The organism is Methylocystis echinoides (genome assembly GCF_040687965.1).
Classification (GTDB): Bacteria; Pseudomonadota; Alphaproteobacteria; order Rhizobiales; family Beijerinckiaceae; genus Methylocystis; species Methylocystis echinoides_A.
The window spans coordinates 226,380-284,050 of sequence record NZ_CP156085.1 but is presented as its reverse complement, the minus strand read 5'-3'; the positions used below and the strand labels follow the sequence as shown (position 1 = coordinate 284,050).

Below are 57,671 nucleotides of genomic sequence, written 5' to 3'. Positions count from 1 at the left end.
GATCAAGACATCGGCTGATCGCCAACGCCCGCCAGCCTGGGGAATTTTACTTCGGCGCTTCTGGGGAATTTAAAGTCGGCATTTACACTTGCGTCAACGCCGAGCGCCGCCACGAGGGTCATGTCCTCGACCATGCGCACCCCGTCGATCTGGATCACCAACAAATCCAGGGCGGAGAGGTCCCGCGCCATCCATTCCCGCAGCCGCGCCGCCGACAGCGCCACGAAGCGCCGCGACGCCGCCGATTTCGACAGGCCGGACCCGTTACGCGCCGGAACGTCGCCCTCAGGCAGCCGGACCGAACGCTTGAACCGTTAGCGATGTCCTGACCTCACCTTTAAAATGGGATCAGCTGCGAGTCTAATCCTCTGCAGGAGGTAAGGCTTGTGTCCAGACTTGATGATGTGGACGGCCTCGCTCCAACGGCATCAAACTGTCGAAGCATCGTTGAACAGGGCGTAACCAGGGAAACCGCCATGCAAAAATTTGCAAGAATTGGCGTCGATCTAGCCAAAAACTATTTTCAAGTGCACGCCTTATCGGCAGAAGGCGAACCCGCCGTCAAGCGCAAACTGACGCGGTCAAAAATGCGCGAGTTCTTTGCAAACACTGATCCGTCTCAAATCGGCATGGAGGCCTGCGGCTCAGCGCATTACTGGGCACGTGAACTCGCGGCGATGGGCCATAAGGTGGTGTTGATCGCGCCGTCGTACACCAAGCCATACGTCAAGCGGGGCAAGAATGACGCAGTTGACGCGGAAGCAATCTGCGAGGCGATGTCGCGCCCCGATATGCGCTTCGTGCCCATCAAGAGCGCCGAGCAGCAGGCTGCTTTGGCGCTGCACAAGGCCCGGGAGCTACTGGTGAAACAGCAAACGATGAGCGTCAACGCCCTTCGTGGCCATCTCGCGGAGTTCGGCGTCGTCGTCGCCAAAGGCGTCGGACGCGTAGAGGAGTTGCTCGCCGAGGCTGAAGACACGTCGCTTCCTGCCGCGCTCAAGGCAACGGTAAAGGTTCTGGCGCAGACGCTTGATGGTATCGAAAAGGCAATCAACGCGTTGGATAAGGAAATCGCTGGACTCCATTCGCAAAGCGAAACAAGTCGCTTGCTCGACGGCGTGCCGGGCATCGGCAAACTCATTGCTTCAATGATCACGGCCTCTGTGCCCGATCCGGGGGCGTTCAAATCGGCACGTGACTTCGCCGCCTGGCTTGGCCTCACGCCGCGACAGAACTCAAGCGGCGGGAAACAGACGCTTGGGGGTATAACCAAACAAGGCAACCGCCATATGAGAAAGCTGCTGGTTTTGTCGGCAACATCGTTGTTGCGTCGAGCTGGCCAACACAAGGGCGGGCTTGCCGAATGGATCGTGGCGCTGCGATTGAAGAAACCTGCGCGACTTGTCACCGTAGCGCTGGCGAACAAGCTTGCACGAACGATTTGGGCAATTATGAAGACCGGCGAATGTTTCCGAACAGAACTTTACACGAGATGCTGAGCAAAGCAGAAAAGCATACCTCTGCTAAGCTCGAGTTTGGCAAGCGCACTGAGGCGTGATGAGCGACACGGTCGTGACCGAAAACCAAGAACAACCCGCGGGATGACAGGAGCACAAAGCTCGAAGACTTGAAAGGGATCTTGGTTGTCGGACCTCATCAGGGCCAGCGGGGATAAGTCCCGCATTAACAGGCCGGACATATGACCGCAGCCGACCAAATCGTTCAAAGCGAAAAGAGTGCTTGTCAGGGGGCCGTCCACATATGATCATCCGCTTGACCCGAAGGGCGAGACTGTCCAGCGCATTGAGGTGATCACGGGCGGTGGGGAACGCCGGCGCCGATAGTCGGATGACGAGAAGGCGGAGGCAGTAGAGGAATCGCTGCAGCCCGGCATGGTTGTCTCGCAGGTTGCGCGGCGGCGGGGGCTGACCCCGCAGCAATTGTTCACCTGGCGGCGCGAAGCACGCGAAAAGGCGGCGGCTTCCGATGGAGTTCCCTTCGCGCCGGTCGTTGTTGAACCGCGAGGGACGGCGCCGGCGGCGCTGCCGCCGGAGAGCAAGACGGTTACCGTCCGGCCGCATGTGATCGAACTCGACGTCGATGGCGCGAGCGTCTGGATCTGGCGCGACGCAGATCTCGGCATGGTCACGGCCATTATCGACGCGTTGAAGTCCCGGTCATGATCGGCCCGACTGGCGCCGTCCGAGTCATGGTGGCGACGAAGCCCGTGGATTTTCGCAAGGGCGCCGAAGGCCTCGCCGCCCTGGTGCGCGAAACGATGAAAGCGGACCCCTTCGACGGGGCGATCTATGTTTTCCGCGCCAAGCGCGCGGATCGGATCAAGTTGGTCTACTGGGACGGCACAGGCGTCTGTCTCTTCGCCAAGCGGCTCGAGGATGGCGAGTTTCGCTGGCCGAAGATCGAAGACGGAACGATGCGGCTTTCCGCGACGCAATTTTCGGCGCTGCTCGAGGGGCTCGATTGGCGGCGCGTCCAATGCGCGAAAGAGACGCCGGCGCCGGCATTGTCGGGATGAGCCGCGACACAGTGAATCAGGGCGACTAAGATCGTCGAAAGCCGGCGTGAAATATGGTCTTCTGCCCACATGGCGCAGGCGATCGAGAAACTTCCCGACGACCCCAACGAGCTGAAGGCGATGCTTCTCGCCGAGCGGGCGCGCAACGAGCGCCTCGTTCAAATCATCAAGGAGATGCAGCGCCATCGATTTGGGCGTCGCGCCGAGACGCTCCCCGAAGACCAGATGCTGCTCGCGCTCGAAGAGGTCGAGCAGACGGAAGCCGTCGCGGCCGCGGAAGTAGAAGCCAGCTCTGCCCCTGAGCGTGAGAAGGCGGCCAGAAAGCGCCGCACGAACCGGGGCGCATTGCCCGGACATCTCCCGCGCGTCGAGAGCGTCGTCGATATCGAGGACAAGGCCTGCCCCTGCTGCAAGGGCCTGCTGCACTAGATCGGCGAAGATGTTTCCGAGCGGCTCGATGTCGTTCCGGCGCAGTTCCGGGTGCTCGTGACGCGCCGACCCAAATACGCCTGCCGGGCCTGCGAGGGCGCGGTGGTGCAGGCGCCTGCTCCGGCGCGGCTGATCGAAGGCGGCCTGCCGACCGAGGCGACGGTCGCCCATGTGCTCGTTTCCAAATATGCCGACCACCTTCCGCTCTATCGCGAGGCCCAGATCTACGCCCGGCAGGGGATCGCGCTCGACCGTTCGACGCTCGCCGACTGGGTCGGACGCGCCGCTTGGCATTTGCGGCCCGTACACGAGCGCCTCCTGGAACACATCAGGTCTTCCACGAAAATCTTCGCCGACGAGACGGGGGCGCCGGTGCTCGACCCCGGACGGGGGCGCAACAAGACCGGCCAACTCTGGGCTTACGCAAGAGACGATCGGCCCTGGGGCGGCGCCGATCCGCCCCTCGCCGTCTATGTCTATGCGCAAAACCGCAAATCCGAGCAGCCGCTCGCCCATCTCGCCGGCTTCGCGGGCGTCGTCCAAGTTGATGGCTACGCCGGCTATCGGGCGCTGGCGCAGAAGAACAGCGTGTCGCTCGCCTTCTGCTGGTCGCATGTCCGCCGGCGCTTTTACGAACTGGCCGCAGCGGGGCCCGCGCCGATCGCCAGCGAGGCGCTCGAGCGCATCGGCGCGCTCAACGCCGTCGAGAGCGACATCAGAGGTCAGAACCCGGATGACCGGCGCGCGGCGCGGCAAGAAAAATCCCGCCCCATCCTCGACGTCCTCGAGCCATGGCTGCGTGAAAAGCTCGCGCTCATCAGCCAAAAGACGAAACTTGCCGAAGCGATCCGCTACGCCCTGTCGCGCTGGGACGGTTTGACGCGCTTCCTCGATGACGGGCGCATCGAGATCGACTCCAATATCGTCGAGCGTGCGATCCGCCCCATCGCGCTCAATCGTAAGAATGCGCTCTTCGCCGGCTCGGATGGCGGGGCCGAGAATTGGGCCGTCGTCGCCTCGCTCATCGAAACGTGCAAGCTCAATGGCGTCGATCCGCTGGCCTACATGACCGACGTGCTCACCAAGATCGTCGAGGGCCATCTCGCGAGCAAGCTCGACGAACTCATGCCGTGGGCCTACGCGCCGCCCGTCGGAATCAAAGACGTGGCCTGAGAACAGCGGTTACGCTCAACATCATCGTCGGTGATTTGCTCACTGCCCGAATGAACGGCTTCGACTGCGAGTTCATTCAGCATGCTAAAAACCTTCGCGGTGATCCCATCCGTGGCGCGAGCAAGAGTACGCAAGCTCTGAGCCGAGAGGGCGGATGGTCGACGGAGCGGCAGGCTTCGAAGGATGCCAACCACCAACCCCTGAAACTCTTCATCAGCCTTCCACCGTGGCAGAGCGATTTGATCAAGCCGTCGCGCAAGCTGTGTGTCGCCGGCAATCGCTTCACGAGCGTCGGAAGGAATGCCAGCGACGGGCCAAGGATAATCGATATTGCGCTCTTGTAGCCATAAGGTTTTGTCATAGACTGCGTGAAGAAGACACAGTCCAACGGAGACACTGCTTGGAGGATCCAGCGATAGATAGAAGCCTGCGACCATTCGCGTGCAAAGGTCGATGGCTATCGTCAGAACTGGACGTCCTATGGGCAATCGAGTCTCTTCGTCGACAACGATCATATCGACGATTGTGTGGTCGATTTGCCAAATCTCGTTCGGTTTGTCCGCGCGGTAATTGCCGGCGCTCGGAGTTGCGGCGGCTTCCAAGGCAGCTTCTCCTCGCTTGCGGGCGGAGCGGAGCACGTTGAGTTCGTCAACGCGGCGTTGGATGGTGCTGCGATGGGGCAGGCGGAGTCCGTCGATGCGGCAAGCTTCATGCACGCGCTCGATCAAAGCACGCATATTCGGCTTTTCCTTCTTCAGCCAAACGCGATTGATCTGTTCAGCAATGACGCGCTCGACCCTGCTATCAACGCGCTTGGCTCCTCGCGGAGTTCCGCGATCGGCAGGCACCAGGCTTGAGGCCCTTCGCGTCGCAAGAAATCGACCGATTATTCTATATACCGTCGAGCGGCTGACACCAAAGGTCATCCGCGCGGCATCGACGACGTTGCGCGTTGCATTCCATCCAGTTGCCTTCAACAGTTCGCGCAGAAATTGGTCTCGGCGTTCGGCCTCCTGCCAACGCGGATCATTTGGATCGTCGACCAGACAAGTTATGTCGTTATAGTACGGTCGATCGACCGGTCGATCAATCTCAATTAACCGAAAATTTGCCCATATAGTCTCAGTTGAAACCGAAATCGGACTGAGACTGAGGTTTTATAAGCTGCTGTTTTTAAATGGATCGTGAGTCGCATCTTGAAACCGAAATCGACAACTGCTGCTTCGACGGGGGCGCGAGCATGACCTCAATTTACGAGCCGCGTTCCTTCATATGGCCGCAGATGCGGCAGTGTCCCTCGGCGTCGTAGTTGCGGCCCTTCTCATTGGCGCTACTGGCTGGTCGTGGCTCGATCCGGCGGCGAGTATCATAATCGCTTGCGTCATCTTATGGAGCGGCTGGAGCCTTATGCGCGACGCTCTCAACCTCGCGCTTGATGCCGTTCCCGCAGGGGTAGACCGCTCCGCCGTGGAGGCTTATATCGCGGGCTTAACTGGCGTCACGGTGGTGCATGACCTTCATATTTGGGGTATGAGCACCACTGAAACCGCGCTGACGGCGCATTTGGTTCGACCCTATTTCCATATGGATGATATCTTTCTATCGAATATAGCTCACGCTGGAGCGAAGATTTGGCATCCAGCACGCCACCATTCAAGTTGAAAGCGGAGAAAGCGGCTGCCCCCTCCGCGAAGCTCCCATTTGACGCATGGCTCAGGCATTCTCGGCCGCCCGATGTTCCCCGCCAGCGCTCTCACTGTCCTTCTTGTCCTCGAGCAGAAGCGCGATCCACCGAACGCTCGGAAAGTGGTTGCAAAGAACAACCGCCGCTGATGTTAGCGGTACGGCGATCAGCGCCCCCGCCACGCCCCATATCCAGCTCCAAACCGAAAGCGCCAATATCACTGCCATGGGTGTGAGGGAGAGGCTCTTTCCCTGAAGAGTTGGCGCAACGAAATTGCTGATAGCGACCTGGACTATCGAAAACCCAGCGAACACAGTAGCCGGCATGACCCAGCCGCCGAACTGGATCACGGCGTACAGGGTAGGTGGAACAATTCCGACCACGTTTCCGACAATCGGTATGTAATTGAGAAGAAAGTTAAGCAGAGCCCATACGAGAGCAAGGTCCAGTCCGACGACGAGGGACAGGACAAGAGTCGCGACGCCCGTGATGGCGCTTGTGATCGTCGTCACCCAGAGATATTGGCGCACCTTCACGGCAATCAGGTCCGTGGCGTCGACAAGTTCGCGAGTCTGTCTTCCGTCGATCTCTCGATTGATTTTTTGTCGCAGCGATCCAACCTCGGGGAGGCCGAACACCACAAGTATCGCTATTATGCCTATGTAAACCAGTATGTTGTAAGCGCTGCCGAGCGCTTGTTCGCCCATGCTGACGATCCGGCTGAAGCCCCCAACGCTGCCGATCGAACCGCCCCAGCTCCGGACCCAATCCGACATGCTCTGATAAAGCTGTTGTAACTTATCCGAGTTATCCGTGAACGCCTGTGCGACTCGAGTCACCGAAAAAGAGATGGCGCCCGCAAAGGCGGCAAGGATAGCGAAAAGGACTAAAACGGTTCCGATATTGCTGAGCGTAGCGGAAAAAAACCTCTCCAGCCATGGCTTGACCGGCCAGATTGCCGCAATCACGACAGCTGCCGCGGCGAGCGGCATCGTGACAGCATAAGTCTGACGGAGCGCGAAGCCAATCAGCAGGAAGGTAATGATGGCCAGCAACCGAGTCTGTGCGGCCTGGTGCGAGTCAACCATAATTTCTCCTCCGGCCCTCGTCTTTTTGGGGGCGTGAAATGGGCATGGCCTGTCAGGCCTGTGACCCGCTATTGGAGCGGGTCGCGTTAGACTGCCCTGGCCGAGAGGGTGAATGGTTCTTGGTGGACGGCGGCCAACCTTCGCGTTGCAGTGTCCGGTTACCGTCCGCCGTCTCTGTCTGATTATGGAACAGAACCTGGTAGGTCGGAAACGGCATGTCGATGCCAGCAGCTGTCAGCGCGGGGGTAATTGCACGATAAACCTCGTCCGTGGACTCAACGACTTCTCGCATGACTGTCGGCTTGATCCAGTACCGAACTTCCAGATTTAAGCTGAAATCGCCGAGGCTCTGGAGTAGGACGACAGGCTTGGGATACTGCAAGACCCTTTCGATTTTCGCGATCTCGTCAAGGATGGTTGCACCGGCCTTGCCAATATCGTCGCTTTCGCCGATCGGAACCATGAGATGAATCCGACGCACCTCAAAGGCGGTATTGACTACCACGCGGTTTGTATAGAGCTCACTATTCGGAATGACGACGCGCCGGTTGTCGTAAGTTCGTAAGAGGGTAGCGCGAATCTGGATGTCTTCGACAGTTCCTTCATGTGGTCCGCTTACGATTTGATCACCGACGTGAAACGGCCGCGTCACCAGGAGAAGGATCCCGGCGAGCAGATTCTGGAAGATGTCCTTGGCTGCGAATCCCACAGCGACGCTGCCGATGCCGAGGGCCCCAAAAACCGATGCCGCGTCCACGGAAGGGAGAACCACCGAAAGCGCGATCATTGCGCCAAAGAGGTTGACAACACCGCGGCCAAGCCGGCTAAAAATCTTAGCGATATGGGGGGGCTGGCCGGAGCGTGCGGCAAGACGAGCGATTCCCCGCCCGGCGCCAAGCGAAAACAAGTATAGCACCAGAAAGACTATAAGCCCGATGGCGAGGTTCGGTAGGAACACAACCATTCCTTCCGAAATGTTAGCGAGTCGCTCCCAGCCCGTACGCGTTTGGCCATCCATTCGCTTACCTCACTCTGCGATAGATTTTTGTAACACGCATCGGTGGTGGATTGTTCTGCTACCGGCGAGCAGGTTTTCGGGCATGAAGCTTGGGTCGAACGTATGCTGGACCTCGCCAAACCCGAGCAGGGGTTTTTGCAAGTTCGCAGGCGTCCTCCGGCCGGATCTGCGTTCAGGTTCCGTCTCTACTCACTATCCCCTCGGGCTTGCGCTCGTCTCATTTGCGGTCGCTTGGCTGCCGCTTTTGCCCACGCTGGACATCCATTTCCTGGCCTTTGGTCGCCTGTGCATCGGCTTTTATCTCTTCTATCTTCTCGAGCCCGACGTCAGAAATTTCGAGTTCGAGAAGGCTGCTGAGACGTCGCTTGAGATCGCGCTGGTTGTCGCAACCGATCCCAGTTCTTGCATCTGACGTAGGACTCGGTCCCCCCGTGGAGTGGCGAGGAGGGCGAGGGCGGCCTGACGCGAACTTCTGGGCGCGGACGCAGCAAGGGTCGCAATGTCAAGGCCTCCCCGAGGACGCTGCTTTACAGTATCTCCTGACCCAATCTCACGCAGCCCGTATGCGCGCACCAGCGGCTCCTTCCCCTTGACGCCGAGCGCCGTGGTCAGGACGGCCCAAGCCAATGCTGAACCAACCGAGGGCGCGAGCCAACCGATCGGCCCTGTCGGCGACCCCGGCCCGGAGCTTTTCAATACTTTCGGATCGCTCTCAGAGCGCGCGATGCTCCACAGAGTTGCAAGATACGTCATAACCGCCTCCGGCTCAGGGCATCAGAACAACCTTGACACAGCGGCCCTCTTTGTCTTTCAGACGTTTGTACAGGCTCCGCCCGTCTCCGAGCGCCGCTTGATGGGTGATGACGAAAGAGGGATCGATCTGACTCCGCAAAAGACCATCTGTCGAAGCTCGGACTCATCAGGACTGGGCCCATAGGGGTGAACAAACCGGACGGATGCGGCAGCGCATGGAAGCCAAAAGCCCTAGCTTAGATCAGATAGATCAGCGCGAGCGTAAAAATACCGAACTCGACGTCCGCGTCGACGGCAGGTGGGGCCCAAATACTCGCCAGGCATTCTCCCTTCGGGTTCAAAGCCGTTCCTTTCCCGTTTGAAGAAGCGCCACCCGACGGCATGGCATAAGCGGGTAGAACGCGGGAGCAACCATTTCCTCCGACCATTAAGCGATCCATGTGATCTGAACACCTGTCGACCCAATTGCATTGAGCGCGCGATTGAACCGCTTCTAAATCCTTCCACACCTTGCCACTCTCGGCCTAGCCTATGCTCTCGCGCTACCGATCGCCTGGGACCGTGAAAGGCAAGGGCGTAGCGCCGGATTGCGAACCGCCTCCTGCGGTTTCATTCAAGGCGCAGAGGCGCTTCTTGCGAATTCGCCGGACGGCCTTGCGCGTATCGTTGAGGGCGTGATCACGGGGATCGGTTTCATCGGCGGCGGCGCCATCGTCAAGACTGGCGTTTCCGTTCACGGCACCGCAACAGCCGCAAGTCTTTGGGCGACCGGTGCGGTCGGCGCTGCCGTCGCGCTCTCGGCGTTTGATGTCGCAGTTGTCATTGCCGCGATGACGTTCTCTAACGCTGAAGGTTATCACGCCTCTGGAAACGAGAGAGGAGTCGCCGCAGAGCAACGACAGTAATCACGCCTAACCTTCTCTTATTTGCCGATCTGGGTGGAACGCTAGGCGCTACTGGTTTTATCAATCCGAGTGCCTTGCGAGCGTCGAGACCGACCGCGCGTCTACTAGAAAAGTCCACAAAAAGGCCGCCCAGTCGCTGAGTACGGTTTTTTGCGCTTCGTGTCTCTTCGGAACAGCGACATCTCTGCTTGCGTTCGCCATTCTGTGAGGTCTTATGGCTTTCCACTGCCCCCAAAGGAGGATCGCGTGAGAGAAACTCTCCTTGCCTTTTGGGAAAGGCTGCGGGCGAATTTTTGGTTTGTGCCGTCGCTGATGGCCCTTGCTACGGCCGGTTTCTCATATGGCGTTACCCGAATCGACGCAAATCGGCCCGTCCATGATCTCATGGGTTGGCTTTGGTCAGGCGGAGCAGATGGGGCACGCTCCCTCCTCTCGACAATTGCGAGCTCAATGATCACGGTTGCTGGAACAGTTTTTTCGATCACTATCGCAGCCTTGACCCTCGCGGGCTCCCAATTTGGATGGCGTTTATTACGCAATTTCACGAGAGATCTCGGGAACCAGATTGTTCTCGGGACCTTCGTGTCGACCTTCCTCTATTGTCTCCTCATACTCAGAACAGTCAGAAGCGAAGACGAGGGCGGATTCGTGCCTCATGTCTCCGTTACGTGCGCCGTCGTCTTCGCTGTCGCAAGCGTTGGGGTGCTGATCTATTTCATTGACCACATGGCCCGTTCAATCCAGGCGGAAAGCCTGATCGCAGCGATCGGCGCGGATTTGAGGGAAACGATTAGAGCGCTGCGAAATTCGTCAGACGAAGAGGTTCTCGTAGGTCCGCCTGCGGTAGACGGGCCGATGGATTCAGTCCTGGCGGAAGAAAGCGGGTATCTAGAGCATCTAAACCACGACCGGCTGGTCGAATTTGCAGAGAGAAAGTCACTGCTGATTGAGAGTTGCCTGGGTCCGGGCGACTTTGTCATGCGCGGAAGCGAACTCTTCAAAGTCCACGGGGCGGTGTCTCTAAACAGGCATGAGCAGAAGGAGCTTCGGGAGGCAACCAAGCTAGATTGCCGACGAACGCCAACGCAGGATCTGCGCTTCGGCGTCCGCCAACTAACGGAGATCGCCGTCCGCGCCCTATCCCCAGGCATTAATGACCCTTATACGGCGATGACATGCGCCGATTGGCTTGCGGATTGCCTCGGAGAACTTGGATGCAAACAAAATGTCCTCCTATGCCGGTTCGGGCCGAGCGGAGAGCCGCGTCTGCTTGAGCGGACGGTGAGCTTTGAGGAGGTTACAAACTTGAGTTTCGACTCCTTCAGGATTTACGGGGCCGAAAGCCTGATCGTCATGATCCACTTATTAAACTTATTGACAAGGCTCGGCCTTCACGTGCAGGAAGAATATTGCCGCGCCGTACTGCGCCAGCACTCCAAAGCAGCCGCCGAAGTGGCGCTGGCGGCCTGTAGAGGGCAATGGGATCGGGAAAGGTTGGAAGCAGCGGCAACTCGCGCGCGATCTGTCCTGGCGGAGTAGCCGTGGAGTCCAAGACAGAGCTAGGCTCTCGATTTCGGGAGAACGCTTATCGATCCGTCCGTCTCAAGGATAACCGCCGCCGCATCTTCGATTTCTGCGACCTTATGCGCGCGTAGCGCAGCAAGTATTTCCTCTTGCGTGATGCGTTGTGTCCGCATTGCCTCCTTGAGGAAAATTCCGTCATGAGCCAAAAGGGTTGGCTCACTTTTGACCAAACGGCTGAACATCCGAGACCTCACTGAAGCCGCAGCGATGAGATACTGCAGGGCGACTAGGAGTGTCACAGCCAGGACGCCTTCGGCGAGGACGATTTCCTTGCTAACTATCAGCGTCGCCAACGTGGATCCGAGCGCGATGGTGACGACAAAGTCAAATGCATTGAGTTTAGTGAGAGTTCGCTTGCCGGAAACTCGCAGTATCATGATGATGCACGCATAACCGATAATGCAATTAACCAGGACTCGGGCGAGGCCCGCCCAAGATTCAAAAAAAGTCAAAACCACGTCTTTCCCTCCTAACCTACCCGCGCGACTGTCGTAGCTTTTCCACCTTCAACTCCGAGAGCCAGCTCCGTAGGGGAGCAGTCACTCCCCTACGGAGAAAGGACGCGTTAAGTGCGCGCCTTGGGATATGCTCCTCGGCTTCAGCGCCTGATTTCAGAGTCCCGCGGGTGCGTGTCGCGTCTGTCGTAATTGTCCCAGTCACGGCCCCGCCCGGGCCGGTCGTAATCTCCGCTGCGCTTGTGTCCGCTGCCATAGTACTCGCCACGATCGCGGGGGCGGAGCGCGGCCTTGAACTCTTTTCCAGTCAGCCGAAAGTTCTTATCGAAGGTCAAGTCATATCTGCCGTTGCGGCAAATGGCGTCATCGACCTCGTATTTGCCGTGGTCAAACTCCATTTTGTCGCCGCGGCAACCCATGTCATTGAGCGCGGAGCGCAGGCTGATTTTTCCGAGTTCGTCAGCTTCCGGTCCGCCAAAGCTGGCGCCGTGAGAAACCCTGAGACGCTCAGCAGAGCGATACATGGAACGTAAAGGCGACGTATGAGGCGCTCCTTTCTGCTTGCGGATGGATCGGACGGCCGAAGTCGTGCAGCCGATTGGGGTAGCCTGGCCCTGAACCCATATTAGGCGTTGCAAGCAAACGAAAAGGTGCAAAATCGATATTGCTGGCGTAAAACGCGCTTCAACGCCGCGGGCATCGGACGTCGTGTGGATTTAAAGGGGGCGCATTTCGGGAAGCGAATGCGTCGCTGACGCAGACCGCCACGTCACTGCCCACTCTCAGTTTGACCTCGGTGCTGATCCGTAACAATTCGCCTCTGCGCGCTTGCCAAAGCCCCCTACATCGCATCGCCTGCAGATAAACGCGTAGGGCGTGAGAGTGACTGTCGCTACCGCTCTCGAGGAACAAAACGCTATCTCCTCAGTTGGCGGGTAAGCTCCTTCGAGCAGGCTTGAAAAGCAAACCGAACCGATGACCTCCGAACAAGGTTGACCGCTATGAAGCAGCAAATTACCGCTGGGTTTGCCATCCTCATCGCGGCACTTCTCTCAGCTGACAACGCATTGGCCAAAAGCGCCGCTCGTAAAGTGAACAGCAGGAGTTCATCCGTCGTGACCACGGCAGACGCGGGAAATGACGCGACAAAGCCGGGGGAGATCGACTGGATAAGGGTTCTGCCAGCCGAGCGCCTGGTCAATCAGGACGTTGTCAGCAGCGACCGCCGGTTTTTGGGGCAGATTGACTCCATCATGCTCGACGTCGCGACCGGCGATGTCGTCTACGTCATCGTCTCGTCGGAGAATGACTACTTAGCAATTCCGTTCCGTGCGTTGGCACTCCGCGGGTGGCAAGACGGTCGGTCGATCAGAGTCGACGAGACCTATCAAAGGGTCCTACGAAACAGCCCCCATACAGGGGGGACCCGAATGAGTGAGGATCTTGGGGACCCCAAGGATATCGCGCGGACAAACCGGGCATTTGGCGTCCCAACACCTTACGGCTACGTGGTGCCGCCGAATCCCGATCGGGACATACTCCCCAACCGCTATCTACTCGTTCGTCCGAGAAATATCGGGGCGCTCCAAATGGAGCGGGACGCAAAGAACAAGGATGCCTCGCCAGCCCGAGAGATTCGTGGCCGCCAGGTGGCGCGCGCCGATGGCCAACCCATCGGGGAGGTGGAGTATATTATGCTGGACCTTGAAGCCGGGCGCATCGCCTATCTGCTCTTGTCCTCAGGCAGCTTCCTTGGTCTCGGCGGAGAATGGATACCGGTTCCGCCGGAGGCGGTCGAGTGGTCCCCAGAGAAGGAAACGGCCATTTTGAAAAAGGGCGTGAAGCGAACCGCCCTTGCGCCGCTTCAAAGAAGCGAACCGCCAGGCTTCATCCGGCGATCTCAACTGGAGGCGCTCTACCAACGCTTCGATGTGACGCCTTATCAACAGCAGAGTCGGCTGGACTAAGTGTGATGCGGCCCCACGCATAGTGACACACGCAGCTCGTCGAGCACGCCAAATTGAGGTGGCGGATCGAGCGCGATTATCAGGAACTAAATCAAGAACTCGAGCTGGATCATTACGAGGGACGAGGGTGGCGCGGCTTTGACCACCACATAACGCTCTGCGTTGCAGCCCACGGATTCCTTGTCTCCGAGCGGAGTTTGGTTCCCCCCTGAGGCGCCAAAACCACAATCCTCAAAGCGCCTCGCTTACCCGAGGGTTATCAACCCCGAGGATCCGCCGATCAGACCCGAACGCCACGTCGCGTCGCATCCCCATTAGGTTGGCGCGCGCCTTGGCGAGGCGATTGCTTTGATGCCCTTGTTGCCAACGAAGCCTTCGTCGGATGACTTTATCACACAGTAAAATTAGCGATTTAGCTCGTGAAAGAGAACAACTGGAACCCACCCCCACAAGCCGCATCGCTGCGACACGAGCGCGCGTGAGGCCGCCTTCATCGAGGATGGCTCGCCGTGACCCTATAGGGGCTTCTCTGGCCGTGGAGCGAGCGGGCCCGGAGGCAACGAGGGCTTGAGTTCGGGAGGCGCCGAAGGCGGCGGCGGGATGAGTTCGGGCGGCGTCGTCAGCTGATTTTGGCCGCCTCCCGGTAGCACTGTCGGCGCTATGCTGGGAGGCGTGGGGGCTGGCGGCGCAGGAGGCGTTGGAGGAACTGCAACGGGCGATGGAGTCCGCTGTTTCTTGCCGTTCCGTCCTATCCGTTTCGTCCTCCACTCAACGTCCCGGAATCCAGGGACGGCCGCGATGCGGGCCTTAAAACGCGCACGACGGAGAATTGTTCCTTCGCGCGTCTTTCATCAGGTGAAGGGCGATTGTTCTGGCCAATGAGCCACTGCATCGTCATTGCGGTGGGGGAAGTATCGTTCTATCTGCACTTCAATAGCAACCGCGGCAGCATCTTCGCAAGCCCACGTCGGTTTTCCGCATCTTGCGGTTTTGCCTGTCGCCGGGCCTCGTGGAAATGCGTCACCGCCCGTAGAGGTATGTGACGTAAGACCCCAGGAAATAGACCGCCGCCAGCGCAAGGCTCGCCCAACTGAATGCTCCGAAGAACCGCCTCCCGGGCCGGTGGAGAAGGGCGACAATCACGATGCCTGACATGATCATTGCCATAAATGCTGTGGTCGCATGCGCCTTCGAGGCTACCTCCAGCAACGATCCATGTACGTAGGCGATATCGTCGATCGCGAGCACAAGCATGTTGAAGAGATTGCTGCCGAGCAAATTTGCGATCGCCATGTCGAGTGCGCCAATCCGCAGCGCAGACGCTGAAACGACCACCTCCGGAACCGAGGTCGCGAAGGCGATCATAAGAGTGCCGACGAAGGTTTGTCCCAAACCCGTAGCATTTGCAAGGTCCTGACCGATGAAAGGGAGCCAGGCGCCAGCGCCGACCACGAACGCCGCAGCAGTCGTGTAACCGGCGATTGCCTTACCAAGGCTTGGGCCGGTCTTGCGCCCTTCGGCTTTGGGTCGTCCCGCCTCAAAATAGAAGATTGCCCGGAGAGCCAAGAGATATAGCAGGATAAGCAGCGGGCTAAACACGCTGACTTGGAGGAAGCTTGGCGCCAAGGACGCTGGGGCGAGCAGCAGCCCGGCGCCCCCGAAACCGATCAGAATGATTCCGAACGCCGCCATGAGAAGGTGGCTTTCGTCCATCTTGTCAAAAACCGAATGGCCACGATGCAACGCGTCGAGGACGACGATGACGGCGAGATTGAAAATGCAGCTTCCGAAGACGTCGCCGACGGCGATATCGGGTGCGTTGGCGAGTCTGACCGCGCTGACTCCGGTGAAGAGTTCAGGTAGTGACGTTGCTGTTGCGAGGAGCAAGAGGCCGATCCAACTGCCCGAGAGACCAGTGCGTTGGGCGATTGCGTCGCCGTTGCGCGACAGGGCCGACCCGGCGACCGCGATCACGGCGACGGCGAGAGAAAACTTTCCCCAGATCAGGGCCCAATCCGGCATAACCGTCTCCCTAATCCACCACAAGCCGGAGCACCGTCTTCTTGGCAAGCCCTTAGGCAGGGTCCGGGAATCTAATACTTAGAGCATGGTCGGTGCGCATGTCAGGCGTCATCGGCCCACCCTCTGCTCCATGACCTTGAATGTCGCGGAGCGCACGGCGATGTTCATCTCAGGAATTGCGATTACAAATATGAAGTCGCGCTGTTGGTCGGCCCAGGGTGGTAGCTGGATTGTCGCCTGCAAGGTTCCTTCCTCGCTGGTCCGAGCAGTCTCGATGATCTGATAGTCGCTCGCAGGCGCGCCGCCGGCAATCTCGACGCGCTGATTTGAAGGTAGACCAATCGCCGACAATGTCACTGGCGCGCCTGGAGCTCCCTTCCTCACCGACAGAGAGACCTGCGCTTCTACCTTTTCCATGCCCGGAATATCAGAGTCTGGCCCAGTCTGAGAATGCGTTGATGCAGGTCCGGATTCTTTTGAACAAATTCCTCAATCGATTGTCTGGCCGTCTCGGCCGCTCGGCCGATTGTTCGCTCGGTCTCCTTGGCGTACGACCTCAAACGGGAGAGGAATGAGTCCTTAGCTTGGCGGGCCCTGGCGGCGGCGTCCTCTCCCGACGGCGCCTCCAGGCTCAGGGTCATTCCAGCGAGTAGGTCTTTCGTTCCTTCGATATTCGCGTTGAGGTCAAGAATTCTGGCTTCTGCGACGCCGCAACGTTTGGCGAGATCGCTCAAGGTCTCTCCTTGCCTGACCTCAACTTGGTCCCGTCGCTGGAGTGGTTGGAATTGGGTTGGCGTAGTCTCCGGGTTGCTGAACCCAAATGATTCCAGCGTTGGAGCGCTGGACTGGAGACCACGCCATGACGCAGGATACCACGAAGGCGACGGCTATCGCCGCCGACATTATGCTTTTCGACAACTGGTTTGATCCGATTGAGGACGGCGTTCGCGCACGCGTGCGCGGTTTCATCGAGACGATGCTGGAAGAAGAGCTGGACGTCGCCCTGTCGCGCCCGCGTTACGGGCGGCGGAAAGCGCCTGCGGACGGGAACGCTGCGGCTCCGCTCGTCGGCTGCCGACATGGCCATCGCAAACGCGCGCTGACGGGCACGTTCGGCAAGACCGAGATCGCGGGCGCGCGTCATGGGTGATGATGGCAAAACGCGCGAATGGAAAAGCCAATCCTTGCCGGCCTACCAGCGCCGCACCAAGGCCGCCGACGCCTTGATCGCTGGCGCTTATCTTGCCGGAACCAATACGCGCCGCGTGCGCCGTGCCCTCAGGGCGGTTTTCGCTGGGGAAGTCGGCAAGGATGTGGTCAGCCGGACCTGGCGGAAGGTGAAAGGCGACTGGGACGCGTGGAACGCTCGCTCGCTAACGGAGGAACCAATCATTCGGCTCATTCTCGACGGCACGATCGTGCGGGTCTGGCTCGACAAGAAGGCCACGTCAATTTCCCTCCTTGTCGCGTTGGGCGTGCGGGCGGACGGTCAAAAAGTTCTGCTGGCGATCAAGAACATGGGCGGCGAGAGCGAGGCTGCCTGGCGAGCGTTGCTCGACGATCTCGTCAAACGCGGGTTGAAGACGCCGGAACTCGTCATCGTCGATGGCGCGCCCGGCCTGGAGAAGGCGCTCGCGGCCTTGTGGTCCGATGTCCCGATCCAGCGTTGCACCGTGCACAAGCACCGCAATCTTCTCGCCCATGCGCCAGAACGGCTGCACGAAGAAATATCCAACGACTACAAAGACATGATTTATGCCGCGTCGAAACAGGAGGTCGAAGCGAAACGAAAGGCGTTCGTCCGCAAATGGCGCCTCAAATGCCGCGCCGTCGCCGACAGCTTGGAGGAGGCTGGCGACAAGCTGTTCACCTTCACGCGCTTTCCGCCAAGCCAATGGAAATCCATCCGCACCTCGAATGCAATCGAACGCCTGCATGAAGAGTTCAAACGCAGGATCAAGACGCAAACTGTGCTGCCCTGCGCCGAAACCGCCGCGATGTTGTTCTGGGCGCTGATGGCGTCCGGCCAGATCACCATGCGAAAAGTCGACGGCTGGCAAAGCCTCGCCGAAAAGCCCGCCGATCAAATCATTGACCTCGCCGCATGATCCGATAGCATCATGCAGCTCGGAGACGCGTCAGAATCTCAACACGCTCCGCGACCCGACCGCCCCTCGTCGCCCGGGCCAGAAGCGTCGATTGGAGAACCCATGATCGAAGTTTTCAGGCTTCTGAAAAGAGTCGTCCTCGCCATTGGAGTCATCTTGGCGAGCGGGGGTTACGGGGGTGGATCTGCCCCGGCGGCCGTTCCGGCCGGCCGGGGTGGTCAACCATGAATTTGCGCCTGGATTGAGGCGCGTGGTTGCAGACGAGCTCGTGTCACGGCACGCGACAAAGACGCCGCCGCACCTTGGAACGACTGGAAAAGACGCCCGCCGTACGAGCGCGCCTCCTCGTCTTGGAACCACGGGGCGCAAGCATGAATCGGGTCTTGATTGGGGCGTGGGTAGCGGAGCAGGCAGTACCGGACAACGCGGTCCCACGCGACGGTAGGGCTCATGTGATCGACGACGTCATCGAGGCGCTCGCCTTAAGGGGCTCTTTTTTTTCACCGAAGCAATCGGTCCCTAGGCGACACAAAGGCTGAGAGGATGGATGTTCCATATTGTAGGCCATGGGCTCTGGAGCGTGGCTGCAATTTTCTTAGTGGCGGCCGTGGTCATCGCTTTTGCAGGGACAAAGCTCGCGCGAATTGCTGACGCGCTCGCCGATCGAACAGGTATGGGTGAAATTATCGCTGGTGCGCTCTTTGTTGGCGCCAGCACCTCGCTGCCGGGCGAAATGACCTCGATAACGACAGCGGCGCAGGGGGCGCCAAGCATTGCAATCGGCAATGCGCTCGGCGGGCTCACAGTGCAGACCATGTTTCTCGCCGTCGCTGATCTGGCGTACCGCCGGGCAAACCTCGAGCACGCCGCCGCAAGCGTTACCGGTCTTGCCCAGGGCGTCCTCCTCGTGACGATGCTGACCATTCCGTTGATCGCATCGGTTTATCCGGCAGTGACCGTGTGGGGTGTACATCCCGCCTCGCTGCTCATCGTACTGAGCTACGGCTTCGGCCTGCGGCTGCTAAGCCGGATTCAGCGTCAGCCGATGTGGCATCCGGTCAAGACCGAGGAGACGCGCCCCTCGTTATCGAAGGACGAGCGAGGCCCGGGTTCGATCTCTACTCAGTCGCTTTGGGTGCGATTTGCTGCTTACGCCCTTGTGACGGCAGCATGCGGCTATGCGATTGGGGAAGCGGCCATATGGATTGTCGCCAACACTGGTTTCTCCGAATCCATAGTCGGAACCGTGTTAGCGGCCGTCGCCAATTCACTGCCTGAACTGGTCACTGCTATCGCGGCCGTGCGGATCGGCGCGGTCAATCTCGCTGTTGGAGACGTTATCGGCGGAAACGCTTTCGAGGTGTTGTTTCTCAGTGCAGCTGATCTGTTCCAGAGCGGGTCGATCTACCACTTCTTTACGCCGAGCGACCAAGCCACCGCTCTGATTGCGATTCTGATGACGGGCGTCCTGCTGCTCGGCATGTTGCGCCGGGAGAAAGCCGGAATTGCCCGGATTGGATTCGAGAGTGCCCTCGTGCTCTTGCTTTACGTGTGTTCGGTTGGCCTCGTCTTTCTCGCGCCTTAATGGTTCGGCGCCCTCGTGCAATGCGGGCATCCCAATTTGAATAACAGAGGAAACGGACGCTGGCGTGCGAGCGCCCCGCGGCGGAGATTGACGGGCGGCGCTCCTAGGAATGAAAGCAGCGAGCTGCGTAACGCGGGTACGCCGATAGCGGCCTTTAGGGTTGGTCCTTTCTCACGACGGGAACGCCATAGCGCTCGAGCAGCGCCCGAATGTCAGCGCTTCTGCGGAAGATGATGTCGTCGAGGCGGCGCTTCAGCGCGTCGTCGCCTTTGCGCACACCCATCGAGATGTCGAAGGCGAATTGCAGAGGCGCAAACGCGTGCGTTCCGTCTATGAACTCAATACGAAGCGGCACCGACGCGCGTTTGGCGACATAGCCGGCGAGGGGTCCCCAAACGGCGGCGATGTCGATTTCTCCCTTTTCGACGGCTTCGACCAGGCGGAGCGCAGGAGAGGCTTGCGCGTAATCGCCGTAGATCGTGTAGCCGATGACATTCGAGACGAGGCCGCGAGCGCTGAGCGCATGGGCGGGCGGCGTATTCATGCCGTCGTCGCCGACAAGGTGGACGCCGATCTTGAGCGTATCGAGTCGGACGTCCGAGAGCGACGATATGTCGAGCCCACGATCGACCCGCGAGACGAAGACGTAGGCGGAACGGTAATAGGGCGCGGTCGTCGCTACTGGATCGTAATCGGTCGGAACGCCCATCACCACGTCGCAAAGGCCCGCTTTCAGCGTGTTGCGAATGAAGCCGCGACGCTGCGCCCACCATGTATAGTGGAGGTCCTTGCCGAGTTCGCCTGCGACAAGTTCCGCAAGCGCGTTCTCGAAGCCTTCGCGCCTGTCGTTCGAGAAAGGCAGATTGTTCGGGTCGCCGCAGACCTTCAACTCGTCGGCGCGCAGCGGCCGACAAGCGAAGCGATGGCGACCAGGACGAAGACGCGGCTGAAAGAGCTTAGCATGGGGCCTCCTGTCGGCCGGCGGGCGTGTTTCGTGTTCGCATGGCCGCAGCTCATCGAAGTAGATCGCAGCGCGTGATGAAGACCGCCGCCGCGCCGGTCCAGACGACAGCGACCGCGGAAAGGAGAATGAGCGAGCAGGCCGCGCGGCTTTCAAAGCGGCGCTCGTCCTGCGCCCGGCCCGGGGCGATGGCGATCGCCATGGCGGCCAGCACGGCAAGCGAAACTCCCGCGCCGATGAGAAGCAGCCAGGTCATCATCCGGCCGGGATCGCCCGGCAGGGCGCACAGCAACGAATGGGCGCCATAGGCGAAGGCAAAATACAGCATGAACACGAGCGGGCCCGAGACAAACGCGGCGAGCGCGCGTGAAATGCGCCGGCGCCCGTCCTCCCGTTGCGCGGGGTGAGACATGTTTTCCTACTCCAGCAAGCGTGGAAAGCCGTGTAGCAGGAGGAGGCCGGCGAGACCCTGTGCGGCGGCGTACCAAGCCATGAGCGCCGTGCTCTCGAAAGTGACGCGGCGCACGTCGTCGAGCTTGCCCGACGCATGACGCGCGAAGACGAAGCAGGCCATGACGAGAACGACGAGCGCGAGCTGTCCCGTCAGAAGTCCCCCCATATAGACGAGCGCGGCATAGGATGTTTCCGCAGGACGAAGCCCCGCCTGCCAGTGACCGTAAAGTTCGGTCGCGACGGCGGCGAGGAGAAGCGCTGCGCCGGCGAGAATGAAGAGGGGCGCGGCGCTTTTGCGCCCGGGCGGCGGCAGCAGACGGTCCGCGACGTAAAAGGCGAGGGCGGCGAGAATGAAAAGCGCCGCCGACGCCGTCGGCCAGTCCAGCGCCGGCAGCGACGGCGAGCCCGGCACGGGCCAGACTGCGGGGCTGACCGTCCAGACGTAGAGATAGGAAAAGATGTAGGTGAGATAGAGCGAGCCGGCGACGCAAAGCAGCACGATCATCGCCCACCATGAATGCGAGGACGGCCCCGACATATAGGTCGGCAGTGTCACGCCGCCGCCGATGTCGGCCTCGCGCTCGCGCGGCGGCGGGTCGAGTTGCCAGCACCACACGAGCGTCGCGATGATGGCGAGAACGCCGCATATAACGGCGAGCGCCACCGCTTTCACCGTGAGCAGTAGAAAGAAGGCGGCGGTGAAGATCGCCGAAAAGACATGCGCCCATCCCGGGCCGGGCATCTCGAGCAGATATTGCGGCGCGCCGTCGAGGGCCGCGCTGACGATGGTCTCGCGCCGCCCCGTCGCCGTTCCCGGCAGATACCACGCGCCCGCCTCGATCTCCTCTGCGAGTTTGGGCGCGTCCCAGAGCGGATAGCGGCTCGTCACCACCGGGATGGAGCGTATGGAATAAAGGTCGCTCGGTGCCCATTCGAGCGTGCCGGCGTTCCAGGGATTGGCGCGGTGCTGGCGAATCGCATGCTCGCTTCTGAATTCGACGAGAAGATCGACGAGGAAGACGAACACGCCCGCCGCGAGGATGAAGGCGCCGACGGTCGACAGCGTGTTGAGCAGGTCCCAGCCGCGTTCGGCGGAATAGGTCCAGACGCGGCGCGGCATGCCCATCAGCCCGGTAATGTGCATCGGGAAGAAGGCGAGGTTGAAGCCGACGAACATGAGCCAGAACACGATGCGTCCGAGGCGCTCCGACAGGCGGCCGCGTCCGAACAGCGGCTCATAGTAGTAGAAGGCGGCAAAGAGCGGAAACACCATGCCGCCGACGAGCACGTAATGAAAATGCGCGACGACGAAATAAGTGTCGTGCGCCTGGAAATCGAATGGGACGACCGCGACCATGACTCCGGTAAGTCCGCCGATGGTGAAGATGAAGAGCAGGCCAAGGATGAAGAGCGAGGGAGTCGAGGCGACGAAGCGGCGGTTTCCGGAGGCAAGCGTGCCGATCCAGGAAAAGACCTGAATCCCCGACGGAACGGCGACCGCCATGCTGGCGGCGGAGAAGAAGCCGAGGCTCAGGCTCGGTATGCCCGTCGCGAACATGTGATGCACCCAGAGGCCGAAGCTGAAGAACCCCGTGGCGATGAGCGCGACGACGATGAGCCTGTAGGCGAGAAGCGGCCGCTGCGCCATGGTCGGGGCGATCATGGAAACGAGCCCCGCCGCCGGCAGGAAGATGATGTAGACCTCCGGATGACCGAAAAACCAGAAGAGGTGTTGCCACAGCAGCGGATCGCCGCCGCGCGCGGCGGTAAAGAAGGGCCAGCCGAAAGCGCGTTCGATTTCGAGCAGCAGCGTCGCGAGAATGACGGCCGGAAAGGCGAAGACAATCATGCCCGCGAAGACGAGCATGGACCAGGCGAAGATCGGCAATTTACCCAGCGTCATTCCGGGCGGGCGCGTGCGCAGCACGCCGACGATAATCTCGATCGCGCCCGCAATCGCCGAAATCTCGATGAAGCCGATGCCGAGCAGCCAGAAGTCGGCGTTGTCGCCCGGTGAAAATTCCCGCAGCGTCAGCGGCGGATACATGAACCATCCGCCAGCGGGCGCGAGATCGTAGAAGATCGTCGAGAAGAAGACGGCGCCGCCGATCACATAGGCCCAGACCGCATAGGCGGAGAGGCGCGGGAACGGCAGATCGCGCGCGGCGAGCATCTGCGGCAGAAGCAGTACGCCCATCGCCTCCATGGCCGGAACCGCGAAGAGAAACATCATCGTGGTGCCGTGCATGGTGAAGATCTGGTTATATAGCTCCTGGCCGAGAAATCGATTGTCGCCCTGCGCCAGCTGGACGCGCATGAGAAGCGCCAGAACGCCCGCGAGCAGAAAGAACACGAAAGCCGCGCCAATGTAGACGATGCCGACGACGCTATTGTTGATTTCGCTCAGTCGACGCCAGCCGGGCGGCATCGCCCAGGCGCGCGTCAACGCCTCGAGTTCGGCTTTGGGCCGCGGCGTCTCATTGGGTCGCGCCGTCCGCCTCTCGCCAGTCGGTGCGGTTGTGGCCTCGTCGTTCATCTCTTTCCACCGGACGCGCGGCGATGTCCGTTTGAGATAGCAGGCGGGCGCGCCAAGGCGAGCTTTGCAGGGGCTTTAGCGCAGTCCCGCGAGATAGGCCGAGATTGCCGCGACCTTGCCGGCGTCGAGGGTTGCGTAGGCCGGCATCTTGTTGCCGGGTTTGACGTGCTGATTGTCGACGATCCATCCGGCGATCGACGCCTGATCCACGGGAAGCACGCCGGCGCCGATCGCGAGGCGGCTGCCGACATGGGTGAGATCCGGCCCCAGCAAGCCCACCGAGGTCGTGCCGCGAATCGTGTGGCAGACGCCGCAGCCCGACGTCGTGAAGTGCTTCTGCCCCTCTCCTGCCGACGCGTCCTGCGGCGCGCGCGCGGTTTCGGTCTGGCCGCGCAGCCACTGCATATAATCGCCGGGCGCCATGGCGACGACGTTGAAGGCCATCATCGCGTGCGGGCCGCCGCAATATTCGGCGCATTGGCCGCGACTGACGCCCGCCTTGTCCGCGACAAGGCGCATCGTCGTCTCGCGGCCGGGGAACATGTCGAGTTTGCCGGCGAGGCTCGGCGCCCAGAAACTGTGAATGACGTCAGCGCTGGTCAGATGCAGATCGACGCTGCGCCCGACAGGAACGCGCAGCTCGTTGGCGGTTTCGACTCTGGACCCGTCCGGCAGGACATAGGCGACGCGCCACCACCAGCGTTCGCCGGTGACGCGAATATCGATCCTGTCGCCGCTCTCGCGCGCCTCGGGTCCGCGCCCGAGCAGCGTGAAATTGTAAATGAGCAGCGCGCTCAACGTGACGACGGGAAAGATCACGCCGCCCGCGAAGACCATTGCGTCGTCGGCCAGTCTCTCGCGCAGGCGCGCGGGGGCGTAAAGCGCGACGGCGACGAAGATCGCGACGATGACGAAGACGGCGGCGCCGCCCGCCGTCATGATCCAGAAGAGCCGCGCAAGCTGTTCGGCCTGCGGTCCCTGCGGCGCGAGCGCCGACTGCGCCCCCGCGCAGCCCGCAATGACGAGCGGCGAGGTGAGAGCGAGGCCGCGCCGCGCGATCGAGCCCATGCGCATGGTCAGCTCCGCAAGATTTCGCGCGCGGCGAGGGCGACGGCGGCGGCAAGATAGCTGAGTGGACAGATGGCGAGCATGAGCAGGCCCGCCGCACGCTGATCGTCGAGCGCCGCGGCGCCCTGCGCGCCGCCAATGGCGTGCGGCGAAAACAGGAGCAGCACGCCGAGTAGACAGTAGAGTTTTCCCGCGATGGCGAGCGCGGCGGCGGCGCGCCATGGATTGGCGTTGAGGATCGCGCACCAGAAGGCGACTGCGGCGAGAAGCAGCGCAAGCTGAAGGAACGCTCCTGCCGGGCTCTGCATGTGGTGAACGGCGAACTTCGGCGCATGCGAGAGATAAAGCAGCGCAATCTGCGCCGCCGTCCCAAGCGCGAGCGCGCCGCGGGGCATGTGCTGGCGGAGGCCGGAGCGCGACAGCGCCACGGCGATGAAGGGCGCGAGCGCATTCATGATGAAGACATGCGCGGCCATATGGCCGATGCGCGGATTGGCCGCCGACGCGAGGTAGATCGTGACCGTCGAGACGGCGACGACGACCGCGGCGGCTCCTTCCCATATCGCAAGCGGCTGCGCTTCTCGCAGGACGGCCTGCATGCCTTGTTGCGCGCGCATCTATTCCTCCAGGGTCGACGCGATCCATATTGTCCTCGAAAATCGGTTGGGGAGAGAAGGGCGCGACGCGTGGACCGGTTCCAAATCCTTCCGCATCTCGCGGCTCTCGGCGCCGCTTATGCGCTTGCTCTGCCCATCGCCCGGGATCGGGAGAAAGAAGGCCGCAGCGCTGGGCTTCGCACCTTTCCGCTCGTGGCGATCTCCGCCTGCGGTTTCATTCAGGCCGCTGAAGCGATGCTGTCGAATTCCCCGGAGGGACTTGCGCGCATCGTGGAAGGCGTCATCACCGGCATAGGTTTCATCGGCGGCGGCGCCATCCTCAAGACCGGCGCGTCTGTTCACGGCACAGCGACGGCTGCGAGTCTCTGGGCGACGGGTGCGGTCGGCGCCGCGGTCGCGCTCGGCGCCTATGACGACGCTGTCGTGATCGCCGCAATGACGTTTCTGACTTTGAAAGTCATTACGCCGTTGAAACAGGAGGGAGGGCCGCCGCTGGCGCCGGGCGCCAATCAGGAGGAGAAGGCATGACGCCAGTTTCGAGCCTCGGAAGAGGTTTACGCGCGCGCCACATCTGCGGCGCGCTGCTGTGCTTTCTCCTCATCCCCCTCGGCGTCGACGCCGCGCCGCGCAAGCTCGACGCGATCGCCGCAGATCCCGCGCAATGGCCAATGCCGTCGAAGAACCACGCCAGCACGCGATACAGCGAGCTCGACGAGATCAACGCCGGCAATGTCGGACAATTGCAGCTCGCCTGGAGCTTCTCGCTCAACGCCGACCGCGGGCAGGAGGCGGCGCCGCTCGTGATCGACAACATGATCTATGTGATCGCGCCCTATTCGGGGCCGAGCCCCAATCAGGTCTTTGCGCTCGACGCGACGACCGGCGTGTTGAAATGGAGCTATGCGCCGAAGCCCGAGCCGGCGGCGGCGGGCGTCGCCTGTTGCGATGTGGTGACGCGCGGCTTGGCTTACGACAACGGCCGGATTTTTCTCAACACGCTCGACAATCACACTGTCGCGCTCGACGCGGCGACGGGCGCGGAGGTCTGGCGCGTCAAGCTCGGCGACATCAACCGCGGCGAGACGATGACGATGGCGCCCTTCGTCGCCAAGGGCAAGGTGCTCGTCGGCAACAGCGGCGGCGAAATGGGCGTGCGCGGATGGCTCACCGCGCTGGACGAAAATACCGGCAAGATCGCGTGGCGCGCCTATACGACGGGGCCGGACGCGGACGTTCTCATCGGCGACGATTTCCGCCCATTTTACGATTGGGTGAAGGGCAAGGATCGCGGGGTGACGACCTGGCCCGCGGAAAAATGGAAGATTGGCGGCGGCACGGTCTGGGGCTGGATTTCATACGATCCGCAGCTCAATCTCATTTTCTACGGCACGGCCAATCCAGGCCCGTGGAACGCCGAGCAGAGACCGGGCGACAATCTCTGGACTGCAACGATCTTCGCGCGCGACATCGACACAGGCGCCGCGAAATGGGCAGACCCGATAGATCCGCACGATCTCTTCGATTACGACGAGGTGAACGAAAACCTTCTGCTCGATCTTCCCGTGAAGGGCGTCGAGCGCAAGGTTCTGCTGCACGTCGGGCGCAACGGCTACATGTATGTGATCGACCGCGCGACGGGCGAAATCTATTCCGCGGACGCCTATGACGCGGTCAACGCCAGCTTCGGCGTCGATCTCGCGACGGGCAGGCCAATCGAGAACAAGGAGAAGCATCCTGCCGTCGGCCGCACGGTGAAGGACATCTGCCCGGCGGCGCCCGGCGCGAAGGACTGGCAGCCGACGGCGTGGTCGCCGCGTACGAAACTGGTCTATGTCCCGCATCAGCATCTGTGCATGGATTTCACCGCAGGCGAAGTCGGCTATCTAGCCGGCACGCCCTATGTCGGCGCCAAGGTTCACATGCATGCGGGCGAAGGCGGCTATCGGGGCGAATTTCTCGCCTGGGACCCGGCCGCGCGAAAGCGCGTCTTCGCCATACGCGAGAACTTCCCTGTCTGGAGCGGCGCGCTGGTCACCGCGGGCGACGTCGCCTTCTACGGCACGATGGACCGTCTCTTCAAAGCTGTTGACGCGCGCGACGGCAAGCCGCTGTGGCAGATGCGCGTCGGCTCCGGGATCATCGGACAGCCTGTAACCTATCGGGGCGCCGACGGCGCTCAATACGTCGCGATTCTTTCCGGCGTCGGCGGCTGGTCCGGAGCGCTGGCCGCCGCGGAAATCGATCCGGCCGTTCCCTATGGAGCCCTCGGCTTCGTCGGCGCGATGCAGGATCTTCCCACTGTCACGCGCGGCGGCGGTGAATTGCTTGTCTTTCGCCTGCCGCCCTCGGCTGCGCCGCAACGCAAACCGCCGCGCCCGTGACGCCGGATGGAGGCAATGGAGCATCCGGGATGAAAACGTTCTTTCTTGCAGCCATCGCCGCCGCGGGCGCCACTCTCGCTGCCGCCGAAACGGCGGAAACGACAGTTCCGGCGGAGACGCTGCTTCAGGTGCCCGTCTCGCCGCTCATTCCCGGCAATGCGGCCGACGCGCGCCCGAAGATTGATCCGCCCGGCCTCGACGACCCGGACGCCGCGCAGCGCGGCGAAGTCTTTTTCAACCAGTTCAACTGCTCCGGCTGCCACGCGCCGGGCGGTGGCGGCGGCATGGGTCCCGCCTTGAGCAACAGGTTCTTCCTCTATGGCGGCGCGCCGGAAAACATCTACCTCACCATCGCCCAGGGACGCCCCCACGGCATGCCCGCCTTCAGCTCCCTGCTGCCGCCGCAGGCAATCTGGGAACTCGTCGCCTATGTCCGAAAGCTCAGCCAGTCTCAGCCCGAGGGCGGCTGGGGCAAGACCATCCCCGCGCCGGGCGGCGCCGGGACTGGGCAAGGGGTTAGAATGGGCGTGAGGTGAGGGATCGGCCACGGGGCCCCACTCCAGCGTCTCCGGAAATTTGGCGCGCGTGTTTGATCTGGTGAAAACGGGTTGAGCCGTGCACCCGACCAACCCGTTTCGTAGCTAATGCGTGGCAAAAGAGCCCGCTGCATCCTGGCACGCCTGCTCGCAGCGCCGACAGGCCTCGGCACAAATCCGACAATGCTCTTGCCGAGGGGCATGCTTTTCGCACTCCTCGGCGCAAAGGCGACAAGCGACGGCGCACGTATCCAGCATGGATCTAAGGAGTTCTTCGTTCGAGCCTGTGCGTCGTGTTGACGTCGCGCCGGTCGCGAGACACACGTCTCCGCAATCGAGGTTGAGGCGAATGCACTGCCTTAGCTCGGTAACATTCTCCTCCACAAGACAAGCGTCCGCACAAGAGATACACGTCTGGGCGCAGTCGTAGCATTCTTCAATGCACCGTATTAGCGCGTCATTGATCTGGCCTTTGACATCGGGATGGGTGCTGATGATTTGCTGAGCATGCATGATCGCCTCCGGTATTCCAGCGAGTGATTAACCCCGGTTTAGTCGGATTGTTCGACTGACGACTGATCGCTCTGTTCGGAAGAGGGTGCTGTAAAAGTGAGCCGCTCTCCTAGTCTTTCGGGAAATCCACATATAAACGAGCGCCGCCAACGGCGTCTACGGTTAGAGAACCCCCAAGTTGGGTTGCAAGCGCTTCCATTATCCCCATTCCAAGAGAGTAGCGCTTCTGACCCTTCGACGTCTCTTCCACCCCTGGACCGTCGTCGGCCACGGTCAGGCGCAGGCGGCCATTTTGCTGATTGCTTAACTTAACTTCAAAGCGAGCTCCTAGTCCCTTTGAGAATACGTGCTTTAGGGCGTTAAGCGCAGCCTCATTCACCAGGAAGGCGACTGCGGTCATCTTCTCAACCGCGAGGTCAGAGACATCCTCGACCGAAACGTGGATGTCCACAGGAAGACCCTGTAACGTGCTTGTAAGGATTTCCTGCAACAATGGTTCTAGCCCCTGATCGAAGGCGGTACGACCATATATTTGTTGGTGCAAGTCTGACATCTTCATGATCCGCTGCTCAGCTTGATTGAGCGTTGCAGAGGCAGCCGCAGTATTATCCAGGTCCCGCTGGGCGAGCCTTATCAAGTTCACAACAAGCTGTAGGTTATTAGCAACCCTGTGCTGTAGCTCGCGGAACAGCGTCTCGTTTGTGTTTGCCGCTAAGTCCGCGCGCCTGAACGCCTCAGACATCGCGGCTATAAGCGCGACAGTGAACCCCCCGCCAATCAGGAAGACTCCAATCGCTGCAATATTCTCAATTCCGAAGGAAAGCGTGGGATGCAAGAATAAATACGCCCCAGCTAGCGCGGACAGAAGAACAACGAAAACCCCTTGGGGCCATCCAAAAAATAGGGAGGCAGCCACAACCGCTGGGTAAAAAGTGACATAGGCTGAGCCCTCCAAAGGCTCAGCGAGAAAGATTCTTACTAAGATCGCAGCCCCTACAAGACCAGCGGCAACAATCCAAGATGACGCTCCATAACGTCTTACTGGAGCATAAGTGAGAAACTCAACCAAGTTCATGCTCTCTCCTTGCTCGAGTTGGCATCGTACGTCACTGTGAGTGCTTTACGAGCGTGGCCTATCAAGGATCACCTGCGTCTAATTGTCTTCCCTAACCTACCGGTTCAGCTTGATGTCATTTTTTAAGGGTGTCCCTCTTTCAGAGGGATCCCCAACGCTTTCGGAAAGCGCTCTTCGCTAGCGACAAGGAGAGTGAGGCTCCATTTCAACCTGGGTGGCTTTTCAACGAGGTTTTTCATGCCATTGAGACCCTGAATGCGGTTCCTTCCTCGGCGCAGTGGCGAGCTTTGACGCAGCTGCCTGAACCTGAATTTGAGGCGAACCCTCCTGCCCACTCTGTTGTCGCTTCGGGCGCCCGCCCCATTTAACTGCGACCATTTACGCTGTGATCGATCATAAGCCCGGGATCGAGCGATGCGAACAATCACCGATAGATATGGACCGGTAGTGGTCTGGATATGCCTCGTAGCACTTGCCGCTGCGAAACACTTATAACATTGCTAAGCGCTATTGGAGCGGTTGGCCCCAAGTTACTTCATCATTGACATATTGATCGTAGCACGATATTTGGTGCGAGGGATATCGGGCGCAAGGCGATGACGGTTTACATCTTCAGGAATCGCGGAATAACCTCGAAGCCGCTTCAACAATCACTGGCCGAGGTCTTTTCCGGGTCGGTGACGGATTTTGCCGTATGGAACTTTTCGACCTACTACGGCACAAAGAGCCCCGACTATAAGCTGACCAGTAAGGAAGCGCTCAGTATAGTTTGCCCTCACATTTTTGTCGGAGCCGCCCCCATTTTTGTGAAGCCGCAAAGAAAATCGATCTTGGAAAGCGAGATCGAGGGGATTGAGGGCTTTGCTGGCCTGCTTCGCGGGAAACCTGCTCGGGAACATATCCTAAGACTGGTGAGAATCGTCAGGCGCAAGAGGGAAAAGCTTAAAGCCAACAAGAACATACTTGAACTGAGCATTTATGATTGCATTGCAGACGACGGTGAAGCGTTCGGTCTTTATCGGGAAGAAATTGACTTCTGCGATAGGTTCATCGATCAGCATGTGATATTCGCTGCGGCGCGAACAGGGAGGCTTTCTTCGTCGCATTCGGCGATGGCAGGATGACAGGATTCCGCCGATCTGATCGTGGAGCGCCGTCATCAGATCCCCCGAGTTCGCTTACTTCTAGCGGAGAGGCTCAGTAAAGAGCTTCTCAAAGTCAAACGACGCTCCGTCGCTCTGGGTCGACGGGTCTCCGGTCATGATGCGCTCTCGCTTCCGGAGCCGAGCAGCATGGATAAGCATCTGTGCGGCCCAACCATACACATTATGTTGACGAACGAGCTCCCTCATCAGCCGCATTCGCTCGCGCTGCTCAGATTCAGATATGTGCAGCGCCCGATCGATCGCTGTCGCCATGCTGGTCGTGTCGTAGGGATTCACGATCAGCGCTTCGGACAATTCGCGCGAGGCGCCCGCGAAACTCGAAAGAATCAAAACGCCCAGCTCGTCGTCGCGCGCGGCGACGAATTCCTTGGCGACAAGATTCATCCCGTCATGGAGGCTTGACACCACACATATATCGGCTGCACGGAACAATTCATATACTTCGTCTTGCTCATGATGACGAACGACGAGATGAATTGGCTTCCAATCGCGCACCCCGTGGCGTTTGTTGATTTCATCGGCAAGCCGAGCAGCTTCGTTTTGCAAGCTGCTATAGGTCGAGAGCTTGCTGCGTGTTGGGGCGGCGGCCTGAATGAAAGCAAACCTCTCGCGCCATCCGGGATGCAGGCTCAAGAGTGAATCCACCGCCCTCATGCGATCGAGGATTCCCTTCGTATAGTCGAACCGCTCAATGCCGACGCCTATCCGGGCATCGGATGAAAGCCCCAGCCGTTCGCGTACTCTGCGGCGACACTCATCGATCGGGGGTTGCGTGGCGAGGGGGCTCGGGGGCCATTCGATCGAGATAGGATAGGGGCGGATCAGCGTTTCTCGCCCGCCGAGAGTGATCGAACCGCTCTCCCGATCGATCCGGCTCTCGAGGAAGCGGTCGGCGGCGTCGATGAAGTTGTTGCAATGAAACTGAGTGTGAAAGCCGAGAATCGTACTCCCCAGAAGCCCCTCGATGATCTCATTGCGCCAGGGACATATTCCAAAGGTTTCGGAATTGGGCCATGGAATATGCCAAAAAGTGATGATGGTCGCCTTTGGCAAGCGGTTGCGAATCATTCGCGGCAACAGTGCGAAGTGGTAATCCTGAACGAGCACGACGGGGTCGTCGCACGTCGCCTCCTCGACGACAATTTCAGCAAATTTTGCGTTCACCGCGAAATATTCCCCCCAGTCCGCTTCGCGAAAGCTGGGGCGCACGAAGGCGATGTGGCAGAGTGGCCAGAGGCCCTCATTTGAAAAGCCGTAGTAATAGCCATCCTGTTCCTCATCGCTGAGCCAGACGCGCCTGAGCGTATAATCCGGGTGCGCGGGCGGAACGGCGATTCGATCCCTGGCGTCGACCGTCTCACGATCGGCCGAGCCGCTGCCGTGGGCGATCCAGACGCCGCCGCAGGCCCGCATGACAGGTTCCAGGGCGGCGACGAGTCCGCTGGCCGGAATCTGAAGCGTCGCTTTTCCCTCGACAAGATTGTGAATGTAGGGCTCGCGGTTTGAAACGATCATTACTTGCGCGCCCGGCAGTTCTTCGCGAAGCAATTGATGAAGGGTCGCGGGCGACCACTCGACATAAATGCCTTCGGTGAACTTGCGTTCGACGCGGAGCGTGTTGAGTAACTTCTCAAAGTCGCGATCGCCTGGAAAAGCGGTTCGTGGCGGGGTCGCGCCAGTTCCTCTTACTCCGGCGATGGCGCTATAAATGGCTCGCGCCCAGCCCCGCATCAGCGTCAGCACGACCCCGACGGCTAGCAACCCAAGCCCGAGGGAAGCGCCGGTAAGAGCGAGGACAGTGTAAAATTTCGCTTTTCCTGAGCGTTCGTCGATAAACGAAAGATCGTGAACAACGAGAAGGTGCCCGCTTTTTGTGCCGGAACTCAGAGCGACAGAGGCAACTTGGGCGCGCGTTCCCGCTTCAGAGCTGACGTCAAACGTGGTTGTTCCCTGACGAATCGTCTCACAAGAGACGTCCTTCGGCATCAGTGAAGTTGCATAAAGCAGCCGTCCCGTCTCCGAACAATAGCCAAGCGCAAGCAGTCTCTCATCCTCCGCAATCCGTTCCAGATAGGGCGTTAGATCATTGTTGGGGCTAAGCTGACTCGATTGGAGCCGATCACGAACCGAACGGAAGATCAAACGCGATCTTATGTCGAGATCCTGCCGCAGCCATCCCTCGACGATAAGAGAAGAAAGGGGGGCCAAGGCGGCGGCGAAGATGATCGTGGCTAGCGCGATGATCCCCAGCACTCGGGCTGCGGGATGCCTGGCGACTCTTGCGACCACAGATCCGATTTCTGATCGATCGCCCCAGATTGTCCGACCTTCACCGCTAGAGTGGAGCTTGTGGTTCATCTCGCTTCCTCCCAGCCCTTTGAAAGCCGCATGGCGGAGATGATGAGGCCGGCCATCGAATAGGTCTGGGGGAAATTGCCCCACAATTCGCCGGTGACGGGGTCCAGGTCCTCGGACAGGAGGCCGACGTGATTGACCTTGGCGAGCAGGTCTTCGAACAAGCTGCGAGCCTCATCAGCACGGCCAACCGCTGCGAGGGCGTCGACGTACCAGAAGGTGCAAACAGTGAATGCGGCCGAGGGTAATCCGAAATCGTCCGCGGAGGCGTATCTCATTAGATAACCTTCTCGTAAAAGCGCGTGGCCGACCGCGTCGACTGTCGATATGAATCGCGCATCTGCAGCCGATACGATGCCGAGCTCATGCAGCAGCAAGACGCTCGCATCGACGTCCTGTCCATCCAGGGACCCTGCAAAGCAACCGAGCTTGTCGCTCCATGCCCGTGACAGAATGATTTCGCGCAAATCTTTAGCCGCTTCCCGCCAATCGGCGGCGCTTTCGTGCAAGCCCAGTTTGATCGCTATTCTGGCAAGACGATCGCATGCGACCCAACACATCGCCGCCGAATGGGTATGAATGCGCTGGCGACCGCGGTATTCCCAAATCCCTGCGTCTGGCGTGAGAGCGCGGTCCAATGCGCTGGTTCCGAGTGGCTCCAGTCTGCGAAAGAGCGCTTCGTCGCCCTTCTTCGGCAGTCTTTCGTCGAAGAACATCTGGGAGGCGGCAAGAATGACGCTGCCGTAAACGTCATGCTGTGTTTGCGCATGAGCCGCATTTCCCACGCGCACAGGGTTATGCCCGCGAAATCCTCTCAACGCTGAGGCTTCGAACTCATCGATTACTTGGTCTGGCACGATCGAGTGAACCGGCTTTAGCACAGGCTTCCGCTCGAGCGAAATCACATTTGTGACGTAGTCGATGAAACGCTCCATGGTCGTGGTCGCACCGACCCGGTTGAGCGCCTGGACGGTATGAAAGGAGTCTCTGATCCAGCAATAGCGATAGTCCCAATTCCGAGACGTGCCGAAGGATTCGGGTATCGACGTTGTCAGGGCGGCGACAATGCCGCCGGTGTCCTCATAGGCGCAAAGCTGGAGCGTTATCGCGGCACGAATAACCTGCTCCTGCCATTCGAAGGGCACATTCAAGGTCCGCACCCAGTTCAGCCAGTAGTCCTCTGTATAATCCTGGAATTCTCGGCCGACGTGCGGGATCGAGTCGGCCAGAGCTTCGTCCGCATGAAGGATCAGGGTGATCGGGTGAGAGAGGATAAAGCCGGCCTCGTGTGCGATATACGTGGCAGGCGCATCGGAAGTAAGTCGAACAGCGCCGAAAGCGGTTGCATAGCGAACGTGGTTGCTTCCTGGAACGGGCTCAGCGACGCTTTCACCGTAATTCATGCGCGGACGGCAGCGCACGCGAGTTCGACACAGGCCTTCAAGCGGTTCAATCCGACGAACGATCATCGGCGGTCGAAACACACGATGATACCGCCGGAACCGTGGCGCAAAGTCGGTAATCTGGAGGGAGGCGCCCGATCGGGCGCGCAGGACCGTGCGCACAATTGCTGTATTGCGGAGGTAGCGCTGCTCCGTCTCTGTCGCTTGGTCGAGCTCGATGGAAAAAAAGCCATTGTCGGGAGCGTCGCCATCCGTCAACGCGCAGAAAATGGGGTCGCCGTCGATACGCGGCCAGCAACTCCAAACAATGCTGGCGTTGCGGTCGATCAAAGCCGCTATTGCGCCGTTGCCGACTGCGGCAAGGTGAAGCGACGGTCTCTCAATCATGCGCGCCAAACCTCGCTGCGAACGCCGCAAGCCACGACCTTACCTCCAACGGGCTCTCGAAGTCTGCGCTATCCCGGGAGAAATGCTCTCCCGCCACAGTGAAGGCCAAGCCGCCGCGTCGTTCGGCGGCTTCGAACGCCGTCTCATCGGAACGGTCGTCCCCGATTACGATCGGTCGTCGCCCGAAGAACAGCGGAAGCTCGAGCAGCGCGTCAATCGCGCCTCCCTTTGAGACATGAGAAGGCAGGAGCTCGTAGACCATCCGCCCCGGACGAATGATGAATCCGCTCGCCCCGTCTATCAGGACACGGCGCAACTCCTCTTCAATCTCGCGGGCAGCAGCGGGGTTCGACCGAAAATGGACCGCTAATGAGCTTCGTTTGATCTCAATTCTGACGCCGTCGACCTTGTTGCTGAGCGCCGATATGGCTTCGACCGCAGCTGGAGGAAGCGGTAGAGCCGTGGAGATGATTTGCTCGCGTCCCAGGCGGAGCTCGGCCCCGTGGACTCCGGCTGTAATCGGCCGCAGCGGAGCTAGATAAGCGTCTATCGCTTCGATCGATCGGCCCGTCACTATCGCCAGTGCGCCACCGAGAGCAGCATCGAGGCGCCCAAGCAGCGTCGGTAGCTCTCTGGGAACATGAACGGACTCTGGCGAAGGCGCAATGTCGACGAGTGTGCCGTCGAAATCCAGAAACAGCGCCCAGTCGGCATTCGACTTCTGAAATTTAGACTGCTTCGTCAGTCGTCCCTCCATTGGGCGCATCGTCGCCGCTCGTCAGCGTTCAGATCTATCCGTGCTGCAAGCGGTTGCAGTCGCACTTGGATCGCAAATGTCTTCGACGGGCGACCTGATTCAACGGATTTCTCCGGCTCCGGTCGCTTCCCTTCCATGCGCACGGTTTGAGTCAGCCGGTTCCACGATCGCCTCTATCGTCAACTCTCCAGCTTTCTCGAAATGAAGCGTAATTTTCTCGCGATCCGCCAGGATCGCGCCGCTGACGTCCTGAAATATAACCAAAGGACGTCGAGGCTCGATCAAAACCGCGGCATGCGGGGGGATCAGGATGCCTTTCGGGGGCACGAGCTGCGTCGACAGGATGCGCAAAACCGCCTTTCCCAGGCGATGTGACGTGACGCTGACGAGCGTGTCGGACGTATCGCCGTTGTTATGAATGGTCATTGAAAGCGGAGCGCGAGTCTCGTCTTCTCGGGGCGCCGCCAGGCGGGGATTTCCGACCTCGAGGCGCCCAATCACAAAATCATGGGCGGATCCCGGTTGCGGCGCCCATTCCATGAAGATGCACGCCACACCCAGGACGATCCAGTTCAGCGGGGTGAGGCCCCGCCGACGTGAAGGGCGCTGAAGGGTATCCCGGCAAAGCCGTTTTAGCGGAAGTGAAGCGCGCTCAGGACTTTCCGGCCGGTGCAATATGGGGCCCTCCTGCATACTGTTTTGCCCGCGGCAAAGTTAAGTCGGTCTTCAGGTTATATCGCACTACGAGTAAAGATATATCGTGGAGCGAGCGAAAGCAAGGCTTGTTCGGGCCGGGAGGTCGCGCGGGCGATATGTCCGAGAGGGGCGAACCCATTGACCCAATTGAACCGCCAGCGCATTGTGCTTAAAGCATGCGGCCAGGAAAATGGCCCTGGTCCGCGAGAGGGGGAGTCGTGAGCACTACGCCAGCAACCGTTGAGCAAGCAGACAGGCTGAACCCTCGACCAACAGATCAGGAACTGGAGGCTCTTGCGAATTTTCGCTCCGCGCTGCGGAAATTTTTGGCTTTCAGCGAGGCGGCTGCGGCTGATGAAGGCGTCACCATGCAATGGTATCAGGCGCTTCTGGTCATTAAGACCTTCCGGGGGGACGGTCACATCAGTATAGGTGAGCTTGCCGATCAGTTGATGATACGCGACCATAGCGCTGCGGAGCTCGTGTCCCGCCTTGACCAGGCAAAGCTTGTGAAGCGAAAGACCGATCCTTCGGATCGGCGACGATCACTGGTTATTATGACCCCTTCTGGGGGGCGCTGCCTGGATCGGCTCGCGCTACTACATCTGGGGGAATTGCGGAAGATCAAGGGAGCATTTACGAGCTTGTTCCAAACTGGCGGGGAAGAGTTTTGACGAAGTCCCAGCGTGTCGGGATAACGGCTTTTTATTCAAGGCGCGTAACCCTGCGCCTGATTGATCCGTGAAATCGCCACGCCGACTGCAACCGCCGCCGCAGCTTTCGCACGCTGCGCTTCAAGCTCCAGTTGCCGAATGCGATAGAAGTCCAGCCCGCCGATTTCGCCGAGCGCAAAGGATTTACGCGCCAATTCGAATTGTGCGTTGGCCACGGCGAGGCGCTTGTTCGTAATTGAAGAGGCGCGCTTGGCCGCTGCAAGATTAGCTTGCGCCGCCCTGATCTCAGCGGATACCACGCGCTTGGCCTTTTCATAACCGGCGGCGGCGCGGGTCATCTCCGCGATGGCCTCCGCCCGGCGCGGCTCCTGGCGGCCGTCCGTCGGCAAAGGAATGCGCACGCGCACGCCGACCGTCGTGGCGTCGGTCCGCTGGTCGTTGATCGGTTGCGAAAGATCGGTCGAATATTGCCGATTATGCTCCTGCCGGCCGAAGACGGCGACGTCGGGACTGTCGATCGGCGTCGCCTCGACGAGCTGAAGCTGTGCTTCAGCGCGCCGCAGCGCGGCGATCGGCGTGCGCAAGGCCGGATGGTCCTCTATCGGGCAGGCGGGCTTCAGGGTTTCGAGCGATCCGTCGGGCGGCGCGCCGCCGGTGAGCGCCTCATAGTTCACGCGCGCCACCTTTACGGCGCCCTCCGCCTGCGCGAGCTCCGTTTCGGCGGCGAGCAATTCGTTTCTCGCCAGCAGCGCGTCGGCCTGGGCGGCGTCGCCGAGTTCGACGCGCCGCGTCATATCGGCGCCGATCTCGCGCGCCGTGGCGACGCGGTTACGCGCCACGCCCGCCTCGCGCGCCGCGCGCTGGGCGTTCCACCAGGCGTCGCGCAAGAGGCCCGCGACCTCGAGGCGCCTGAGCGCAATGCGCTCCTCGACCTCGAGGGCGCCCGTGGCGACCGTCGTCTCCATGGCGTCGCGCTGGCCAGGCAGCCACAGCGGCAAGCCCGCCTCGACCTCCGCTTCATTGTAGTTGCGTAAGTTGCCACCCACCGCGTTGCGTTGCAGGCCGCCGACGTAGGGCGAGCCGGGCGTGATCGAGCGCGTCGTGGCGAAGCGCGAGGTCACCGCGCCGAACTGCGCGGCGAGCCCCTGGGACTGGGCGTCGATCGCGACCGCCATGTCGAGGTGGCGCACAAGAACATGGCCGAGCGGCGGCTTCTTTCTTTTCTCGATCGGCTGGTCGCCCTTTAAGGTCACTCGGCCGGTGGTCTTCGGCGCGGCGCTCGCGTCAGCCGTTAATGCGCAAAGGGATAGTGCGACAATCGTCGCCTTTTGTCTCACACCTGGACCTCTTTTTTCAAAAAGCGGCTCCGCTTGATGCGCAGACGCCAACCAGTCGCGCGATCGTAGAGGATCGGTAAAAGCACGAGCGTTAGCGCCGTTGCGGATATCAGGCCCCCGATCACCACGATGGCAAGGGGTCGCTGAATCTCGGCGCCAGGTCCGGTGGCGAACAGGAAGGGAATAAGGCCGAAGGCCGCGATCGTCGCGGTGAGCAGCACTGGACGCATGCGCCGTCGCGCGCCTTCGACGACCGCCTCGCGAGTGGTGGGGTTTCCTTCCGAAACGAGCTTGTTGATATACGAAATCAGAACCACGCCGTTCAGCACGGCGATGCCAATCAGCGCAATGAATCCGACGGACGCCGGGACCGAGAGGAATTCGCCGGAGAGCCAGAGACCGAGAATACCGCCGATCGCCGCGAAGGGCACGTTGCAGAAGACGAGGGTGGCTTGCATTGCGGAGTTGAAGGTGAAGTAGAGCAGAAGGAAGATCAGCGCCAGCGCAATCGGCACGACGATGGCGAGGCGCGCCGAGGCGCGCTGCTGATTTTCGAACTGGCCACCCCACTCATAGCTGTAACCCCTGGGCGTCTTCACATGACTCCCGACGGCCGCCTTGGCCTCGTCGACGAAGCCGACGAGATCGCGGCCTTCGACATTGGCAAGCACGGTTGCATAGCGACGCCCTCTCTCGCGGATGATCTGTATCGGCCCGTTCTCGGCCTGCACGTCCGCTAGCTGCGAGAGCTCGACGACCTTGCCGTCGTTCGAAACCATCGGCAGGCGCGCGAAATCCACCGAAGAGCGGCGTGAGGTCTCCGAACCGCGAATGACGAGCGGCGTTCGGATCGGCCCTTCAAGCACGATGCCGACCTGCTGGCCGTCGACCCAGACACGTAGCGCGTCCTGAATCTCGCCGGCATTGAGACCAAATCGTCCGGCCGCCAGTCGGTCCACGCGGGCGGTGAGATAGCGCATGCCGTCGTTCTGCAGGCCGAAGACGTCGCGTGCGCCGGGGATCTTCTTGAGCTCCGTCGCCACCTCGCGCGTGAGCCGGTTAAGGTCGTTGATGTCATCGCCAAAAATCTTGACGACCACGTCGCCGCGCGCGCCGATGATCATCTCTTGTACGCGCATGTCGATCGGCTGCGAGAAGGCGTAGGAAATCCCAGGTATCTGGTCGAGCACTTTGCGAATTTCCTCCGTCAGCCAGTCCATGCCATGGCCACGCCACTCGCTTTGTGGCGCGAGCGTGAGGAAATTATCGGTCTCGTTGAGGCCGACCGGATCGATCCCCAACTCGTCAGCGCCAGCGCGGGCCATCATTCCTTTCACTTCCGGCACTTTCTCCATGATCTCGCGCTGGATGAGCTTGTCCGTCTCGGCAGCCACGGCGACGCTGATCGTCGGATGCTTGCGTACGGTGATGACTGGCGTGCCTTCGTTCATCACCGGCATGAACGTCTGGCCGATCCGCGAATAGGCCAGCCCGGCGATAATGAGGCCCAAGACCGCGAGGCCGGCGACGACGAGAGGGCGCCGCAGCGAAAGCTCGAGCAGGAGCTCATAGCGGGCGGCGATCTTGCGTACAAGCCAGGGTTCGTCGGCGGCGCCCGGACGCAGGAGGCTCGCGCTCAGCGCCGGCACAACCGTCAGCGACAGGATGAGGGCCGAGCCGAGAGCGAAGGCGATGGTGAGCGCCACGGGCGCGAACAGCCGGCCCTCCAAACCCTCGAGCGAGAGGAGCGGCAGGAAGACCGTGACGATGATCACGACGCCCGAGACAAGCGGCGTCGCGACCTCGCTCGTCGCCTCGAGGGTCATGAAGATACGGTCGGCGACTGTCGCGTCGCGGGCGTGTGCAAGCCGGTGCTCGACATTCTCGACAACGACCACCGCGCAGTCGACGAGGAGTCCAATGGCGATGGCGAGGCCGCCGAGCGACATGATATTGGCGGATAAGCCCCAAAGCCGCATGACCCCAAAGGTCACGAGCGCGGCGAGCGGCAGGATGACCGAGACGACGAGCGCAGCCCGGAGGTTGCCAAGAAACAAGGCGAGCAGAATAACGACGAGCACGATTGCCTCGAGCAACACTTTCTGCACCGTCCAGACGGCTTTGCCGATAAGCTCGCTGCGATCGTAGAAGATCTCGATCTTCGCGCCCTTGGGCAGCAGTGGTTCGATCTCGGCCAGTCGAGTTTTGACGCCATCCACCACCGTGCGCGCGTCGGCGCCACGCAGGCCGAGCACCAGCCCCCAAACGGCCTCGCTCTCTCCGTTGCGGGTGACGACGCCGTTACGGGGCAAGGAGCCGTTTCGCACCTCCGCGACGTCTCCGACGCGGACGACGCCGGTTTTGAGCGACTCGATTACCACCGAGCGAATGTCTTCGAGCGAACGCAGCCGCCCCTCGGCCCGCACCAAAAGCGCTTCCTCGCCATCCCGGACGCGGCCGGCGCCGTCATTGCGATTGTTCTTGGACAGCGAAGTTTGGAGCATGGCCACGGTAACGCCCCGCGCCGCCATGGCGGCGGGCGAGGGCGCCACCTCAAAGGTGCGCACGAAGCCGCCGAGAACGTTGAGGTCAGCGACGCCGGGCAAGCCACGTATGGCGGGGCGGATTGTCCAGTCGATCAGGCTGCGCTGCTCGGTCGGCGTGAGGTCGCCGCCCACGAGGGTGAACATCAGCATCTCGCCGAGCGGCGTGACGATCGGCGCGAGGCCGCCGGAGACGCCGTCCGGCAACTGATCCTGAACCTGAGACAGACGCTCGTTGACCTGCGCGCGCGCCCAATAGATGTCCGTCCCCTCCGAAAATTCGAAGGTGAGGAGCGCGACCGAATAACGCGTCGTCGAGCGCATGCGCACGAGGGAGGGGATGCCCTTGGCGGCGATCTCGATCGGGGCGGTGACGCGCGCCTCCAACTCCTCGGGCGTCAGGCCCGGCGCCCGCATGGCGACGAGAACCTGCGCCGGCGCGACGTCGGGAAAGGCGTCGATCGGCAGCTTCAAATAGCTCATCGCCCCCCAGCCCGCGATAAAAAGCGCGCCGAGGAAAGTGAGCAGCCGCTGGCGAAGCGAGAAATGGATGAGGCGCTCAAGCATGACGGAGGATCACTTGCTCTCGATCTCTGCAAGCTCGGCGAGAAGGGTCAGTAGGCCGCGCGTCGCGACCCGCTCGCTGGCGGCGAGCGCCCCCTGCACAGAGGCGAATTGCGGCGTCTCGGAGACGAGCGTCACCGGCACGGCGCGAAAGCCCTCCGGAACGCGCAGGAAGACCCAGTTGTGATTGCGATGGCTGACGACGGCGTCCGCCGGCACCCGCCATTGCGCGGCGCCGCCGCCTTTAACCCGCATGATCGCCTGCACGGCCTGACCTGGCCGGAGCGGGCTGCGTCCGGGCCGGAATTCCGCCACAGCCGTCACGGACTGGGTCGCCGTGTCGGCCGTACGCCCTACGCGGATGAGTTTCCCGTCCCCGCCGGACGCGGCGAGATGTACGCGTTCGACGCTGTCGAGCGCGACGGCGCGGCTGAGCGGCACCTGGAGATTGACCCAGATCGGGTCGAGGCGCGCGATCGTGACAAGCGGCGCCGAAGCCGCCACGCGCTCGCCGGTCATTCCGTGACGCTGAAGGATTGTGCCGCCGATGGGCGCCCGGACCAGCAGAGAGCTCGCGAGTTTGCGTTCCTTCCGAAGAGCGCTGATCTCATTCTCGGTCATGCCGGCGAGGGTGAGAATCTGCGCCCGTTCGTCGAGCGTTGCGCTTGCCTGAGAGGCCTCCGCGCGGGTGACAATCAGCCGCCGCTCGGCAATGATGTGCTCCTTGAAGAGCTGCTCGTCGCGACGCAATTTCTCCGCTTCGAGATTGGCCTCCGACATGGCGTGTAGAAAGCCGCGCTGGGCTTCCACCAGTTCGGAAGACTTCAGTGTGGCGATGGGATCGCCTTCCTTCACATCCTCGTCAGGCGCGACGAGCAGGGTTTCGACGAGGCCCGCTGCTGGAGCTGCCACGATGCGGAGTTGCTGAGGCGGGACCGTGACGACGCCAGGCACGACGATCTCGCTGACGCCCGCCTCGGGCTCTACCGGCTGCGTCTCTATCCCCGCCGCCTGGATCTGCGCCTCGGCGAGGGGAGCGACAATCGTCGCTTCTGGTTGCGAAGGCAGCGGGGCGGCGAGCGCCGGGGGCCAAATGCGAGTAATTAAGAGAACGGCGATGAAGCGCATAACCAACAGGGTCACCAAGGACACCCATCTCTCCCACCAGCAACGTAGAAACACCCTCACAGCCGGGCTCGACAATTCCCGGCTCGCTTGATGAGGGCGCGGGGATCGCGCATTCCTGCCAAAGCTGACCACACCGCGATCTCCCTCGAAGGACGCGAAGGCAACCTATATCGTAGTGCGATATAATGCAAGGCGGGACGCTGACTCGCTTTCGCCGCAATTAGGGGTTTCCGCCACGATCGACGCCGCGCCTCATTGACAGGCAGCACTTCCAGGCAAATCAGCAAATCCCCATTTATATGCGAACAGCACGCAACTGAGGATACGGACACGGGAAATCGCTGATACCCCACAGAGAGCGGATAGCTCTAAGGGCGCGAGCCATTGCCGGCAGGAACTCGCCTGTCGATCCTTTTGCTTTGAGCGCCCGAATACAGCCCAAGAGGACGCAAAGTCGCTCTACAGCCCCTCCATTCAAGTCTCCTAAGGACGGCTGGCCGCAAAGCCCAATGTGCGTTACTATGTTGAACAATCTACCCAAAGGCTGCCCGAGTTGTTTTGATGCAGCCGCAAATTCCCAAGCCGGCGGGGCCTCAATGAAGCTGCGGACTTTCTTTTCAGCTTTTTTTCTTATGCTGATCGCCCTTGCTGGCATGAACCTCATTATCGGTTTCTATTTAGGAAAGGCCGACGACAAGAGGGAAGAATCGCGGCGGCGGCTGAACGAAATCACCTCGCTTTCCGAAGATCTGGTCATATCCTCTCAATGGGCGACACGGTTCGCGCGCGCATATGTCGCGACCAAGGACCAAAAAAAGTTAGACATGTATAACGAGCTCGACGACATCCTTGAGGGAAAACTCGCCCGTCCCGAGAACTACGGATTAGAATATTGGGATCTTGTTTCCGCCGGCTTCATCCCGCCCCCGGACGCAAAAAGGTCGGGGAAGGGGCCGCTGGAAGATCAGTTCTTGAAACTCGACATTACGGTAGAGGAGTTCAATCAGCTAAAAAAGGCGAAAGCGCTGTATGTCAAAGTCAGCACCACGGAACGGATTGCGATGCACGCCGTCAGAGGCGAATTTGACGATGGCACAGGCGCCTTCGCCAAAAAGAGCAAACCGGATATGGCCATGGCTGAACGTCTTCTCTACGGAAACTCTTATTCAGAGGAAAATGGAAAGCTGAGCAAAGCCGTCTTCGATTTCAATAGAATGATACGGAACCGATACAAAGCTGTCTTAGAGGAAGAAGAGCTGCACACGGCTGAACTGGTTGGAATGAACACTTACCTTGCTCTTGGTTTGTTTTCAATGGTGATAGCCTCAGTGTTCTACTTGCAGCTGAGGTTCGTCAAGAGGACGTCGCGTCTGGTAGCGGCTGTTCAATCGATAAGCAATGGCGACCTTGCGACGAAAACAAACATCACAGGCCAGGATGAGATAGGCCAAATCGCGGGGGCGATCGAGGCGATGGCCTCAAATCTCAGCGCCGCCTTTGTCTCCCTTGAGGATAAGGTAAAAATTTCCGAGATGACTGCTGCCGAGCTGAATAACGAACGCGTTCGATCGGAAAAATTACTCCATAATATCCTTCCTGCCACGATTGCTCAGCGGCTTCAGGGCGGCGAGGAAGTGATTGCTGAGGTGTATCCCGAGGTAACCGTGTTTTTCTCTGATATCGTCGGCTTCACGGACCTCTCGGCGCAACTTGGGCCGCATGAAACGGTCAATCTTCTCAACGCCATTTTCGAGAAATTCGACGAACTCGTTGAAACGCATGGAGTAGAAAAAATCAAAACGATAGGCGACAGCTATATGGTCGTAGGGGGCGTCCCAAATCGCGATCCTTTGCATTGCCAGCATGTCGCTGAATTTGCGCTTGACGCAATGAGATTCATACAGGAGTTTCCCGCCCACTCGCCGTTTCCGATCGAAATGCGCATGGGGATCCACACGGGCACGGTGGCGGCCGGAGTGTTAGGCAAAAAGAAGTTTTCTTACGATCTCTGGGGAGATGTTGTTAACGTCGCCAGTCGTTTTGAATCGACCTCGCTCGCGAACAAAATCCACGTGTCCGAGGCTGTAAAGGTCAGATTGAACGACGACTTTGTTTTTCTGGACGCGGGAACAGTGGAGTTGAAAGGTAAAGGATCGGCCGCGTCATTTTATCTTCTCGGGCGGAAAAAGGAGTTTCCCGCCGTGATAGAATTCAAAAAGCATTAACAATCGCGCTACAACACGGTGAGAAGCGCGGCTTTGAGCCGCCGCAATTGAAGGCGGCCCAATCGGCGGCTGCTATGATTGGAATGTGGCCGGATTGACGACGACGGGGCAGAGGACGCGTATGTCGTGGCGATCGGCGCTGCGACGCGTCGCGGGGCTCCGCGCGGGCCCTAGAGGGTGTTATGTACTTTAGTGCCTGATTGGCTTAGTAGAATCGGATGGCTCCGATTCGCAAACCTTATCCATCTGATGTCACCGACGAAGAGTGGTCGCTGGTTGCGCCGTATCTCACGCTGATGGACGAAGGCGCCCCACAGCGTCAACATTCTCTCCGCGAGCTGTTCAACGGCCTGCGCTATGTTCTGCGCTACGGCATCGCATGGCGCGCCATGCCCAACGATCTGCCGCCCTGGTCCGCCGTGTATCAACAATCGCAGCGCTGGTTGGCGGCGGGCGTGTTCGAGGCGCTTGCGCAGGATCTGCGCGGCTTGTCGCGTTGCCTCCGGGCGCGCCGCAGAGCCGACGGCAGCGATTATCGACAGCCGCACCTTGCGCTCCACCCCGGAAAGCGGCCCGCGGGCGGGCTATGACGGCGCCAAGCGCAAACGTGGCTCCAAGCGAATGTCGATGACCGCGCGGAGGTCGGCAAGCTCGCCGCCGCTGTGCACGAGGCGACGGGTGAGAGCGTAGAGCTCATTTATGTCGATCAGGGCTACACTGGCGTGAACGCAGCCGAAGCGGCCAAGGCGCAGGGCGCCGAACTTTGTGTTGTCAAACTCGCCGAAGCGAAGAAGGGCTTCGTGCTGTTGCCCAAGCGCTAGGTGGTCGAACGTTCATTTGCTTGGGCGACCCGATGCAGGCGGCTCGTCAAAGACTACGAGCGCTATGCCCAGACTCTCGCAGGACTCCACGTCGTCGCCTTCGCCTGTCTCAGGCTCAAACGCGCCGCAGAGTTCATGATCCAGAGTGCATAACACCCTCCAATTCTAGCAGTGCCGGATGTGGGTTGCAATTACGAAAACAGGCTGGCTCGCCGTAGACGGGCTCACTGATCCGGCTGCGCGACCAGTTCCTGAATGTTCAAGGCCAGAAGATCGGCGACGCAGGCGTAACCAGCGTCATTCATGTGGAAGCCATCCGCTGCGAGCATAAGCTCTATGCCATCTCCATCGAATTGGTCCATCATTTTCATGAGACGGTAGCGGGGAAAGAGACAGACATGCTCTTTCCTAGCGACGCGGTCGAGAACCGCGACAAAGCGCTCGTAACGATCCGGGTCATTGACCTTCTTTGTGAACTGCTGGTCGAGAAGAAGGACGTCGCTCTTATGCCGCTCGATTGACGTAACGCCGCGCTCGATGGTGGCTTCGAAAGCTGGCTCCGTGACTGAGGAAGACAATGCGTCGTTGGTGCCGACTTGCCAGAGGACGAGGTCTGGCTTGGTTCGTTCCAGTTCCGCGTCAAGCCGCGCAAGAGTACGATCGGCGGTTTCGCCGGCTATGCCGGCGTTGACGACTTTAACGTCCACACCCGGAAACCTGAGCTCGAGAGCCGACTCAAGTTGGGCCGGGTAGGAAAACGCCGGCGAAGATGCGCCGATCCCTTGCGTCGAGGATGAACCGATCGCCAGGACATGCACAGGCAGCTTTGCCCGTAAGCGCGCCGCTGTCCGTTTTAGGGGGCCGGACGCCTTGAGACGGACCGGGGCTGCGGAGCACAGGCCGCGCCCCCGCTGATCGGCTGCAAGAGCAGAGCAAGGCATCGTCAGCCCCATCAGAATCAAGGACTGCAAGAAAGCCCGTCGGGGCCAGACAACGGCTCGGGCGTCGCGCCAGCCGCGTCGGCTGAAGCTTGAGATCGGCATGTACAGCTCACGTTTCTTTGCACAGTCCATCGGCCCAACCCCGCGAAAGCTATGGCGAACAAGGGAAGGCCGAGCCTCACCTGGTTCGAAACGAGGGCAAAGCGGACGCCCTAAATTATCATAAGGGCGGGTCTCTGAGGAACCCACGCCCTAGAAATCGGGTCCTCCCAGAGCTGCTTTTGATCAGACGCCACCTGCCTGATTTTCTGCCGCCTTGGTCAAGGCTCCTGTGGAGCCTGGCTTGCTCCATTGACGACGACCCGATCCCCTGCCTTGAGCGCACCGCCCCTGATTTCGACGAAGGCGCCGTCGTCGAGACCTGGCTTCACATCAACGGGCGTCATCGCGCCATCGCGCCAAGCCCACACGCGCGCCCATCCAGCCGACGGCGGCGGAAGCGACGCGCCCTCCCTGGGGCTGTATTGCAAGCCGCGGCTCGGAACGCGCAGCGCATCCTCCCGCCGGTCGAGCTCTATACGCACCCTTGCCGCCGCGCCGGGCGGCGGGGCAGAGGGCAGTGTCGGCGCTTCGACGACAATCCTCGCGCCCTCTTCAGTGGGCATGGCCGTGCGTAATTTGCCCGCGACTTGTTGCGAGGGATCGCCCGCGAAGGTCGTCGTCACTGGGGCGCCGGGTCGCGCCTGCAGAGTCGCTCCCGCCTCAGGGACGACGTCGATATGCAAGGCTCTGTCAGTCCCCGCGACTCCGAACAAGGTTTCGCCCGCGCTAGCAGCGCGGCCGTTCTCCATCCGGCTCCCCCTGATCATCCCTCCGGAGGGTGCGACGACCGGCGCGCCCTTCTCCTGCGCAGCGCGTAGCGTCACTTCGCGCCGGCTCGTGAGGGCCTGGGCCCGCGCCAGGCGCGCCTTGGCGCGCGCCGCCGCCGCGCGAGTTTTCGCCGATGTCGCGTGTTCCAGCGCGGCGGCGCTGTTGCGCTGCGCGGCCTGTGCGGCTGCGAGCGCTCTGCGCGCGCGGTCGACCTCTGCCTGGCGGTCAGGCGGAATGATCCTGGCGCAGACCCGCCCGGCTTCGACCTGGTCGCCATCGCCGCACGCGACGGCCTCGATCCTTCCCTCGACAGGCGCCGCCGCCTCGACCAGCGGCGCGGCGACGACGGCGCCCGTTAAATCAACAGTGCGGACAACATTGCCGCGCTCGACTGTCGCGAGTTCGGGCCGCGCCTTGCGCAGCGTCTGCCAATAAAGCGTCCCGGCAGCGGCGACCGCCACGACGAGCGCGGCGCTCGCGGCGAGAGGCGCGTAGCGGCGCAATCGAGACGGCGGGGCGACAGCAACCTCTGGCTCGGGCCGCGTCTTCGGGCGCTTGTGGCGCTCGGTCCACCATTTCTCGAGCTCCATGACAACGAGCAGCGACGAACCCGCGGCGAGCAGCGCGCCCCATTCCGCGACTGTCGGCGGCCAGATGCGCAGCGTGTCGGCGAGCCCGGGAACATGCGAGGCCGCAAGGTGAATGACCTGCGCGCCGACGATGCTGGCGATGAGCAGCGGACTGGAGAAGAGCCCCCTGTGGAAGAGGGAGTGATGTTCCGAGCGCGCATTCAACGCCTGGAAATTTTCGAAGATGACGAAGAGCAGAAGCAGCAGGTTGCGGGCGTGGCTGGTCTCGTAGCCTTGCGCGATAAGCCAGTAAAACAGGCCAAAGCCGACGCCTGCCATGACGAGAGCCGAATAGACGTTGCGGGTGATCATCACGCGGTCGAAGATCGGCTCCTCCGGCTTGCGCGGCGGATAGGTCAGCTCGTCGCCCTCGGGCTTCTCGGCGGCAAGCGCGACATGCTGAACGCCATTGGTGACGAGGTTGAGCCACAGCAATTGCACGGGCAGCAGCGGCATCGGCAGGCCGGCGGGGATTGCGAGCAGGAAGAGCAGCAGTTCAGCGGCGCCGGTCGAAACCAGAAGGAAGATGACCTTGCGGATGTTGGCGTAAGCGACGCGGCCTTCCATCACTCCGCGCACGATCGACGCGAAATTGTCGTCAGCGATGATGATGTCGGCGCTTTCCTTGGCGACGTCGGTGCCCTGCTTGCCCATGGCGACGCCGACATGCGCATGCTTGAGCGCCGGCGCGTCGTTGACGCCGTCGCCTGTGACCGCCACGAAATGCCCGTTGCGCGCCAGCGACAGGACGATCGCAAGCTTCTGGATCGGCTCGACGCGGGCGTAGATGCGGGCGCGCTCGGTCAACGCGTCGAGCGACGCCTCGCCCGCTTCTTCGGTGCGCCGCACCTCGTCGCCCGTCACGACCTGGTCCGGCGAAAAAGCCATGCCCGCCTCTCTGGCGATGGCCGCGGCCGTGCCGGGAGAGTCGCCGGTCACCATCGCCACGGCGATTCCGGCGTCGCGGCAGGCGCCTATGGCGCGCGGGACTTCCGGCCGCAGCGGGTCATGCATGCCGACGAGCCCGAGAAAGACGAGGTTTTCCAGATGGCGCGGGCCATAGCCGAGGTCCGGCTCCGGGGCGATCTCGCCTTCCGCGAAGGCGAGGACGCGCAGACCTCTGGCCGAGAGCGCGTCCTTCTGGCGCCAGAGCGGGTCGCGGTCGATTGGGACCAGCGCGCCGCTGACATCCATGCGGCCGGCCATGGCGATGAGCGTCTCCGGCGCGCCCTTGGCGAAGACGCGCACGGCTGCTTTCTCCTCGTGGAGATGGAACGACGCCGCATATCGGAGGTCGGGCTCGTAGGGGATGCGCTTCACCAGCGGATAGCGCGCTTTCAGATCTCATGCGCAACGCCGCTTCTGTGCGCGGCGACGAGCAGGGCGACGTCGACCGTGTCGCCGACGCCCCTGATCTCTTCCTTCTCGCGCCGGATCTCCGCCTCATTGGGGAGCGCCGCCGCCCGCAGCAGCGCCGCGAGCAGGAGATCGGCCGGCTCGTTCGGCGCCGCGCCGCGGAAAGAATAGGACTCGACGCCCTCGCCGGGTTGCAGAGAGAGAATTGAGCCGTCCGGCAGGACGACCTCGGTGACGGTGAGTTCGTTACGGGTGAGCGTGCCGGTCTTGTCGGTCGCAATCAGGGTGCAGGAGCCAAGCGACTCCACGGCGGCCATCTTTCTTACGATCACATTCGCCTTGGCCATGCGCCGCATGCCGATGGCCAACGCCACGGCGATCGCCACCGGAAGCCCTTCTGGAATCGCCGAGACGGCGAGGCCGACCGCCATCATGAAGAGCTCGACGAGCCCCATGTGGCGCAGATAGCCAATCACCATGAGCAGAGCGACAGCGGCCCCGACGAGAAACGCGATGAGCGTCGAAAACCGCTCCATCCGGATGATGAGCGGCGGCTGCGAGGCCGACGGCTTAGCGAGCTCGCCGGCAATCTTGCCAACCTCCGTCGCAAGACCGGTCGCCGTCACCTCGCCCACGCCGCGCCCGCGCGTGACCATGGAGCCGGCGAAGGCCATGCCGTCACGCTGTCCCTCTTTCGCCGCTGTTGGCGCCTGCTTCTTCACCGGAAGAGATTCCCCGGTCAGCAGGGATTCGTCGCAGCGCAAATCGACGGCTTCGATCAGTCGCAGATCTGCGGGCACGCGGCGGCCGGCCTCGAGCAATACGACGTCGCCCGGCACGAGATCTCGCGCGTCGATTTCCTGCTGGACGCCGTCGCGCAGGACGAGCGCGTGCGGCTGATCCTGCTGGCGCAGCGCGGCCGCGGCCTGACCCGCGGAATATTCCTGAACCGCGCCGATGATCCCGTTGATGATCAATACGACGCCGATGAAGGCGGCGTCCTTCGCGTCGCCGATCACCATTGCGACGGCCGCGGCGGCGACGAGAATATAAATCAGCGGACTGAGAAACTGTCTGAGGAAGACTGCCGCAAAGGAGGGCGGTCGCGCTTCTAGTAATGTGTTCGGTCCAAACTGGGCGAGCCGCGCACGCGCCTCGAGGGTTGTCAGTCCCTGCATGATGCTCCTGATTCATTGCGCCGCCGCCGTCGCCTGCTTGGCCGTTTGTGAAGGGGCTCCGCTACAGTAGAACGTGCCCCTTAAATCATCTAGGCATTGCGCGAGACTTTGGACGGGCGGGCATGATCCGAAGGGTCCGCTGAAGATTCGGCAGCGAAGGCGCGAAGCTCCTCACGCACCCTGCCTTGTCTCGTTTAAGACGCCTGCCAAATGATCGGGTGACGCCACGCTTGAGAGCAAATAGGGAAACGCGATACCGGAAGGCCTCCCCAGATACCTATAGCTGCTATAGACTGGGCGGCGGTTGCTCCCCGCTCGCCTGCGCGCTTACTATCACTTTTTCCGTGACGGCTTGAGCGCGCTGCCGCGTCCAGAAGCGCGGTTGAGGTCGAGCATCGCGTTGTGAGTTGCGCTGCTGTTCAGGAAAAAAATCATGCCGTTGGAGAGATCGAAGGTGGGTAGACTGAATTATCAGCACCTTTACTACTTCTGGATCGTCGCCAAACACGGCAGCATCACACGCGCCTCGGAAAAGCTCAGGCTTTCGCAGCCGACGATCAGCAGTCAGCTTTCGGCCTTCGAGAAGTCGATCGGCTCCCAGCTCTTCGACAAGGACGGCCGCAGACTGACCCTGACGGAAGCGGGACGGCAGGTGTTCAGCTACGCCGAGCAAATCTTTCGGCTGGGTGAGGAGCTTTCGGCGTCGCTCGACGACCGCGACGCCGCCAATCGTCTGCGCCTCAACGTCGGGGTCGTGAATTCGCTGCCCAAGCTGGTCGTTTATCAGCTGGTAAAGCCCGCCTTCGGTCTCGACGAACCGATCCGTATGATGTGCTACGAGGACAAGCGCGAGAGACTGCTGGCAGAACTGGCGCTGCACGGGATCGATCTCGTGCTGTCGGACGCGCCGGCGTCCTCGGCGAGCGGCTCCCGGGTGTATAACCATCTGATCCGCCAATCGACGATTTCGGTGTTTGGCGCGAAGGAAACGGCGGCGCGCTACCGCCGCAATTTCCCGCTTTCTCTGCATAATGCGCCGTTTTTGTTGCCGACGACCAATATCGAAATTCGCAGATCGCTCGACGAGTGGTTTGAAGATCGAAAAATCAGGCCCGAAATCGTCGCTGAAGTCGAGGATAGCGCACTGCTCAAGACCTTCGCCGAAGATGGGATTGGGCTCGTTGTCGCGCCAACCATCGTCCGAGAGACCGTCGAGCGGCAATATTCGCTCGAATTCGTGGGCGAGATCTCGGACGTCGTCGAACAATTTTACGCGATCACCACGCAGCGCAAGGCGCGAAGCTACGCCATCGTCGCCATCCTCGCGATGCAGGGCGGTCTGGCTGACGCCCCTGAGCCCGACGACACGATCACAGTCGTCGCTGAGCCGGATGAAATATGAGGTACGCAAGCCCCTTTCTCCCCTGGAAACATCCCGCACGCAACGTCCTTGACGAGCGGGCGGGATGAGCGCTCTTTATTCCGCCGGCCGCAATCCGACGTCCGCTATGGGCTCTTCACTACTGCTGTCTTTCCTGGCCTTCTCACCATTTGCGCCGTTGCGTCTGTTCCGCTCGCGGAAGAGACCATTGAGCGCGTCCCAATCCAGCACCAGCTCGCCGCCGTCCGCTCTGAGATCCTTCTCCCAACTGGCGAGGAGATCAAGGCAGGCGTGATCGATATAGCTGAGTTCGTGCACCTTTAGGTGAACGCGGGCGCCATGAGGCAATTGCTCGAAGGCCGCGGCGAGAGTTGGCAGGCGTATAAAGGTGGCAGCGCCTTCGAGCCGGATCACCGCCATGCCGTTACTCTCTTCAATGGTGATGTGAAGGTGCGAGAAGGTGTAGAAGAGATGCGCGACGGCGAGGCCGACGCCGACAGCAATTCCCGTCAATATATCGGTAGCCACCACCGTCACCAGCGTGGCCGCATAAATGCCGAGTTCGATGCGATCTTCGCGCCACAGGAATCGCAGGAAGCCGAACTTGATGAGGCTGAGGCCCGCATAGACCAGCACCGCCGCCAGACTTGCGACGGGAATGAGACGCAGGACGTCGGGCGCGAGCGTGATCAACAGCAGAATCCACACACCATGCAGAATGGTGGAGAGCCTTGTCCGACCGCCGGCCGCGACATTGGCGGAGCTGCGCACGATCACGCCGGAGATGGGCAACACGCCCAGCGCGCCGCAAAGCACGTTGCCGGCGCCCTGCGCGACGAGCTCCCTGTTGTAACGCGTGCGCGGCGTGCGGCGCTGCATCGTGTCGACAGCGGTCGCCGTGAGGAGAGATTCCGCGCCGGAGACGAAGGCGAGGGAGAGGGCCGCGAGCCACAGCCCGCCTTCCCCAAGCCGGAGGAGCGACTGCGGCGACGGCGGTGAAATGGCGGCGAGGAGATCGTCCGGCGCGGGAACGAACTTGATGTCTGCGCCGAACAACCACGCCGCAAAGGTCGCCAGCCCGACGCCGAGCAGCGGCGCGGGCAGGAACGCAAGCCGTTTCGGCGCAATGCGCGGCCACAGCAGGATCACGCTTATTGTGAGCATACCGAGCAGCGCCGCCGCGCGATGCGCGTCCATGGAGACGCCTTTCCAAATCGCCGCTGGCAGCGACCACAGATTGACCACGCCCGAGAATTCGCGCCCGACGCCGGGCGGCGTGTCATCGACCATAACGTGAAACTGCGACGCGAAGATCAAAAGACCGATGCCCGCGAGCATTCCCTGAATGAGCGCCGGCGAGACCGCGCGAAACACGGGTCCAAAGCGCAGCGCGCCAGCAGCGATCTGGATCAGCCCCGACAGAACCACGACCAGCGCGAAGGCTTCGAAGCCCAGATCGCGAATGAACACTGCCGCCATGACCGCGGCGCCGTTCGCCGCGCCGCTCACCTGGAGGGAACAACCAGAGAGCAGCCCGACCACGACGCCGCCAATCACGCCGCTGATGAGGCCAACCGCCGCCGCGCTTTCAAATGGGTACCCCGCCACGAGCGCCAAGCCCATGGAGAGCGGCAGCGCGACGAGCACCACGACGAAGGACGCAAAGACGTCCTCCTTTATCGACACGAGACGCGATTGAATCGCGCTGGAGACAAGCATGAAAGTTTCCCTTCATTGATTTTCGCTCCGCCCGCGTTAGTCCACGACGCGGCTGTCGCTTCTCGCCTCGCGCCGCTCCTGCGGGAGGGAGCGGGAAATCTGGTCGGGCTTCGGGCAATTGTCAGGTTGCGATTTGACGGAAGGTCTGGGCGTCATCAGCCCGCAGAGAAAGCAATGGCCCGGCGCGCCGTCCATAAATGGTTCTGCCGCCAGGACCGGCTGACTCAATAGGCCTACGGCGATCGAAATGATCAGATAGGGTTTGATCACGCGACGATCCTCCTTTTGCAGCCCAGGGATCCTTGTGGCTGGTTCGGTAGCGAAGGAGATGTCACAGAAGGTTCGTCTTGGGTAATTCAAAATTTCTAAAGCTGTTATTCGACGCCGATGAATCGCTGGGCTAAGACTGGTTTCGGATTTTTTTACTTTCCAGCGCTATGGCGCGGCGCATACGCTGCTGATGATCTCGACAGGCTCCGGAAGCAGCCGCATTGGGGGCGCATATAGCGAGCGACCATGCCGCCGACCGAATTGAGCTACTCCGTAGCGACGGAGCGCCGGTCGTCTACTTCCCGGCGTCCTTGCCAGTGTATCGCCGCATCTGGTGTCAGGTGGAGATCATGGCGCTTTATCTGCAGGATGGTCCGTTGACGCGCATCAGAGTGAAGGGCGCCGATGAGGAAATGCTCCTCCAGACCGGCGTCGCGACGGCGCTCGCTTCCATTCAGGCTTGTGAGTTTTCCGCGGGCCCTCTGAAGTCGCGCCTGACGGCGCCAGTTGAAAGTCTGCAGGGTTTCGACCAATTGGCGTCCGACTGTTTTCCGTGTGAACGAAAGACATTCCCAGAGATTGACCTTTGCTCCGGCTAAAGGTCCGCTTCCATGAAAGCGCCAACCACTGCGCGGTCCACGGTTGGAAACTGCGCCTTGAACGCTAGCTCAAGGGAAGACCAAGTGGAGGAGAAGATGCTCCGCAAGTTGATTATCTCACTGTTTGGACTTGTCATGGTTCAGGTGATGGCGCCGGCTCCTGCCTCTGCAATCGAGAACCATCTCTCAGAGGCGATCGTTCACGCGCGGGAAGCCGTCGCCGCTGGACGCGAAGGCAAGCCAAACGCTCTGGTCCTGCATGCGACAAACCCCCTAGAACACGCAAACGCGGCGCAACGCGAACGCCCCAGTGCCCACGTGAAGAAGGCGATCGCCCGGCTGCATGAAGCGATTACATTTGGCAAGGCGAAACGTCGCGCGGCCACCACCATCGCGGACCGGGCGCTGCAAGAGCTGGAACGCGCGCCACAGTGAAAGACTCGAATGCCGACGCTTCAAACCGCCCACCCAAATTGCGGCAGCGTTGCTCAAAGCGCAAACGTGAGTGTGGCAAGAACAGTGAGTCCCGTTAGGGCGAGGAGATACTCGTGGCGGCCCCATGTCGCTTCATGAGGGGGCCTGCGCCGCCGTTCGCCCCATTTCCAAGGACGGGCATCCTGCTGCGCTTCCTCATCGACGATGGTGCGCAGCAAGTATGCCAATGGGACGAATAGAAGCGCGATCACGGCGCTCCAAAACTCAGGGCCAGAGAGCACCAAAACCTCCTTCTCTCGATACGGAAAAAGTCTTCGATTCCGTCGGTGGTTCCCCATCGGAGCTCCAATTTCGGCGCCTGCCGGAGAAAGCGCTTTTTGGCGTTTGCCTGCCTAGGAGATCGAGCGTCTTCTGGATGGTTGCTTCGATCTTTCGAATTGCAGCCACGCACGTAAAGCGGCGGCACGCCGAGGGGCCACGCCGCGAGCGACGAAAAGACGACTTGGCAAGTGGCAGTGTGAGTTCGAAAGTCGCCCTACGGCTTTCTTGTGGAAGGTTTTTGGCGGGCTCAAATCTCAAAGGGATTTGCGGTATACCCCGAGAGAGCCTGGCTCGTCAGCTTTAGAGAGGCATTGCGTTTTTTGAGTGGGCTGGTTTTGTTTTGACCACGCTTGCTACGCTGCGCGAATGCTGGCGCCCCTACGAGGAAGCAGTTGAGATGGAGGAAAGGATAGGACAGGTTGTCCTGTTATTGGCCATGGCGATGATCGTCGCCATTGCCGCGCGACGGATAAAATTGCCGTATACCGTCGGGCTGGTGGTTGTGGGCGGGATTCTGACGCTCTCCGATACGGACCTCGGGCAGCACCTTACTCACGATTTGATCTACGATTTGATACTGCCGCCTCTCCTTTTCGAGGCCGCTCTGAACATTCCCTGGCGCGAGCTGCGACGGGATGCTCCGCCACTCTTATTCCTTTCGATTTTCGGAACAATCATTGCAGCGGCGGCAGTGGGCGCGGGAATGAGCTGGTTTCTCGGATGGCCGATCACATCCGCGCTCGTCTATGGGTCGTTGATCGCCGCGACCGACCCCGTGGCGATTATTGCGATGTTCAAGGACAATGGCGTTCATGGGCGGGTGCGTCTGCTTGTGGAGGCTGAAAGCCTCATGAACGATGGCGCGGCGGCCGTTCTCTTTGCCGTGACTCTGGGATGGGCGCAGGCGGGAAGCCTCGAGCAGGTGGGCTGGGAGACAGCGGCCACGCTCGCGCGCATCGTCCTTGGGGGCGTCGGCGTAGGGATTGTCTGTGGCGGCGCGGCCATCCTTCTCGCGGGGCGGGCCTCGGAGCACCTGGTGGAAGCGGCTTTGACGACAATCGCCGCCTTCGGTTCTTTTTTGGTCGCCGAGCATTTGCACGTTTCGGGAGTGCTGGCGACCGTCACGGCGGGCCTTATGATGGGAAACCTCGGCTTGTTGAGCGCCGAGGGCAAAAGCTATCTCACCCGAAAGGGCCGCGAATTCGTGGTCTCGTTCTGGGAGTATGCGGCTTTCGTGGCAAATTCGTTCGTGTTCCTGCTGATAGGCGTGGACGTCGCCGGCGCCCCGTTCCAATCATACGGTCCCAAGCTCCTCGCCGGAGGAATTCTCATCGCTCTTATCGGGCGCGCCCTAGCGGTCTATCCGATCAGCCTGGCCTTTCTGCCGTCGCGCTGGATCATCGCTTTTCCTGAACAGCATGTTCTGTGGTGGGGAGGGCTCCGTGGCGCCCTCGGGCTCGCGCTCGCGCTCTCCTTACCGGCTGCCCTGCCCCTGCGCGACGAAATCGTCGTCGTGACCTTTGGCGTGGTTGGCTTTTCGATCGTTGTCCAGGGCCTCACCATGCCGATCCTACTGCAACGGTTTGGCTTCCTGCCGAAGAAAGGCGGTGAAGCCGAGGACGGGCGTTCAAGGCCTGGAGCCTCGCCCTGAGGCCATTGCCTGGCCGGGTTCGGGTCACTAATCTTCTCTCCTGCGGCGTAATTTCGATTCTAACGGGCGATGGGAAGCTAAGGCCGCCATGCGTGAGCGGATCGATGCGATAGACTTTTGGCGCGGCGCGGCGCTGGCCACAATCTTCATCAACCACATTCCCGGAAACGTGCTGGGAAACCTGACCCCTCGCAATTTCGGTTTCTCCGACTCGGCGGAAGCCTTCGTTTTCCTTTCAGGCCTCTCGGTCGTAATCGCCTATAAAAGACGATTTGAATCACGGGACCTTGTCCGTGCTGTTTCGTCGGTCCTGAAACGGGCGCTCCGCCTCTACCAGGTCCACCTCATCTTGACGGTCACAGCTCTGCTTCTTTTCGGGGTTACAGCCGCGGTTACCGGGCAAGAGGCGCTCCTCGCCGAACATGGGCGCGGAACCCCTTTCTCGGACCCGCTGAGAGGCATGATCGGGGTTCTGATGCTCACGCATCAAATCGGCTATTTCAATATTTTGCCGCTCTACGTCGCACTTATGCTACTCGCGCCCGCGCTGTTTGTCGTCGGACTGCAGTCTCCCTGGAAAATGCTCGGATTGTCAGCGGCACTATATGCCGCAACACGGGCGCTCGGCGTTAACGTGCCCTCTTGGCCAGACGAAGGGTTTTGGTACTTCAATCCGCTCGCATGGCAATTGCTGTTCGCTCTGGGGATGTTCTGTGGTTTCACCACAGCGCAGCGCGAAGCTGCTCTTGGTCGGCTGATTTACTGGTTGGCGCATCTCTTTACGCTTATCGCGGCGATCATCGTCTCGAACGGGTTGG

General features: G+C 60.9%; 43 protein-coding genes and 11 pseudogenes (2 of these 54 cut by a window edge). 25 read left to right on the top strand and 29 right to left on the bottom strand.

Going from position 1 to position 57,671, the window contains the following annotated elements; all coding sequences use genetic code 11:
• Nucleotides 1-18 (top strand): annotated as a pseudogene (locus RVU70_RS20030) (ATP-binding protein) (its annotated part extends 507 nt beyond the left edge of the window); the annotation flags it as partial.
• A 74-nt stretch (nucleotides 19-92) separates the two neighbouring features.
• Here the strand turns inward: RVU70_RS20030 and RVU70_RS20025 are convergent.
• Nucleotides 93-314, bottom strand: a pseudogene (locus RVU70_RS20025) (IS256 family transposase); the annotation flags it as partial.
• A 162-nt stretch (nucleotides 315-476) separates the two neighbouring features.
• Here RVU70_RS20025 and RVU70_RS20020 point away from each other — a divergent pair.
• From RVU70_RS20020 to tnpC, 4 genes and pseudogenes are all read left to right on the top strand, one after another.
• The gene (locus RVU70_RS20020; RefSeq protein WP_363351899.1) at nucleotides 477-1,499 is read left to right on the top strand and encodes an IS110 family transposase; all 1,023 of its coding nucleotides are present in this window, start codon (nucleotides 477-479) and stop codon (nucleotides 1,497-1,499) included.
• 357 nt (nucleotides 1,500-1,856) lie between these two features.
• A pseudogene (locus RVU70_RS20015) lies at nucleotides 1,857-2,183 on the top strand (transposase); the annotation flags it as partial.
• Nucleotides 2,180-2,536: an IS66 family insertion sequence element accessory protein TnpB gene (gene tnpB, locus RVU70_RS20010; RefSeq protein ID WP_363351623.1), complete on the top strand. Its 357-nt coding sequence runs from the start codon at nucleotides 2,180-2,182 to the stop codon at nucleotides 2,534-2,536. The pseudogene RVU70_RS20015 and the gene tnpB, both read left to right, overlap by 4 nt.
• A gap of 69 nt (nucleotides 2,537-2,605) precedes the next feature.
• Nucleotides 2,606-4,138, top strand: a pseudogene (gene tnpC, locus RVU70_RS20005) (IS66 family transposase).
• On the opposite strand, the gene RVU70_RS20000 reads toward tnpC, so the two are convergent.
• Entirely contained in the window at nucleotides 4,102-5,115 is a 1,014-nt protein-coding gene (locus RVU70_RS20000; RefSeq protein WP_363351621.1) for a DNA-binding domain-containing protein, read from the bottom strand. The pseudogene tnpC and the gene RVU70_RS20000 sit on opposite strands and share 37 nt — an antisense overlap.
• 295 nt (nucleotides 5,116-5,410) lie before the next feature.
• Between RVU70_RS20000 and RVU70_RS19995 the strand changes: the two genes are divergently transcribed.
• Nucleotides 5,411-5,800, top strand: coding sequence for a cation diffusion facilitator family transporter (locus RVU70_RS19995; protein ID WP_363351620.1), 390 nt, complete (start codon nucleotides 5,411-5,413; stop codon nucleotides 5,798-5,800).
• A gap of 51 nt (nucleotides 5,801-5,851) precedes the next feature.
• Here RVU70_RS19995 and RVU70_RS19990 read toward each other — a convergent pair whose 3' ends face one another.
• Nucleotides 5,852-6,910: an AI-2E family transporter gene (locus RVU70_RS19990; RefSeq protein ID WP_363351618.1), complete on the bottom strand. Its 1,059-nt coding sequence runs from the start codon at nucleotides 6,908-6,910 to the stop codon at nucleotides 5,852-5,854.
• A gap of 52 nt (nucleotides 6,911-6,962) precedes the next feature.
• Nucleotides 6,963-7,874, bottom strand: coding sequence for a mechanosensitive ion channel family protein (locus RVU70_RS19985; RefSeq protein WP_363351616.1), 912 nt, complete (start codon nucleotides 7,872-7,874; stop codon nucleotides 6,963-6,965).
• A gap of 298 nt (nucleotides 7,875-8,172) precedes the next feature.
• Here RVU70_RS19985 and RVU70_RS19980 point away from each other — a divergent pair, with 298 nt between their 5' ends.
• Nucleotides 8,173-8,340, top strand: coding sequence for a hypothetical protein (locus RVU70_RS19980; RefSeq protein ID WP_363351614.1), 168 nt, complete (start codon nucleotides 8,173-8,175; stop codon nucleotides 8,338-8,340).
• Nucleotides 8,341-8,694: 354 nt separating this feature from the next.
• Here RVU70_RS19980 and RVU70_RS21640 read toward each other — a convergent pair.
• Nucleotides 8,695-8,832: pseudogene (locus RVU70_RS21640) on the bottom strand (glutathione-dependent formaldehyde dehydrogenase); the annotation flags it as partial.
• Between the two features lie 346 nt (nucleotides 8,833-9,178).
• On the opposite strand from RVU70_RS21640, the pseudogene RVU70_RS19975 reads away from it, so the two are divergent.
• Nucleotides 9,179-9,596, top strand: a pseudogene (locus tag RVU70_RS19975) (MgtC/SapB family protein).
• A gap of 236 nt (nucleotides 9,597-9,832) precedes the next feature.
• The gene (locus RVU70_RS19970; protein ID WP_363351612.1) at nucleotides 9,833-11,125 is read left to right on the top strand and encodes a DUF2254 domain-containing protein; all 1,293 of its coding nucleotides are present in this window, start codon (nucleotides 9,833-9,835) and stop codon (nucleotides 11,123-11,125) included.
• Between the two features lie 20 nt (nucleotides 11,126-11,145).
• Here RVU70_RS19970 and RVU70_RS19965 read toward each other — a convergent pair whose 3' ends face one another.
• Nucleotides 11,146-11,628: a YetF domain-containing protein gene (locus RVU70_RS19965; protein ID WP_363351610.1), complete on the bottom strand. Its 483-nt coding sequence runs from the start codon at nucleotides 11,626-11,628 to the stop codon at nucleotides 11,146-11,148.
• A 140-nt stretch (nucleotides 11,629-11,768) separates the two neighbouring features.
• Entirely contained in the window at nucleotides 11,769-12,281 is a 513-nt protein-coding gene (locus tag RVU70_RS19960) for a hypothetical protein (protein ID WP_363351608.1), read from the bottom strand.
• A gap of 345 nt (nucleotides 12,282-12,626) precedes the next feature.
• Between RVU70_RS19960 and RVU70_RS19955 the strand changes: the two genes are divergently transcribed.
• Both RVU70_RS19955 and RVU70_RS19950 read left to right on the top strand, forming a co-directional pair.
• Nucleotides 12,627-13,592: a PRC-barrel domain-containing protein gene (locus RVU70_RS19955; RefSeq protein WP_363351606.1), complete on the top strand. Its 966-nt coding sequence runs from the start codon at nucleotides 12,627-12,629 to the stop codon at nucleotides 13,590-13,592.
• Between the two features lie 32 nt (nucleotides 13,593-13,624).
• Nucleotides 13,625-13,978, top strand: a pseudogene (locus RVU70_RS19950) (hypothetical protein); the annotation flags it as partial.
• A 634-nt stretch (nucleotides 13,979-14,612) separates the two neighbouring features.
• On the opposite strand, the gene RVU70_RS19945 reads toward RVU70_RS19950, so the two are convergent.
• The 3 genes from RVU70_RS19945 to RVU70_RS19935 form a co-directional block, all read right to left on the bottom strand.
• On the bottom strand, nucleotides 14,613-15,614 hold the full coding sequence (locus RVU70_RS19945) for a hypothetical protein (RefSeq protein WP_363351604.1): 1,002 nt from the start codon (nucleotides 15,612-15,614) through the stop codon (nucleotides 14,613-14,615).
• Nucleotides 15,615-15,722: 108 nt separating this feature from the next.
• Nucleotides 15,723-15,971: a hypothetical protein gene (locus RVU70_RS19940; protein WP_363351602.1), complete on the bottom strand. Its 249-nt coding sequence runs from the start codon at nucleotides 15,969-15,971 to the stop codon at nucleotides 15,723-15,725.
• Between the two features lie 47 nt (nucleotides 15,972-16,018).
• Nucleotides 16,019-16,348, bottom strand: a complete 330-nt coding sequence (locus RVU70_RS19935; protein WP_405044890.1) for a LysM peptidoglycan-binding domain-containing protein — start codon at nucleotides 16,346-16,348, stop codon at nucleotides 16,019-16,021.
• Between the two features lie 125 nt (nucleotides 16,349-16,473).
• Between RVU70_RS19935 and RVU70_RS19930 the strand changes: the two are divergent.
• Both RVU70_RS19930 and RVU70_RS19925 read left to right on the top strand, forming a co-directional pair.
• Nucleotides 16,474-17,722 (top strand): annotated as a pseudogene (locus RVU70_RS19930) (IS256 family transposase).
• Between the two features lie 547 nt (nucleotides 17,723-18,269).
• A complete protein-coding gene (locus RVU70_RS19925; RefSeq protein WP_363351600.1) occupies nucleotides 18,270-19,307 on the top strand; it encodes a sodium:calcium antiporter in 1,038 nt (345 codons plus the stop codon).
• Nucleotides 19,308-19,461: 154 nt separating this feature from the next.
• Here RVU70_RS19925 and RVU70_RS19920 read toward each other — a convergent pair whose 3' ends face one another.
• From RVU70_RS19920 to RVU70_RS19900, 5 genes are all read right to left on the bottom strand, one after another.
• Nucleotides 19,462-20,196, bottom strand: a complete 735-nt coding sequence (locus RVU70_RS19920; RefSeq protein ID WP_363351598.1) for a substrate-binding domain-containing protein — start codon at nucleotides 20,194-20,196, stop codon at nucleotides 19,462-19,464.
• A gap of 124 nt (nucleotides 20,197-20,320) precedes the next feature.
• Nucleotides 20,321-20,680, bottom strand: a complete 360-nt coding sequence (locus RVU70_RS19915) for a hypothetical protein (RefSeq protein WP_363351596.1) — start codon at nucleotides 20,678-20,680, stop codon at nucleotides 20,321-20,323.
• 6 nt (nucleotides 20,681-20,686) lie between these two features.
• Entirely contained in the window at nucleotides 20,687-23,257 is a 2,571-nt protein-coding gene (locus RVU70_RS19910) for a cbb3-type cytochrome c oxidase subunit I (RefSeq protein WP_363351594.1), read from the bottom strand.
• A 75-nt stretch (nucleotides 23,258-23,332) separates the two neighbouring features.
• The gene (locus RVU70_RS19905) at nucleotides 23,333-24,331 is read right to left on the bottom strand and encodes a c-type cytochrome (RefSeq protein WP_363351592.1); all 999 of its coding nucleotides are present in this window, start codon (nucleotides 24,329-24,331) and stop codon (nucleotides 23,333-23,335) included.
• A 2-nt stretch (nucleotides 24,332-24,333) separates the two neighbouring features.
• On the bottom strand, nucleotides 24,334-24,942 hold the full coding sequence (locus RVU70_RS19900; RefSeq protein WP_363351590.1) for a hypothetical protein: 609 nt from the start codon (nucleotides 24,940-24,942) through the stop codon (nucleotides 24,334-24,336).
• Between the two features lie 69 nt (nucleotides 24,943-25,011).
• Between RVU70_RS19900 and RVU70_RS19895 the strand changes: the two genes are divergently transcribed.
• The 3 genes from RVU70_RS19895 to RVU70_RS19885 are packed head-to-tail and all read left to right on the top strand — an operon-like array spanning nucleotide 25,012 to nucleotide 27,859.
• The gene (locus RVU70_RS19895; RefSeq protein ID WP_363351588.1) at nucleotides 25,012-25,470 is read left to right on the top strand and encodes an MgtC/SapB family protein; all 459 of its coding nucleotides are present in this window, start codon (nucleotides 25,012-25,014) and stop codon (nucleotides 25,468-25,470) included.
• A complete protein-coding gene (locus tag RVU70_RS19890) occupies nucleotides 25,467-27,323 on the top strand; it encodes a PQQ-dependent dehydrogenase, methanol/ethanol family (protein WP_363351586.1) in 1,857 nt (618 codons plus the stop codon). Before RVU70_RS19895 ends, RVU70_RS19890 begins: the two co-directional genes overlap by 4 nt.
• 29 nt (nucleotides 27,324-27,352) lie before the next feature.
• Nucleotides 27,353-27,859 carry a c-type cytochrome gene (locus tag RVU70_RS19885; protein WP_363351584.1) on the top strand — a complete coding sequence of 169 codons (507 nt, stop codon included), beginning with the start codon at nucleotides 27,353-27,355 and terminating at the stop codon, nucleotides 27,857-27,859.
• Between the two features lie 105 nt (nucleotides 27,860-27,964).
• Here RVU70_RS19885 and RVU70_RS19880 read toward each other — a convergent pair whose 3' ends face one another.
• Together RVU70_RS19880 and RVU70_RS19875 are read right to left on the bottom strand one after the other, a co-directional pair.
• Entirely contained in the window at nucleotides 27,965-28,372 is a 408-nt protein-coding gene (locus tag RVU70_RS19880) for a four-helix bundle copper-binding protein (protein ID WP_363351582.1), read from the bottom strand.
• Nucleotides 28,373-28,481: 109 nt separating this feature from the next.
• Nucleotides 28,482-29,447, bottom strand: coding sequence for a histidine kinase dimerization/phosphoacceptor domain -containing protein (locus tag RVU70_RS19875; protein WP_363351580.1), 966 nt, complete (start codon nucleotides 29,445-29,447; stop codon nucleotides 28,482-28,484).
• A gap of 596 nt (nucleotides 29,448-30,043) precedes the next feature.
• Here RVU70_RS19875 and RVU70_RS19870 point away from each other — a divergent pair.
• Complete coding sequence (locus RVU70_RS19870; RefSeq protein ID WP_363351578.1) at nucleotides 30,044-30,571, top strand: hypothetical protein; 528 nt, start codon at nucleotides 30,044-30,046, stop codon at nucleotides 30,569-30,571.
• 60 nt (nucleotides 30,572-30,631) lie between these two features.
• Here the strand turns inward: RVU70_RS19870 and RVU70_RS19865 are convergent, their stop codons facing one another.
• The 4 genes from RVU70_RS19865 to RVU70_RS19850 form a co-directional block, all read right to left on the bottom strand.
• On the bottom strand, nucleotides 30,632-32,971 hold the full coding sequence (locus RVU70_RS19865; RefSeq protein ID WP_363351576.1) for a trehalose-6-phosphate synthase: 2,340 nt from the start codon (nucleotides 32,969-32,971) through the stop codon (nucleotides 30,632-30,634).
• Nucleotides 32,968-34,758 (bottom strand): glycoside hydrolase family 15 protein, encoded by a 1,791-nt coding sequence (locus RVU70_RS19860; RefSeq protein ID WP_363351574.1) that lies wholly within the window; start codon nucleotides 34,756-34,758, stop codon nucleotides 32,968-32,970. The genes RVU70_RS19865 and RVU70_RS19860 overlap by 4 nt, the downstream gene beginning before the upstream one ends.
• Nucleotides 34,751-35,515 carry a trehalose-phosphatase gene (gene otsB, locus RVU70_RS19855; RefSeq protein WP_363351572.1) on the bottom strand — a complete coding sequence of 255 codons (765 nt, stop codon included), beginning with the start codon at nucleotides 35,513-35,515 and terminating at the stop codon, nucleotides 34,751-34,753. Before otsB ends, RVU70_RS19860 begins: the two co-directional genes overlap by 8 nt.
• 99 nt (nucleotides 35,516-35,614) lie before the next feature.
• Nucleotides 35,615-36,055 carry a copper chaperone PCu(A)C gene (locus RVU70_RS19850; RefSeq protein ID WP_363351923.1) on the bottom strand — a complete coding sequence of 147 codons (441 nt, stop codon included), beginning with the start codon at nucleotides 36,053-36,055 and terminating at the stop codon, nucleotides 35,615-35,617.
• A 374-nt stretch (nucleotides 36,056-36,429) separates the two neighbouring features.
• Here RVU70_RS19850 and RVU70_RS19845 point away from each other — a divergent pair, with 374 nt between their 5' ends.
• The gene (locus tag RVU70_RS19845) at nucleotides 36,430-36,885 is read left to right on the top strand and encodes a MarR family winged helix-turn-helix transcriptional regulator (RefSeq protein WP_363351571.1); all 456 of its coding nucleotides are present in this window, start codon (nucleotides 36,430-36,432) and stop codon (nucleotides 36,883-36,885) included.
• Between the two features lie 35 nt (nucleotides 36,886-36,920).
• Here the strand turns inward: RVU70_RS19845 and RVU70_RS19840 are convergent, their stop codons facing one another.
• Genes RVU70_RS19840 through RVU70_RS19830 form a run of 3 tightly spaced genes read right to left on the bottom strand, consistent with a single transcriptional unit; the run spans nucleotide 36,921 to nucleotide 42,472 of the window.
• Entirely contained in the window at nucleotides 36,921-38,222 is a 1,302-nt protein-coding gene (locus RVU70_RS19840; protein WP_363351569.1) for a TolC family protein, read from the bottom strand.
• Nucleotides 38,219-41,332, bottom strand: coding sequence for a CusA/CzcA family heavy metal efflux RND transporter (locus RVU70_RS19835; RefSeq protein ID WP_363351567.1), 3,114 nt, complete (start codon nucleotides 41,330-41,332; stop codon nucleotides 38,219-38,221). Before RVU70_RS19835 ends, RVU70_RS19840 begins: the two co-directional genes overlap by 4 nt.
• Nucleotides 41,333-41,341: 9 nt before the next feature.
• A complete protein-coding gene (locus tag RVU70_RS19830) occupies nucleotides 41,342-42,472 on the bottom strand; it encodes an efflux RND transporter periplasmic adaptor subunit (RefSeq protein ID WP_363351565.1) in 1,131 nt (376 codons plus the stop codon).
• 581 nt (nucleotides 42,473-43,053) lie between these two features.
• On the opposite strand from RVU70_RS19830, the gene RVU70_RS19825 reads away from it, so the two are divergent.
• Together RVU70_RS19825 and RVU70_RS19820 are read left to right on the top strand one after the other, a co-directional pair.
• Nucleotides 43,054-44,682, top strand: coding sequence for an adenylate/guanylate cyclase domain-containing protein (locus RVU70_RS19825; RefSeq protein ID WP_363351563.1), 1,629 nt, complete (start codon nucleotides 43,054-43,056; stop codon nucleotides 44,680-44,682).
• 218 nt (nucleotides 44,683-44,900) lie between these two features.
• Nucleotides 44,901-45,656 (top strand): annotated as a pseudogene (locus RVU70_RS19820) (IS5 family transposase).
• 71 nt (nucleotides 45,657-45,727) lie between these two features.
• On the opposite strand, the gene RVU70_RS19815 reads toward RVU70_RS19820, so the two are convergent.
• The 3 genes and pseudogenes from RVU70_RS19815 to RVU70_RS19805 form a co-directional block, all read right to left on the bottom strand.
• Nucleotides 45,728-46,576 carry an SGNH/GDSL hydrolase family protein gene (locus RVU70_RS19815; RefSeq protein ID WP_363351561.1) on the bottom strand — a complete coding sequence of 283 codons (849 nt, stop codon included), beginning with the start codon at nucleotides 46,574-46,576 and terminating at the stop codon, nucleotides 45,728-45,730.
• 188 nt (nucleotides 46,577-46,764) lie between these two features.
• A pseudogene (locus RVU70_RS19810) lies at nucleotides 46,765-47,586 on the bottom strand (efflux RND transporter periplasmic adaptor subunit); the annotation flags it as partial.
• 264 nt (nucleotides 47,587-47,850) lie between these two features.
• A pseudogene (locus tag RVU70_RS19805) lies at nucleotides 47,851-50,477 on the bottom strand (cation-translocating P-type ATPase); the annotation flags it as partial.
• A gap of 454 nt (nucleotides 50,478-50,931) precedes the next feature.
• Here RVU70_RS19805 and RVU70_RS19800 point away from each other — a divergent pair.
• A complete protein-coding gene (locus RVU70_RS19800; protein WP_363351559.1) occupies nucleotides 50,932-51,879 on the top strand; it encodes a LysR family transcriptional regulator in 948 nt (315 codons plus the stop codon).
• A 75-nt stretch (nucleotides 51,880-51,954) separates the two neighbouring features.
• Here RVU70_RS19800 and RVU70_RS19795 read toward each other — a convergent pair whose 3' ends face one another.
• Both RVU70_RS19795 and RVU70_RS19790 read right to left on the bottom strand, forming a co-directional pair.
• Nucleotides 51,955-53,577, bottom strand: a complete 1,623-nt coding sequence (locus RVU70_RS19795) for a SulP family inorganic anion transporter (protein WP_363351557.1) — start codon at nucleotides 53,575-53,577, stop codon at nucleotides 51,955-51,957.
• A 36-nt stretch (nucleotides 53,578-53,613) separates the two neighbouring features.
• Nucleotides 53,614-53,847, bottom strand: a complete 234-nt coding sequence (locus RVU70_RS19790) for a hypothetical protein (RefSeq protein WP_363351555.1) — start codon at nucleotides 53,845-53,847, stop codon at nucleotides 53,614-53,616.
• Between the two features lie 221 nt (nucleotides 53,848-54,068).
• Between RVU70_RS19790 and RVU70_RS19785 the strand changes: the two genes are divergently transcribed.
• The 4 genes from RVU70_RS19785 to RVU70_RS19770 all read left to right on the top strand — a co-directional run.
• Nucleotides 54,069-54,446 carry a hypothetical protein gene (locus RVU70_RS19785; RefSeq protein WP_363351553.1) on the top strand — a complete coding sequence of 126 codons (378 nt, stop codon included), beginning with the start codon at nucleotides 54,069-54,071 and terminating at the stop codon, nucleotides 54,444-54,446.
• Between the two features lie 96 nt (nucleotides 54,447-54,542).
• Nucleotides 54,543-54,881 carry a small metal-binding protein SmbP gene (gene smbP / locus RVU70_RS19780; protein ID WP_363351551.1) on the top strand — a complete coding sequence of 113 codons (339 nt, stop codon included), beginning with the start codon at nucleotides 54,543-54,545 and terminating at the stop codon, nucleotides 54,879-54,881.
• A 661-nt stretch (nucleotides 54,882-55,542) separates the two neighbouring features.
• Nucleotides 55,543-56,853 carry a sodium:proton antiporter gene (locus RVU70_RS19775; RefSeq protein WP_363351549.1) on the top strand — a complete coding sequence of 437 codons (1,311 nt, stop codon included), beginning with the start codon at nucleotides 55,543-55,545 and terminating at the stop codon, nucleotides 56,851-56,853.
• 88 nt (nucleotides 56,854-56,941) lie between these two features.
• A protein-coding gene (locus RVU70_RS19770) for an OpgC domain-containing protein (protein WP_363351547.1) crosses the window boundary here: on the top strand, nucleotides 56,942-57,671 show its 5' portion. Its footprint extends 356 nt past the window's final position; 730 of the gene's 1,086 nt are visible here — the first part of the coding sequence; the start codon lies at nucleotides 56,942-56,944; the stop codon falls past the right edge of the window.

Bases quoted from the DNA above. Each gene is read 5' to 3' on its own strand.
- RVU70_RS19875 (WP_363351580.1), bottom strand. From the start codon at position 29,447: ATGAACTTGGTTGAGTTTCTCACTTATGCTCCAGTAAGACGTTATGGA.
- RVU70_RS19795 (WP_363351557.1), bottom strand. From the start codon at position 53,577: ATGCTTGTCTCCAGCGCGATTCAATCGCGTCTCGTGTCGATAAAGGAG.
- RVU70_RS19995 (WP_363351620.1), top strand. From the start codon at position 5,411: ATGGCCGCAGATGCGGCAGTGTCCCTCGGCGTCGTAGTTGCGGCCCTT.
- RVU70_RS19890 (WP_363351586.1), top strand. From the start codon at position 25,467: ATGACGCCAGTTTCGAGCCTCGGAAGAGGTTTACGCGCGCGCCACATC.
- RVU70_RS19990 (WP_363351618.1), bottom strand. From the start codon at position 6,910: ATGGTTGACTCGCACCAGGCCGCACAGACTCGGTTGCTGGCCATCATT.
- RVU70_RS19985 (WP_363351616.1), bottom strand. From the start codon at position 7,874: ATGGTTGTGTTCCTACCGAACCTCGCCATCGGGCTTATAGTCTTTCTG.
- RVU70_RS19905 (WP_363351592.1), bottom strand. From the start codon at position 24,331: ATGCGCATGGGCTCGATCGCGCGGCGCGGCCTCGCTCTCACCTCGCCG.
- smbP (WP_363351551.1), top strand. From the start codon at position 54,543: ATGCTCCGCAAGTTGATTATCTCACTGTTTGGACTTGTCATGGTTCAG.
- RVU70_RS19915 (WP_363351596.1), bottom strand. From the start codon at position 20,680: ATGTCTCACCCCGCGCAACGGGAGGACGGGCGCCGGCGCATTTCACGC.
- RVU70_RS19910 (WP_363351594.1), bottom strand. From the start codon at position 23,257: ATGAACGACGAGGCCACAACCGCACCGACTGGCGAGAGGCGGACGGCG.
- RVU70_RS19945 (WP_363351604.1), bottom strand. From the start codon at position 15,614: ATGCCGGATTGGGCCCTGATCTGGGGAAAGTTTTCTCTCGCCGTCGCC.
- RVU70_RS19925 (WP_363351600.1), top strand. From the start codon at position 18,270: ATGTTCCATATTGTAGGCCATGGGCTCTGGAGCGTGGCTGCAATTTTC.
- RVU70_RS19825 (WP_363351563.1), top strand. From the start codon at position 43,054: ATGAAGCTGCGGACTTTCTTTTCAGCTTTTTTTCTTATGCTGATCGCC.
- RVU70_RS19835 (WP_363351567.1), bottom strand. From the start codon at position 41,332: ATGCTTGAGCGCCTCATCCATTTCTCGCTTCGCCAGCGGCTGCTCACT.
- RVU70_RS19885 (WP_363351584.1), top strand. From the start codon at position 27,353: ATGAAAACGTTCTTTCTTGCAGCCATCGCCGCCGCGGGCGCCACTCTC.
- RVU70_RS19900 (WP_363351590.1), bottom strand. From the start codon at position 24,942: ATGCGCGCGCAACAAGGCATGCAGGCCGTCCTGCGAGAAGCGCAGCCG.
- RVU70_RS19850 (WP_363351923.1), bottom strand. From the start codon at position 36,055: ATGGAATGGGCGCCGCAACCGGGATCCGCCCATGATTTTGTGATTGGG.
- RVU70_RS20020 (WP_363351899.1), top strand. From the start codon at position 477: ATGCAAAAATTTGCAAGAATTGGCGTCGATCTAGCCAAAAACTATTTT.
- RVU70_RS19870 (WP_363351578.1), top strand. From the start codon at position 30,044: ATGACGGTTTACATCTTCAGGAATCGCGGAATAACCTCGAAGCCGCTT.
- RVU70_RS19815 (WP_363351561.1), bottom strand. From the start codon at position 46,576: ATGGACTGTGCAAAGAAACGTGAGCTGTACATGCCGATCTCAAGCTTC.
- RVU70_RS19865 (WP_363351576.1), bottom strand. From the start codon at position 32,971: ATGAACCACAAGCTCCACTCTAGCGGTGAAGGTCGGACAATCTGGGGC.
- RVU70_RS19860 (WP_363351574.1), bottom strand. From the start codon at position 34,758: ATGATTGAGAGACCGTCGCTTCACCTTGCCGCAGTCGGCAACGGCGCA.
- RVU70_RS19955 (WP_363351606.1), top strand. From the start codon at position 12,627: ATGAAGCAGCAAATTACCGCTGGGTTTGCCATCCTCATCGCGGCACTT.
- otsB (WP_363351572.1), bottom strand. From the start codon at position 35,515: ATGGAGGGACGACTGACGAAGCAGTCTAAATTTCAGAAGTCGAATGCC.
- tnpB (WP_363351623.1), top strand. From the start codon at position 2,180: ATGATCGGCCCGACTGGCGCCGTCCGAGTCATGGTGGCGACGAAGCCC.
- RVU70_RS19880 (WP_363351582.1), bottom strand. From the start codon at position 28,372: ATGCATGCTCAGCAAATCATCAGCACCCATCCCGATGTCAAAGGCCAG.